Genomic DNA, 45000 nt, shown 5'->3' with positions numbered 1-45000 from the left:
AGTCGGTCCCAAGGGTATGGCTGTTCGCCATTTAAAGTGGTACGCGAGCTGGGTTCAGAACGTCGTGAGACAGTTCGGTCCCTATCTGCCGTGGGCGTTGGATGATTGAAGGGAGTTGCTCCTAGTACGAGAGGACCGGAGTGAACGAACCTCTGGTGTTCGGGTTGTCACGCCAGTGGCACTGCCCGGTAGCTAAGTTCGGAATCGATAACCGCTGAAAGCATCTAAGCGGGAAGCGAGCCCTGAGATGAGTCATCCCTGACCCCTTGAGGGTCCTAAAGGGCCGTTGGAGACCACAACGTTGATAGGTGGGGTGTGTAAGCGCGGCGACGTGTTGAGCTAACCCATACTAATTACCCGTGAGGCTTAACCATACAACACCCAAGAAGTGTTCGAAGACTTGTAGCAGATACCGAGAACGAATAACTAAATCAGCTTTTTCAGATTGAAGATTTTTGCCTGGCGGCAATAGCGCAGTGGAACCACCTGACCCCATGCCGAACTCAGAAGTGAAACGCTGTAGCGCCGATGGTAGTGTGGCATTCGCCATGCGAGAGTAGGACACTGCCAGGCACCCAATTGAAGAAGCCCGCTCATCTGAGCGGGCTTTTTTATTGCCTGATATTCAGTCATTTCAGCACGCTTTCCCGTGCTATTCCCTCTCTATTCGCTCCGCACAGGGCAGCTCCATGTTGACTACCCCATCTTCCAGCTGGATATCGATCTTGAAACCAAGCCGTTTGGCCAGGTTGATCATGCCGCGGTTGCTGGGCATGGTCATGCCTGACAGCTGGCCAATGCCGCGCTCCCTAGCATAACGCACAATCTTCTCCATCATCAGTTTGCCAAGCCCCAACCCCTTCAGATCGGACCGTACCAGAATGGCAAACTCGGCATCGCTCAGATCCGGCGTCGAAATGGCGCGAACCACCCCTAAAATCTGATCTTTTCGTTCCCCATCCTGTCCCACGGCGACAAAGGCCATCTCCCGGTCGTAATCGATCTGGGTCATGCGGGCCAGTTCTTCGTGTCCCAGCTCCCCTACATCGGCGAAGAAGCGCTTGTACCTGTCTTCATCCGATACCTTGAGGACAAATTGCTTGTGGGCAGGTTCATCCTCCGGTCGGATGGGGCGCAGCAGCACATGGCTCTGATCCTTGAGCCAGGCCCCCTCTTCCAGCTCGGTGGGATAGGGACGGATGGCCAGCCTGCAGCTGCCCTCTTCATGGGGTTGCAGGGTCAGGCTGGCGTCCAGCACCACCATCTCGGCGCCGCAGGCCTGCAACGGGTGCAGATCCAGCTGCTGGATCTCGGGGAAGGCGAGCAGCAGCTCCGACAGTTGGCATAGCACCTGGCCGAGGGCATCGATATCGAGCCGTTCCGGACTGGCTTGTTCGCGGATCTTGCGACTCTTGAGCGCCCCTATGATCTGGTAGCGTGCCAGCGCTTGGTTGAGTGGCGGCAGGGCCGCCATCATCTCCTGCAGTTCAGCTCCTGATTCACCGAGCAGGATGACAGGGCCGAACACCGGGTCTTGTTGCAGCCGGATCCGCAGCTCCAGGCCGCCGCTGCGCCGTGCCATCCGCTGTACCAGCAGGCCTTCGATGCGGGCACCGGGGTCGTGTTGCCTGACTCGATCCAGAATGGCGTCCGCAGCCTGGGCGACTTCGGCCGAGGTGCGCAGGTTGAGCATGACGCCGTGCACGGCCGACTTGTGGAGTATGTCTGGCGAGCGCAGCTTGACCGCGACCGGATAGCCGATCTGCTCCGCGGTCAGGGTGGCCTCGATGGCATCGGAGACGATCCAGGTCGGCAGGGTAGAGAGCCCTGCGGCCTGCAGAATGGGGTGTGCCAGATGGGTGTCGAGGGTGAGCTGCTTGCGTTCCAGCGCCTGCCGGATCAGCAGTTGGCACTGGTCGACGTCGAGCCTGTCACCCTGCAGCGATGCAGGGGTTTCCATCAGCTGCTTCTGGTTACGGCGGTACTCCACCATATGCATGAAGGCGGCGACCGCACTCTCCGGGGTGCGGTAGGTGGGGAATCCCGCCTCGCTGAATAGACGACGCCCCTCCTGGGCCGAATATTCCCCCGCCCAGTTGGTCAGGATATTGAAGCGTCTGGCCCTGGGATGCTGCTTGACGTAGTCGATCAGGCTTCGCGCCAAGGCGGCGCCGCGGGCGGTGAGTGAAGGGGCATGGATGAGCAGGATGGCGTCAGCCTCCTCCCCTTGCAGCAGGTCGTCGAGAGCCTGCTGATAGTCATTGATGTCGGCATCGCTGCCAATGTCGCGGGGCGGCATCGCCAGCTTGCCGCCACGCTCCAGCAACTTGTCGATCGCCATGTTGGCCAAGCCACGGCCGTTGGAGATGATGGCGAGCCGCTCCCCCTTGAGGGTCAAGGAGTGACTCAGGGTCTCGACGGCGGCAAACAGTTCGTGGGTATCCCGTACCCGCAGCATGCCGGCGCGACGGATGGCGGCGTCATAGACGTTGTCGAGTCCGTTGTCCGGCTCATGGCGGCCGCTCTTGAGCACCAGGATGGGCTTGTTGCGGGCGGCGGCACGGGCGGCCGAGAGAAAATGGCGGGCATCCTGCAGCTTGTCCATGTAGAGCAGGATGGCGCGGGTCACGCTGTCGCGGGAGAGCTGATCCAGTAGTTGGCCGAAGTTGATGTCGCAGTGATCGCCAAGGGAGATGAAGGCCGAGAAGCCGAGTTCATGCTGTTTGGCCCAATCCAGAATGGTGGTGCTGACGGCGGCCGACTGGGAGAGAAAGGCGACCTGACCGGGCTTGGCTGCAATCGGTGAGAAGCTGGCATTGATGCCCTGACCCGGCAACAACATCCCCATGCTGTTGGGGCCGAGCAGGCGGATGTCGTATTGCCGGCTCAGTCGCTGCAGTTGTTCGCGCTCAGGTGGGGTGAAATCGGCCGCCAGTATGATGGCGGCACCCGCTCCCCGCTTGCCGAGCGCCTCGATGAGGGTCAGTACCCGTTCCCGCCGGGTACAGACGATGGCGAGGTCAGGGGCAAGGGGGAGACTGTCGATGTCGGGATAGGCCAGCACGCCGGCAATGGCCTTGCTGTGCGGGCTGACCGGCAGGATGGGACCCTTGAAATGGCCGGCGAGCAGGTGCCTTATGACCACGTGACCGGCCTTCTGCGGGTCGGTCGAGGCGCCGATGACGGCGATTGACTGGGGTTTGAAGAGCCGATCCAGGCCGCTTGGTTTCATGGGCACTCCCGTGGGTGGCGGATGGTGCCAGTGTAATATGCATTCAGCGCCGGTTCTGTGACCGGCTGCGGATCACTGCTTGGTGAGGGCGTTGGCGCGGAGGTAAAACCTCAGTTCACCCTGGATCTGGCGTACCGCTGCCAGGTGGTGCTCCTGCAGATAGATGTCCTGTTCCTGATCCAGCAAGGTTGAGGGTACCCCCAGGCTTTGCAGGTACTCGTCGAACAGCAGCGAGCTGTTGATTTCGATCAGATTGGACATCATGGCGGGACTCCCTCTTCCACTCAGGTTGAACGTTCAGTCTAGTCTCTGATCTGCCCCTTGCCGTAGCTACTGTCATATTTGACATCGAGTCGCTCACATATCCGTGCTGCCATGCGCCCGGCGGTAGAGGAGGAGAGGTTATAGTGAGGAAGTGACAAGGGGAGGAGTGCAATGATCAGGAGCTGGCTGTGGTGCGTCATTCTGCTGGCTGGCAGCGTGCAGGCGACCGAGACCCCCATCAGGGCCTGGAATCTGCTGCTTGATCACCCCAATCCCGCCGTGGCTGGTCTGTTGCGACTCTCCCTCGATCTGACCGTGCCCGAATACGGTCCCTATCGGCTGATTGCCAGCCCGCCGATGGAGCAGGGTCGGGCGGTCAAGGAGTTGCAGGGGGGCGAACTGGTGCAGGTCGGGGTGTTTGCCCCCGATGAGGAGCGCGAGCGCACCCTGCTGGCCATCCATGTTCCGTTGGCAAAAGGGTTGCTGGGCTGGCGGGTGTGCCTCGTTCGGCAGGGGGACGAGGGGCGGTTCGCCAACATACGATCGCTGACCGACTGGCGGCAGGCCGGGCTTCGCATCGGTCAGCACAGATCCTGGCCTGATACCCGTCTGCTCAAGGAGAACGGCCTCGACGTGGTGGTGGGCGGTCTCTATGAGGCCCTGTTCAACATGCTGCGCAAACGGCGCTTCGACTGCTTCCTGCGCTCGGTCATCGAGATCGAGGATGAGCTCACACAGCATCCGGATCTGGCCATCGAACCCCACCTGGTGTTTCGCTATCCGCTGGCGCTGTTGTTTTTCGTCTCACCCAGGTATCCGGAGCTGGCCAAGCGCATCGAGCTGGGGCTGCAGCGGGCCCGCCAGTCCGGTGACTATGAGCGGATATTCGAGGCGGGTTTTGGCAGCACCATCCGGCGGCTGCAGCTCGATCGGCGGGTGATGCTGGAGCTGAGCAATCCGGATCTGCCGGCCGGCAGCCGCGCCATGATGCAGGATCCCTCGCTCATCTATGCACCTGTGTTGCCCGCCTTGTCAGCGCAGTGATCCCTGTCCCCGCGCCGTATCCCAGAAGGCGCGGATCAGCGGCTCCTCCAGCCGCTTCTTGAGCACCGCGATGCCGACATCGAATGGTTTGAGCGCCGGCTTGGGCTCGACGATGCGTACCTTCTCACCCATGGGGCTGTGGTCGATCACCGCCGCCGGCACCAGCCCCACGCCGAAGCCGAGCGCCACCATGGCGACAATCCCCTCGTTGCCCGCCACCTCCGCATAGATGTTGGGGGCGATCCCCTTGTTGCGCAGCCACTGATCGCAGCGTTTGCGGGCCAGCCCCTGCTCCGAGAGGATAAGCGGCAGCCGCTCCCAGTCAGGTTCGCCCTGGGAGAACCACTGGTTCTGCTGCGGTGCGGTGCGAGGAGCGATGAACACCAGCGGTACCTGCTGCAGGCTGGCAAACTCCAGCTTGGATGAGAGGGCATCGGGGCGGGCGGCGATGGCGAGATCAGCCTCGTCGGCCAGGATCTTGTCTACCGCCAGCGCCGGGTCGCCGGTCTCCAGCTTGATCTCCAGCTGGGGATAGCGGCGGCGAAAGCGCTCCAGCACCTCGGGCAGCAGAAAGTAGCTGGCGGTGACCGAGCAGAACACCCGTAGTCGGCCCTGCAGCGGCTCATCGCTGCGTTTGAGCTCCTGCTTGAGCTGGCGCCACTCCTGCAGCAGCTCTCCACCAAACTCACGCAGCTTCTCGCCGGCCGGGGTGAGCCGTACCGAGCGGTTGTCCCGCTCGAACAGCACACAGCCGGTCTCCTGCTCCAGCCGCTGGATGGCGCGGCTGAGGGTGGAGGGACTGACCGCCATGGCGTCGGCGCTCTTGCCGAAGTGGAGGGAGTCGGCGAGGTGGAGAAACAGTTCGAGATTGCGAAGGTCCATCTTTCAGCTCCTGACGCTGGATGCCTGCCCGATATCCAGCGGTGGGTGGTTAGCCCCGCCATGTGATCATGAAGGGTTAACGTTTCAATTATTGCAACGTACTGTTTCGAATATATCAGTTCAGGCAATAAGTGTCCCGCGCTATAGTGGTTTCGACAACGCCGCCATCCGGCATGGAATCAATCGAACGGAGCAATCACCATGGCTAACTATTTCAACACCTTGAACCTGCGTCAGCAGTTGGCCCAGCTGGGCAAGTGTCGTTTCATGCAGCGCGAAGAGTTCGCGGACGGCTGCAACGTGCTGAAGGGCAAGAAGGTGGTGATTGTGGGCTGTGGTGCCCAGGGCCTGAACCAGGGCCTGAACATGCGTGACTCCGGGCTGGATATCTCCTACGCCCTGCGCAAGGCCGCCATCACCGAGAAGCGCGCCTCCTGGCAGAAGGCCACCGACAACGGCTTCGCGGTCGGCACCTATGAAGAGCTGATCCCGACCGCCGATCTGGTGCTGAACCTGACCCCGGACAAGCAGCACTCCGACGTCGTCAAAACCGTGATGCCGCTGATGAAGCAGGGCGCCGCACTGGGCTACTCCCACGGCTTCAACGTGGTGGAAGAGGGTCAGCAGATCCGCTCCGACATCACGGTCGTGATGGTGGCGCCCAAGTGCCCGGGTACCGAAGTGCGTGAAGAGTACAAACGCGGCTTCGGCGTACCGACCCTGATCGCCGTTCACCCGGAGAACGATCCCAAGGGTGAAGGCATGGCCATCGCCAAGGCGTGGGCCTCCGCCACCGGCGGCGACCGTGCCGGCGTGCTGGAGTCCTCCTTCGTGGCGGAAGTGAAATCCGACCTGATGGGCGAGCAGACCATTCTCTGCGGCATGCTGCAGGCCGGTTCCCTGCTCTGCTACGACAAGCTGGTTGCCGAAGGCACAGACCCGGCCTACGCCGGTAAGCTGATCCAGTTCGGCTGGGAGACCATCACCGAAGCCCTGAAGCAGGGTGGCATCAGCCTGATGATGGACCGCCTGTCCAACCCGGCCAAGCTGCGTGCCTTCGAGCTCTCCGAGCAGCTCAAGACCCTGATGCGCCCGCTGTTCGAGAAGCACATGGACGACATCATCGCCGGTGAATTCTCCCGCGGCATGATGGCCGACTGGGCCGAAGACGATGCCAAGCTGTTCGGCTGGCGTGAAGAGACCGGCAAGTCCGCTTTCGAAAACGCCCCGGCGTTTGCAGGCAAGATTGCCGAGCAGGAGTACTTCGACAATGGCGTGGTGATGGTGGCCATGGTCAAGGCGGGTGTCGAGCTGGCGTTCGAGACCATGGTGGCTTCCGGTATCTACGAGGAGTCTGCCTACTACGAATCCCTGCACGAGCTGCCGCTGATCGCCAACACAGTTGCCCGCAAGCGCCTGTACGAGATGAACGTGGTCATCTCCGACACCGCCGAGTACGGCAACTACCTGTTCGCCAACGCTGCCGTGCCCTTGCTGCGCGAGCACTTCATGCCGACCCTGAAAGCGGGTGATCTGGGGGCCAGCAAGGCGGAAGGGCAGAGCGTCGACAACCTGGCGCTGCTGGCGGCCAACGAGGCGACCCGCAACCACCCCATCGAAGCGATCGGCCAGGTACTGCGCGGTTACATGAAGGACATGAAGCGTATCGCCGTCGGCGGTTAAGCCAGCATCGGGCAGGATGATAAGGAGGCGGGGGTGACGATCCCCGTCGCCGGTCGGGCTGGACACCCGACCGGCCAGCCAGCAAACCAGCCCGACAGCCATAAAAAAGCCCCGCTCATCGAGCGGGGCTTTTGCATTCAGAAAGGCCGGCTAAATCAGGCTTTCCACGCTTTCCAGGTGTTGATCAGGCCGTTGGTGGAGCAGTCGTGGCTGGTGACAGCCTCGGCAGTGTTGAGCTCCGGCAGGATCTTGTTGGCCAGCTGTTTGCCCAGCTCCACACCCCACTGGTCGAAGCTGAAGATGTTCCAGATTGCGCCCTGTACGAAGATCTTGTGCTCGTACATGGCGATCAGGGCACCCAGGGTTTTCGGGGTCAGGCTCTTGAACAGGATGGAGTTGGTCGGGCGGTTGCCTTCGAACACCTTGAACGGCACCAGATCCTTGACCTGCTCCAGGGTTTTGCCGGCGGCCAGGAACTCGGCTTCGACCTGTTCCTTGCTCTTGCCGAAGGCCAGCGCTTCGGTCTGGGCGAAGAAGTTGGCCAGCAGTTTCGGGTGGTGGTCGCCGATCGGGTTGTGGCTGATGGCCGGTGCCAGGAAGTCACAGGGGATCAGCTTGGTGCCCTGATGGATCAGCTGGTAGAAGGCGTGCTGGCCGTTGGTGCCCGGCTCACCCCAGATGATGGGGCCGGTCTGGTAGTCGACCTTGTTGCCGTTGCGGTCCACGTATTTGCCGTTGGACTCCATGTTGCCCTGCTGGAAGTAGGCGGGGAAACGGTGCATGTACTGGTCGTAGGGCAGGATGGCTTCGGACTCTGCGCCGTAGAAGTTGTTGTACCACAGGCCGATCAGTGCCAGCAGCACCGGCACGTTCTGCTCATAGGAGGCGGTGGCGAAGTGCATATCCATCTCGAAGGCGCCTTGCAGCAGGGCCTCGAAGTTGTCGAAACCGACCGACAGGGCGATAGGCATGCCGATGGCGGACCAGGAGGAGTAACGGCCGCCAACCCAGTCCCAGAACTCGAACATGTTGTTGGTGTCGATACCGAACTCGGCCACGGCCTTACCGTTGGTGGAGAGGGCTGCGAAGTGCTTGGCAACGTGGGCCTTGTCACCGGCGATCTTGATGAACCAGTCGCGGGCGGTCAGGGCGTTAGTCATGGTCTCCTGGGTAGTGAAGGTCTTGGAGGCCACCAGGAACAGGGTGGTTTCCGGATCGATCTTCTTCAGGGTCTCGGCGATGTGGGTGCCATCGACGTTGGAGACGAAGTGCATCTGCAGGTGGTTTTTGTAGGGACGCAACGCCTCGGTGATCATCACCGGGCCCAGATCCGAGCCACCGATGCCGATGTTGACCACGTGCTGGATCGCCTTGCCGGTGTAGCCTTTCCATTCGCCGCTGATGATCTTCTCGCAGAAGCCTTTCATCTTGGCCAGCACGGCGTTCACTTCCGGCATCACATCCTTGCCGTCACACTCGATGGGGCGGTCGGAGCGGTTGCGCAGGGCCACGTGCAGTACCGAGCGGCCTTCGGTCATGTTGATCTTGTCGCCATTGAACATGGCATCGATCGCGCTGCGAAGATCGGTCTCTTTGGCCAGATCAACCAGCAACTTGAGGGTTTCCTCGGTGATCAGGTTCTTGGAGTAATCGACTAGGATGTCGCCGCCGAAGGTGAGGGAGAATTTGTCGAAACGCTGGGGATCCTGGGCGAACAGATCCTTGAGCCGGGTCTCTTTGTTCGCTGCAAAGTGGGCTTCCAGTGCCTGCCAGGCCTGGGTCTGGGTTGGATTGATGTTTTTCATAGGATTATCAGTCTTCCAAGTTGTGTATGAACCTTGCAGGCAAGGCTCCCGCCAAACCTTATTATTCGAGCACTATACCGGGCCCATTATACCGAGCCCATGGTGCGGCCCGTGTAACAGAGCTTTACCAATTGTCTGCCATCGACCGAGTTTACAACCAAAACGCTGCGATTATGAGTCACTCATGGTTGCCGGATCTTGCGTTTGCGCATACTTGGTCGGGCTTGCCGCCGCTGAAAGGGCTTTCAGGGCGAGGCATGCTGTGGACGGGGTGGCAACCTGGCATGGCAGTCAAAAGAGTATTCGATAGGCGCCTTTTCGCTCATTTCATGCGCAGGCGCAAATTGTCGGTGGCCCAAGATGGCTAGCATGGGTGTCGCATGGACGAGATCTCCCAGGGATGGCTACTGTCTGGAATGAGGAGATCGCTATGAAAGCTGTGTTGTCCCTGTTTGCCCTTAGCCTGATCGCCACCGGCCTCATCGGCCTGTTGACCCTGGTGCTGACCAGTGCGGCCCCTACCTTGCCGCTGCGGGTACTGGCGGTGATCGGTGCCGTGCTGGGGGGATATGTGCTGGTGCAACCGCTGCTCAACCGGGTGGCACGTCGGCTGGTGTAAGCCGACCCCCCCGGAATGCTGAAAACAAAGTCCGGCCCATTGTGGCCGGCTTTTTTATGGTCGTGTTCACCCCTGCCGAGGCCAGAGACGACAATGCCAGCCCGAAGGCTGGCATTGTGGGTGGCTGCAAAACCGCGTTTACGCCTGCGGCTTTTGCATGTGCATGACCATCTGCGGGAAGGGGATCTCGATGCCTTCGGCATCGAAGGTGAGCTTCACCTTCTCGTGGAAGTCGAACCAGACTCCCCAGTAGTCGCCGGTCTTGACCCAGGGGCGCACGACTATGTTGACCGAGGAGTCGGCCAGCGCGGCGACGGCGATGGTGGTGGCCGGCTCCTTGAGGATGCGCGGTTCTTCGTTCACCAGCCGCTCCAGGATCTGCTTAGCCTTGCGGAGATCCGAGCCGTAGCCGATGCCGAAGGTCATGTCGACGCGGCGGGTATCCATGCGCGAGTAGTTGACGATAGTGCCGTTGAGGATGGCGGAGTTGGGCACCACCACCATCTTGTTGTCACCTGAGGTGAGGGTGGTGGTGAACAGCTGAACGGATTGCACCACGCCATTGGTGCCTGCCACTTCGATGAACTCGCCTGCCTTGATGGGACGGAAGATGATCAGCAGGAAGCCGGCGGCGAAGTTGGAGAGCGAGCCCTGCAGCGCCAGACCGATGGCCAGACCGGCGGCACCGATAATGGCGACGAAGGAGGCGGTCTGCACCCCGACCCGGCCCAGCGCTGCGATCACCACGAATACCAGGATGGCGTACTTGAGGATGCTGCCGACGAAGTGGGTGACAGTGGTGTCCAGCTTGCGGGACTGCATCACCTTGACCACGGCGCCGCTGATGAGGTTGGCGGCGATGTAGCCGACCAGCAGGGTGAGCAGGGCGGCCGCGATGTTGACGGCATACTCGATCAGCAGGCCCTGGTTGTTGACCAGCCAGGTCTGCGCTTCGGTAATGATTTCGGGTTCCATAGGGTGTCCTGTCAGGCGATAAAAGGTTTATGACGCATGAATCTAACATTGGCATGCGACAGTCCGGGTCGCATCTGGTGCTCACCGCCTCTTTTGTGCCACAAAAAACAAGGGAGGCCAAGGCCTCCCTCTTTACTGCAACTCACCTGGAGCGGCGTAGCCGCGGCTGATTGCGAATGCATTGTCGCCGGGCGTACTGCTCAGCTCTGCAGCAGCTGGCTGCGGATAAACTGCCACTGATCTTCAAACCCGGCGGTGGGTTTGATTTTGAACTCGGAGCGGACGAACTGACTGATCCGCCCCTCGGTGTAGGCCAGTAACAGGTTGGCCAGCATGGTCTCGTCGAGCTGGAAGCCCTGGCCTTCGCGCAGCCGTTTCTCCCGCAGCACCTGCTTGATCTGGGTCTCCAGCTTGTCGAACAGGATGCTGATGCGATCCCGCAGCCGGTCGTGCTCGCCCAGCAGGGCGTCGCCGTTGAGGATGCGGGTGATACCGGGATTGCGCTCGGCGAACACCAGCAGCAGCTGCAGTATGTGGTGACAGCGGCTCATGGTGTCCTTCTCTTCGGCCATGATCAGGTTGACCCGTGACAGCAGGGAATCTTCGATAAAGTCGATCAGCCCCTCGAACATCCGCGCCTTGCTGGGAAAATGTCGATAGAGGGCAGCCTCGGAGACCCCCACCTCGGCCGCCAGACGGGCCGTGGTGATGCGCTGGCCTGGGCTGGTCTCCAGCATGTGGGCGAGCGCCTGCAGGATCTGATCGCGCCGACTCTGTTTCTGATTACTGCTTGCCATGGATTCCCCTAAAAAAACAATGGCCTGATTCTGTTATTAGGCACCGCCACTCGGGCCGGTGTGGTCTGTTATTGGCGACCAGAAGAACCAAAACCGCCTTCACCCCGTTCGCTCTGATTGAACTCATCGACCAGTTGGAAGCTGGCCTGAACCACCGGCATGATCACCAGCTGGGCGATGCGCTCGCCAGGCTGCATGGTGAACGCCTCTTTGCCGCGGTTCCATACCGAGACCATCAGCTGGCCCTGGTAGTCGGAATCGATGAGGCCGACCAGGTTGCCCAACACGATGCCGTGTTTATGGCCGAGGCCGGAGCGGGGCAGGATGGTGGCGCACAGGCCCGGATCCTGGATGTGGATGGCCAGCCCGGTCGGTACCAGGGTGGTATCACCCGGGGCCAGCGTCAGCGGGGCATCCAGCAGGGCGCGCAGATCCATGCCGGCGGAGCCCGGTGTGGCGTAGGCAGGCAGCGGATAGTCGGTGCCGATGCGGGCATCCAGAATCTTCAGTTCAATTTGTGTTGTCATAAATCGTTTTTATTGGAGTGGAGGTGGTCGATTGACTGGCTCAGCGCCGGTAATGGCGTGCAATCAGGGCAATCAGGTGACGAGCCAGCGTCAGCTTATCGGCCAGGGGCAGAGGGGCTTGACCCCCTTGCCAGAACACGGTGAGGGCGTTGTCATCGGCATTGAAGCCCTGGCCCGCACGGGATACGTCGTTGGCGGCGATCATGTCCAGCCGCTTACGCTGCAGTTTGTCGAGGGCGTATTGTTCCACATCCACGGTTTCTGCGGCAAATCCGACGGTGAAGGGTTTGTCTGACAAGGCCCCCACGGCGGCGATGATGTCGGGGTTTTTGACCAGGGTCAGCTGCATCTGGTCGTTGTCGCCGGTCTTCTTGATCTTCTGCTCGGCCACCTGGGCGGGGCGGTAATCGGCGACGGCGGCGCAGCCGATGAAGAGGTCGCTCTCGCCGACCCGGCTCATGACCGCCTGGTGCATCTGCTCGGCGCTCTCGACGTCGACGCGGGTGACGCCGGCCGGGGTGGCCAGTGCCACCGGGCCGCTCACCAGCGTCACCTCGGCACCCGCTTCACGGGCGGCGCGGGCGATGGCATAGCCCATCTTGCCTGAGCTGTGGTTGCTGATGTAGCGCACCGGATCGAGTGCTTCACGGGTCGGCCCGGCAGTCAGCAGCAGCCTGACGCCGGCCAGCAGCGGCTCGGCGGCGAGCTGCTGGCAGCAGCGTTCAACCAGCTCGAGGGGATCCAGCATCCGGCCCGGGCCCACGTCACCGCACGCCTGGCTACCGGAATCCGGCCCCCACAGCAGGATGCCGCGACTGGCGAGGGTCTTGAGGTTGGCCTGAGTGGCGGCGTTGAGATACATTTGCTGATTCATGGCCGGCGCCAGCGCCACCGGTGCCGGGGTGGCCAGGCAGAGGGTGGTGAGCAGCTCGTCGGCCATGCCGGCGGCCATGCGGGCCATCAGATTGGCGCTGGCGGGGGCGATCAGCACCAGATCGGCCCACTTGGCCAGCTCGATGTGGCCCATGCCCGCCTCGGCAGCGGGATCCAGCAGACTGTCGGCCACCGGGTGGCCGGAGACGGCCTGCAGGGTCAGCGGGGTGATGAACTCCTTGGCGGAGCGGGTCATCACCACCCGTACCTCGGCGCCCTGATCTTTCAGGCGGCGTACCAGCTCGGCACTCTTGTAGGCGGCGATCCCGCCACTGACACCCAACAGGATGCGTTTATCGGCCAATCTCATCTGCTGTTTCTCTTCCGGCTCACTCTGACTGGTCGGCTAAGATACCACAGGCAGCAGTCGACGACAGAGGCTGACATGGGGGTCTTGTGGCCGGGCTCCCGTGATTTCTTTGCTATGTTTTCTCTCAATAGCGCGAAGGAGAGACAAATGAGCATCAAGGAGTGGCCAGAGGATGAACGACCCCGTGAGAAGCTGCTGCGTCACGGCCCGGGCGGCTTGTCCGATGCCGAGCTGCTGGCGATCTTCCTGCGCACCGGGGTCAGTGGCCTGAGTGCGGTCGATCTCTCCCGCAACCTGTTGAATCAGTTCGGATCGCTGCGCAATCTGCTGGGGGCGGACCGACGTGCCTTCTGCGAGGCGCATGGCCTGGGCCCAGCCAAATATGCCCAGCTGCAGGCGGTGCTGGAGATGGGTAAACGTCATCTGGCGCAGCAGCTGCAACGGGGGGATGCACTTACCTCGCCCCAGCTGACCCGAGACTATCTGCAGGCCCAGCTGCGGGATCGGTCGCGGGAGGTGTTTGCCCTGCTGCTGCTCGACAATCAGCACAGAGTGATTCAATTCGTTGAACTTTTTTACGGCACCCTCGACTCGGCGAGCGTCTGGCCCAGAGAAATCGTGCAGATCGCACTCAAACATAATGCAGCCGCCGTGATTCTGGCGCATAATCACCCGTCCGGCGTCGCCGAGCCCAGTAGGGCCGACCGCCAGATCACGGATCGGATCACGGCCGCCCTGGCCCTGATCGATATCAGAGTGCTGGATCACTTGGTGATCGGTGATGGCATCACGGTTTCTTTCGCCGAGCGCGGTTGGTTATGACTGTGCTCTGGCTCCGTATTAGTTGATCTTTGATCACGGATGCTGTATAAAATGCCGCCTTCTGTTTGCCCCGCAATCGAAGGCCAGCGGGGCAGATATTTGCTCGAGCAATGAAGTAAGATTTGGAGAGACTGACATGTCTAGAGTATGCCAAGTAACCGGCAAGCGCCCGGCAGTTGGTAACAACCGTTCGCACGCTAACAACGCTACCAAGCGTCGTTTCCTGCCGAACCTGCACACTCACCGTTTCTGGGTTGAGAGTGAAAAACGCTTCGTAAGCCTGCGCGTATCCGCAAAAGGCATGCGTATCATCGACAAGCGTGGCGTTGAAGTGGTTCTGGCTGAACTGCGCGCCAGCGGTGTTAAGGTATAAGGAATTAGATCATGGCTAAAGGTATTCGCGAGAAGATTCGCCTGAACTCCAGCGCCGGTACTGGTCACTTCTATACCACTACCAAAAACAAGCGCACCATGCCCGAAAAAATGGAAATCAAAAAGTTTGATCCCGTTGTTCGTCAGCATGTGATCTACAAGGAAGGCAAAATCAAGTAATTGCTTGATGCTGCATTCCCAAAAACCCGGCCCTGTGCCGGGTTTTTTTATGGCTGGAATTCAGTACACTGCCGGTTCGAAGGGAGGCTTGTCATGTTCAAATTGAGCCGCAGAGGCTGGAACAACGTGATCATTGTGGTGGTGCTGATCGTGATCACCCTGTTGCACCGGCTGGAGATTGCCCAGCAGGAAAACAGCGCCAAGCGGGCGCGTCCGCTGTTGCCGGAGAGCGCCGTTGTGCTCACCTGGCAGGGGCCGAGCTGGCAGATAGAGCGCATCGGGCAGGGCTGGCGCAGCGGGCCGGATCTGGGGCTCGACAGTACCCAGCTGGCGGCGCACATCGAGGCCTGGCAGGGCTGGCTGCTGCCACCCGGTGAAGCCGTGCGCGGCAATCCGGTTACCCTCAAGATCTGGGTCGCCGGCCAGAGCGACCCCATCGAGGTGGGCCTCTATCAGGATGACGGCAAGTTTGCCGCCCTGCTGCCCCCCTCGACCTGGCTCAGCCTGAGCCAGGAGCAGTACCGCAGCCTGCTGCGCCCCGCTCCCTAACCCATTTTTCAGCGTCAGCACGAGGATCCCATGCCTGAATTACCGGAAGTCGAAGTCAGCCGCCAGGGCATCTCGCCCTGGCTTACCGGCATCAAGGTCACCCGGGTGGTGGTGCGGGACGGCCGTCTGCGCTGGCCGGTGCCGGGAGAGATCCAGGAGCTGGTGGACCTCACCATCCACCGGGTCAGCCGCCGCGCCAAGTACCTGCTGCTGGAGACCGACTTCGGTACCGCCATCCTCCATCTGGGCATGTCGGGCAGCCTGCGGGTGTTGGACATCGGCACCCCGGCCGAGAAGCACGATCACGTGGATATCGAGCTCGAGAACGGCAAGCTGCTGCGGCTCAACGATCCGCGCCGCTTCGGTGCCCTGCTGTGGACCCGCGAGCCGGCTGAGGCGCATGCGCTGCTGGCCAAGCTGGGGCCTGAGCCGCTCACCGACGCGTTCAACGCCGATTACCTGCGTGAGCGCGCCAAGGGGCGCAGCACCGCCATCAAGACCTTCCTGATGGACAACCAGGTGGTGGTCGGGGTGGGCAACATCTACGCCAACGAGGCGCTCTATGCCGCCGGCATTCATCCCAAGCGGGCGGCGGGCAATATCAGCGCCGAGCGGCTGGGCACCCTGGTAGGGGAGATAAAGCGGGTGCTGGCCGAGGCGATTCGGCAGGGGGGCACCACCCTCAAGGATTTCACCAGTGCGGACGGCAAACCGGGTTATTTCGTGCAGCAGCTGCAGGTGTACGGGCGGGGTGGCCAGCCCTGTTTTCACTGCCACACCCTGCTCAGCGAAATCCGGCTGGGGCAGCGCACGACCGTGTTCTGCTCCCACTGTCAGCGCTGAATCGCGGTTTTTTCGGCCTGAAACGGCCAAGTTGTAAGAGAGTATTTCCAGTCTGTTGAATATTTGCTCGCCCGTCACTACTATCTCGGCCGTTCAGGCGGTTTGAGACAATAAAATGACAGCTAAATCAATAGACTGGGACCATTTGTCCCGGCAGGGGCACTATTGTGCCCAAAAAATGGCGCGCTTCCTCTATCCCGATGACAGCGCCCGCAAGACCTTCAATCGCGCCAAGTTTGTGCTGCGCAGCCTGCTCTATCGGCAACAGCTGAGCCGGGTGTTCGAGCTGTTCCAGGCCGAACCGCTCAAGGCCCTGCCTGCCCACTATCCCGAGCTGCTCGACAAGCCGATGCGACCCTATCGCTTCGCCGGCTCCACCGCGACCGAGCGGGCCGAGATGCTGGAAAACCACTATCGGCTGATGCTGGCTCGCTACCCGGATCTGATCGACCCGCTCTATCTGGGGGATGGCATCGAGCTTGGCCGTTATCCCGAGAGCGGCTGCCGCATCGTGCTGCGCCACGACGGCACCTTCCGCCGCGAGGCTGAGCTGGCCCTCTCCATCGTCGACCCGCAGGGCAAGCGGCTCTACAGCTGCGCCTTCTCGCTGGCCGGCACCCCCAACCAGCTGGCGGTGGTGATCGGTTCGGTACAGGGCCCGGAGCCCTGCATCGAGCAGGCACAGGACAAGGTGCGTGCGCTGACCAAGGAGGGCCACGGTGTGCGGCCCAAGTCGCTGGTGGTGATGCTGGTGATGCAGCTGGCCGAGGCGATGCAGGCCGAGCATATCTCGGCGGTGCGGATGAAGGCCCACATCTATCAGGCCCGGCGCTACAGCAAGAAGAAGAAGGCCTGTCTGCAGGCGGACTATGACGAGCTGTGGCAGGAGTTCGGCGCCACCGATCTGGACGCCAACTTCGTGCGGCTGCAGCCCGCCCAGCGCAAACCGCTGGAGGAGATCGCCTCCAAGAAGCGGGCCATGTACCGGCGCCGCTACGAGTGGCTCGATCAGCTGACCCTGGCAGGCCAGCAGCTGCTGGGCCCGCGTCTGGCGGGCTGAGGCAGCTGCCAACAGCAAACAGGCTACCCTCGGGTAGCCTGTTTCGTTGTTATCTGGTCTGTTTGGCCTTGATGGCGGCCGCCACTATGGGGTCGACGAATTGACGAATGTCGCCGCCGTGCAGGGCGACCTCCTTCACCAGGGTGGAGGAGATGAAGGAGTTCTCCTCGGCCGGGGTGAGGAACACGCTCTCCAGCTCCGGCATCAGGCGGCGATTCATGTTGGCCAGCTGAAACTCGTATTCGAAGTCGGAGACGGCGCGCAGACCGCGGATCAGCACGTTGGCCTGCTGCTCCCTGGCGAAATCCACCAGCAGGCCGGAGAAGCCGACCACCTTGACGTTGGGAAGGTGGGCGGTTACCTGGCGGGCCAGCTGCACCCGCTCGTCCAGATCGAACAGCGGCCGCTTGCTCGGGCTGTTGGCCACCCCGACCACCACCTGGTCAAACAGTCTGGCGGCCCGGCCGATGAGATCGGTGTGGCCGTTGGTGACGGGATCGAAGGTGCCGGGATAGATTACCTTGTTGGTCATGCTGCTGATTCCTGCAACCGGGAAATTTGGTCGCATTATAGGGTCTGTTGGGGGATTGGCGCGACCGCCTTGGGGCGAGTTTTGGCGCCCCGATGGCGGCTTTGCCGCGTCAAATCAGCACCGACGGGCGTCTTCGCTTGAGAATAGCGATACATCAGGCAAGAATACCGCATCGCGCATCAAGCCTCCTTGCGTTGGTGACAGGGAGCAAAGGGATTTTTTATGAAACGTATTCTGGTAGTCCGCAATGACAAGATTGGTGACTTCATGCTGGCCTGGCCGAGTTTTGCCATGCTCAAGCGCTCCATGGAGTGTCATGTGACTGCCCTGGTTCCCGCCTACACGGCGCCGCTGGCCCGCCTCTGCCCCTGGATTGACGAGATCATCCTGGATCCGGGCTCACGGGCCGACAAGGAACAACAACGTGCCTTGCAGGCACGCATCAAGGCGGCCGCCTTCGATGCCTCCATCTGCCTCTTCTCCAACTCCCGCAATGCCATGCTGGTGTGGAAGGCGCACATTCCCTACCGGCTGGCGCCGGCCACCAAGCTGGCCCAGGTGCTCTACAACCAGCGCCTGATCCAGCGCCGCTCCCGCTCCCAGAAGCCGGAGTACGAATACAACCTGGATCTGGTGCGCCGTTTCCTTGCCGACCAGCAGGTGAGCGCGGTGGAGCCGCAGGGCCCCTACCTCAGCTTCGATGCGAAGAGCCTGCAACAGGTACGCGAGCAGGTTGCCGCCCGCCTGCGGCTCGATGCCGGTCGCCCCTGGCTGATGGTGCATGCCGGCAGCGGCGGCTCGGCCAACAACCTCTCCATCGAGCAGTACGCCCGCCTCATCATCAAGCTCAACCAGGCCTGTCCCGAGCTGCAGTGCATTCTGACTGCGGGGCCGGGGGAGGAGAAGATCGCCGAACAGCTGGCGGCCGAGCTGCTGGCCCACGGTGGCAACGGCTGGATCTACCGCTCCGAGGAGGGGCTGCCCAAGTTCTGCCAGGTGATGGCCAACGCCGCCCTGTTCGTGGCAGGCAGCACAGGGCCGCTGCACATCGCCGCGGCGCTGGATGTGCCCACCATCGGCTTCTTCCCGGCGCACCGCTCGGCAACGCCGCTGCGCTGGCGTCCGCTCAACAGCGAGGGGCGCCACCTGGCGTTCAGCCCGCCGGAAGACAGCGATCACCCGGAAGACATGAGCCAGCTCGATCCCAAGACCATGGCGGCGGCGATCGCCCGCTGGGCGCCGCCGTTCTGGCGCAGCGAGCAGTGATAGCGGATAGCGTAAATGCAGACAGGGCCCTTCAAGGGCCCTGTCTCATATGGGGGGCTGCTCGCTGGCAGCGCCCGTCTACGGCGGTTTACTTGTCAGCCTGTTCCGGTGCCTGCGGCTGCTGGCGGATCCAGAGGTCGGCGTACTTCACGAAGGTGGAGTGGGCCGACAGTATGGCCAGCAGGAGCCCCTGCTTGCCGTCGAGGAAGCCGGCCTTGAGCAGGTACATCTTGAGGAAACAGCCCAGCGCGTGCACCAGCCCCTGGCCGAGGGAGCCCTTCTTGCCGCGGGCGGTGCGCTGATCGGCCCAGGCGCGGGCATAGCCGGCGGACTTGACCAGGTAGTGCTCCAGATCCCGATAGGTGAAGTGGAGCAGGTCGCCGTGCAGGTTGACGATCTTCATGTTGGCACGTACCTCCACCTTCTCGTGCACCAGCACCTCGTTGTAGCTGGTGAGCGCCTTGGGATAGAGGCGCAGCACCCGGTCCGGGTACCAGCCGCTGTGGCGGATGAAACGGCCGAACACCCAGGAGAGGCGCGGGATCGAGTAGATGGTGTCGCTGGCCGGGTTGGCCATGACGGCGGCGATGGCGGCTTTCAGCTCGGGGGTGAGTCGCTCGTCCGCATCCAGCCACAGCACCCAGTCGGATTGCACGTGGGACTGGGCGAGCCGGCGCTGGCGGCCGAAGCCCGGCCACACCGGGTTGACGAAGAAGCGGGCGCCGAATTCGGCGGCGATGGCCGGGGTCTCGTCTTGGCTGCCGGAGTCCATGATGACGATCTCGTCGACCAGTCCGTCGAGGGAGGCGAGGCAGGGGCGCAGGTTGTCGGCTTCATTCTTGACGATAAGGACAGCCGCCAGAGTCGGTTTGTTCACGTATTAAAGGCTCTTGTTGGCGCCCGCCTGGCGGGCCATGCTCAAATTGGCGCCCATTCTAGCCTAAAACGGCAGGCGGAGCATGGTTCCGGCGGCGGGATACGCGTCGGTTTCAAATGGGTTGTTTTTTGGCGCCAGGATGCATGGCAGCGGGATCTTCTGTTATTTCTCGGGCCATTCTTCGGGCATAATCTCGGCCAGCAACGATTAACCGCAGGGCGTGGCCCTGGAGAAGTGCGAGATGAAAATATTGGTGATCGGCCCCTCCTGGGTCGGCGACATGGTGATGTCCCAGAGCCTCTACAAGGCGATCAAGGCCAACCACCCCGACAGCGAGCTGCACGTGATGGCGCCCGCCTGGTGTGGTGCCCTGCTGGAGCGGATGCCGGAGGTGGACAAGGCCATCCCGATGCCGCTCGGCCACGGCGACTTCAAGCTGGGAGCCCGCCGTCGGCTCGGCAAGCAGCTGGCGGCCGAAAAGTACGATCAGGCCATCATCCAGCCCAACTCCATGAAGTCGGCGCTGATCCCCTGGTTTGCCCGCATCCCGGTGCGCACCGGCTGGAAGGGCGAGCACCGCTTCGGTCTGCTCAACGACATGCGCAGCAACAAGTCCGCTTTTCCGCTGATGGTGGAGGCCTACCTGGCACTGGCCTATCCCAAGGCGCAGATGAAGAGCCGGGCCGACATCCCGACCATTCCCCAGCCGGCCCTCAACGTCGATCTCGTCAATCAGGAGAAGGCGCTGGCGCGGCTCGGGCTGGATCGCGCCCGTCCGGTGCTGGTGCTCTGCCCGGGGGCCGAGTTCGGCCCGGCCAAGCGCTGGCCGGAGGGCCACTACGCTGTGGTGGCACAAAAGCACCTCGACGAGGGCTGGCAGGTGTGGATCTTCGGCTCCGGCAAGGACGCGGCGGTGGCCAACACCATCCGCGACCGGATCAACCCGCTGTCGCGCCCCAACTGCCACGTGCTGGCGGGCAAGACCAGCCTGTACGAGGCGATCGACCTGATGGCGCTGGCCGGGCGGGTGATCGCCAACGACTCCGGCCTGATGCACGTCGCCGCCGCCCTCAACCGGCCGCTGATCGGGGTCTATGGCTCCACCTCGCCGCTCTACACCCCGCCGCTGGCGGACCGGGTCGAGATCGTCCACACCGACATCGAGTGCCGCCCCTGCTTCAAGCGCACCTGCAAGTTCGGTCACCTCAAGTGCCTGATCGAGCTGATGCCGGAGCAGGTCATCGAGGCCGGCCGCCGGCTGGAGTGCAGCGAGACGCCGGCCCCGCCGCTGGCGCCCGGCGAACCGCCCCGTTTTGTCGCCGAGCCGGGCAAGCGCAGGGAGCCGTACTAGCATGGGCTACCGGCTGCTCTACAACCTGCTGATCCACCTGGGGCTGCCGCTGGCATTGCTGGCGCTCTACAAGCCGAAGAGGGGCAAGCCCGGTTTTGGCAAGCGCTGGAGCGAGCACCTGGGGCTAACGCCCGCCACCGGGCAGGAGGCGCCGCTCTGGATCCATGCGGTGAGCGTGGGGGAGACGCTGGCCATCAGCCCCTTCATCCGCGCCCTCAAGGCCGAGCGGCCCTTCTTGCCGATCCTGCTCACCACCACCACCCGCACCGGCGCCGAGCAGGCTGCCAGGCTGGGGGATCTGGTGGAGCACCGCTACGCGCCGCTCGATTACCCCTGGGCGGTGGCGGCGTTCCTCAAGGCCGTCAAACCGCGCGCGCTCTGGGTGATGGAAACCGAACTGTGGCCAAACTGGCTGGCGGCCTGCGAGGCGCGTCACCTGCCGGTGACCATCATCAATGCCCGCCTCTCGGAGCGATCCTGCCGGCGTTACGCCCGTTTTCAGGGCGCCTTCGATGCTCTCAGCCGGCCGCTGACCCACCTGCTCTGCCAGCACCAGGACGACGCGGATCGCTTTCATCGGCTGGGAGTGGGACGCGAGCGGCTGGCGGTGACCGGCTCCATCAAGTTCGACATTCAGCTCGATGAGCAGGTGCAGGCCAAAGGTCGTGCCCTGCGCCAGTTGTTGGGGGCGGAGCGGCCGGTCTGGATTGCCGCCAGCACCCATCAGGGAGAGGACGAACAGGTGCTGGCCGCCTTTGATCTGTTGCTCAAACGTCATCCCGCTGCGCTGCTCATTCTGGTGCCGCGCCACCCCGAGCGGTTCGAGCGGGTGGCGGCGCTGTGCGCCCCCTACGGCTGCGTGCGGCGCACGGCGGGCAGTGCGGTGGGCGAGCGCGACAAGGTCTACCTGGGGGATACCATGGGCGAGCTGCCGCTGATGCTGGCGGCGGCCGATGTGGCCTTCGTCGGCGGCAGCCTGGTCAAGGTGGGCGGCCACAACCTGCTGGAGCCGGCGGCGCTCGGCAAACCCTGTCTGAGCGGCCCCGCCTACTTCAACTTCAGCGACATCACCCGCCAGCTGGTGGCCCAGGGTGGCGCCGCCGTGGTGGCCGATGCCGCCGAGCTGGGGGAGCAGGTGAGCGCGCTGCTGGCCGACGAGAGCCGGCGCCGGGAGATGGGCGAGCAGGCCCGCGCCGTGGTGCTGCGCAACCAGGGGGCGCTGGCACGCACCCTTTCCCACTGCCTCGCCAGCCTGGAGAACGATTGAGTCGGGAGTCGAGGGCATAAAAAAACGGAGCGCTTCGCGCTCCGTTTTTCATTTCAGAGACCGGCTCAGCGCATGATCAGGCCAAGCAGGATCCCCACCACGCCGAAGTCGGCATCGCTGAAGGTGGTGTTGGCAAAGCCGAGATCCCCCAGCATGGCGCCGCGACGGCCGCCGGTGGCGTTGCCGAACACCCCGGCCGCCGCGCCGACGAAGAAGTGCGGCACCACGCCCGGAATGATGACGGTGAGCCCCAGCAGGTAGAGCAGCACCATGCCCACCAGGCCGGCGGCAAAGCTCGACAGGAAGCCGATCAGCACCGCATTGGGGGCGTAGGGGAAGACGATGGGGCAGTCCAGCGCCGGCTTGGCGTTGGGCACCAGCTTGTCGGAGATCCCCTTGAAGGCCGGCACTATTTCGGCGATGACCATCCTCACCCCCTGCAGGATCACGTAGACCCCGGCGGCGAAGGTGATGGACTGCATCAGGGAGAACATGAACCAGTGCTTGCCCTTGGCGACTTCCGAGACGTAATCCGCACCGGCAAACAGAGAGGTGATAAGGAAGATGATCCCCATGGTGAAGGAGATGGCCACCGGGGTATCGCGCAGGAACAGCAGGCTCTTGGGCACCTGCACCTCTTCGCTGCTGTGGGCCTTGTTGCCGAACTTGGCGCCGATCCAGCCGGCCAGCACGTAGGAGCAGGTGGAGAAGTGGCCGAGCGCCACGTCATCGGAGCCGGTGATCTGCTTCATGTAGGGGTGGGCAAGGGCCGGGAACAGCACCATGGTCACGCCGACCACCAGGCTGCCCACCGCGATGAGCGGGATACCGCTCATGCCGCCAGCCGAGAGGATGGCTGCCACCATCATCGACATGAAGAGAGTGTGGTGACCGGTCAGGAAGATGAACTTCCACGGGGTAAGCCGGGCGATCAGTATGTTCACCAGCATGGCGAAGAACATGATCATCGCCATCTCCTTGCCGAACGACTGCTGGGCGATGGAGACGATGGCCTCGTTGTTGGGCACCACCCCCTTGATGCCAAAAGCGTGCTGGAAAATGGTGGCGAAGTCGCCCAGCGAGTTCACCACCAGGGTGGCGCCGGCCCCCAGGATGACGAAGCCCATGATGGTCTTGACCGTGCCCTTGATGCACTCGGTCACCGGTTTCTTCTGGGCGATCAGGCCGATGAGGGCGATCAGGCCAACCAGCACGGCCGGCTCCGACAGCACGTCAAACATCAGAAAATTGAAAAATTCCATGGTCAGCTCCAAGCAGATGGAAGCGGTGGCTCATCGGCCGCCCAGACAGTCGCAAAGGGGTTAGAGTGCGCCCAGCTCGCGCAGGGCGATGGCGAGTTTTTCTTTCATGGCGGCCTTGTCGACCATGTTGTCCAGCGATACCAGCCGGCCGTCGACCCCCATGCTGATCAGCTGTTCGGCGATGTCGCGGGTGGCGACAAAGATCTCGGCGCTCTCGCTGCCGGCGGAAGCGAGATCCCGGTGATCCACCTCGGCCGTCACGGCCAGCTCCTTGAGAATGTTCTTGATGCTCATCTCCATCATCAGGCTGGTACCCAGGCCGTGTCCGCATACAACCAGAATCTTCATGTTCTCTTCCTCTATCGGGCGCAGGGCGCCACTCAATAACGCGCCAGGATGCGCAAGATGTCGTCTTTGCTGGTGGCCGCCATGATGGCCGCCACGTCTTCTTCATTCATGAACAGCTCGGCCAGCTGGGCGATGGTCTCCACGTGGGAGTTGCTGTCGCTGGCGGCCAGGGTTACCAGCAGCCGGACCGGGTCGTTGCCCTCGGAGCCGAAGTTGACTCCCTCCTTCAACACGGTCAGCGCCAGTCCCAGCCGGTTGACGCCGTCTTCCGGGCGGGCGTGAGGCATGGCCAGGCCCGGGCCCAGCACGTAGTAGGGGCCGAGCTCCTCGTGGGAGCGGTAGAGCGCCGCCACATAGGAGGGCTCGATGGTGCCGTTGGCCAGCAGGGGGGCGGTGGCCAGCTCGATGGCGTGACGCCAGTCGCGGGCGCCCGCTTCGATGGAAATGACCTCCTCGGTCAGCAATTGGGTCAGCATGGCAGTGTCCGGGCTGGATAAGATGGCGCCAATCTAGCGATCTTGCCGGCTGATAACTGTGAGTCTGATCGCGAAAGTTAGCGCTACCAGATAGCGCTAACATCGAACTGTGATAGCGCTATCATTTCTCTCACAGAAGGGATTCATCCTGCCCCTTGTCGGCTTCAAAGGGGGTAAAATCCGGTTTGAGCAAATAGTCAGTGCCCCGCTTTTGCCTTAAAGTGAGCACCCGTATGCCGAGGAAGGGAAAGGATGTCAGAAGCGAAGAAACGCCGTAGCACGGGTCGGGTGACCCTCAACGATGTGGCCCAGCTGGCTGGCGTGGGGGCCATGACGGTGTCGCGCGCCCTGCGCACCCCCGAGCTGGTGTCCGACAAGATGCGCGAGCGCATCGAAGCGGCGGTGGACGAACTCGGCTATATCCCCAATCGGGCAGCGGGGGCGCTGGCGTCCGCCACCTCCCAGACCATAGTGGTGATCGTGCCCAGCCTGACCGACTGCGGCTGCGGCGAGGTAATTGCCGGACTGCAGCAGAGCCTGCGCCGGGAGGGTTACCAGATCATGCTGGGGGATGCCCAGCACCTCAAACAGCAGGAAGAGAGCCTGCTGACCAGTTTCTTGCAGCACAATCCGGCGGCCGTGGTGCTGTTTGGCAGCGATCCCGGCGAGACCATCCGCCAGCGGCTGAAGGCGGCCCGCCTGCCGGTGGTGGAGGTGGGGGCCATGGCCCGCAGCCCCATCGACATGAACGTCGGGGTCTCCAACTTCGATGCCGGCTATCAGCTGACCCGCCACCTCATCGAGCGCGGCTACCGCAATATCGGTTTTCTCTGCGCCCGCCAGGAGCAGTGGATGCTGCAGCAGCGCATGCAGGGCTGGCAGAAGGCGCTGCTGGACAACTACCTCTCCCCCGACGCCATCATCAACACCTCGGAGCGACCCAGCTTCAGCACCGGGGCGGCCATGCTGGGGGAGTTCCTGCTGCGCTGGCCCGAGCTGGATGCGCTGGTCTGCGTCAACGACGAGCTGGCGGCCGGGGTGCTGTTCGAATGCCAACGCCGCCACCTGAACGTGCCGGGCAAGCTCGCCATCGCCGGTTTCGACGATCTGGACGTGGCGCGCGCCTGCTATCCGGCCCTCACTTCGGTTCGCATCCCCTATCAGCGGATGGGGCAGGAGGCGGCCGATCTCATCTTGCGTCAGCTGGCCGGTGAACCCGTCATGGGCTCGGCGCTGACCCTCGACTTCCAGCTGCAGAAGCGGCAAAGCAGCTGACCCTTTTCACACTCATCAAAGAGGCAACCATGTTCAAGGCTCTGTTACTGGAAAACCAAGAAGGCAAGACGGTACCGACCCTCACCCGGCTGGGCGAGAGCCAGCTGCCGGAAGGCGAAGTGCGGGTGGCGGTGAGTTACAGCTCCATCAACTACAAGGACGGGCTGGCCATCACCGGCAAGGGCAAGATAGTGCGCCAGTGGCCGCTGGTGCCCGGCATCGACTTCGCCGGTACCGTGCTCGAGTCTGCCGATGAGCGTTATCAGCCGGGCGACAAAGTAGTGTTGACCGGCTGGGGTGTGGGGGAAGGGCACTGGGGCGGCATGGCCGAACAGGCGCGGGTCAAGGCCGACTGGCTGGTGCCGCTGCCGGCCGGGCTGGATGAGCGCCAGGCCATGTGCATCGGCACCGCCGGCCTGACCGCCATGCTCTGCGTGCTGGCGCTGGAAGAGGCGGGAGTGACCCCGCAGAGCGGCGAGATCCTGGTGACCGGCGCCGCCGGCGGGGTGGGCTCCACTGCGGTCGCACTGCTGGCCGCGCTGGGGTATCAGGTGGCGGCGCTGACCGGTCGTCCCGAGGAGCAGGGCGAGATGCTGACCGCGCTCGGTGCCAGCCGCATCGTGCCGCGCAGCGAGCTGCTGGAGCCTGCCAAGCCGCTCGAGAAGCAGCTGTGGGCCGGGGCGATCGACAGTGTCGGCAGTCAGGTGCTGGCCAAGCTGCTGGCCCAGATGAACTACGGCGGCGCCGTGGCGGCCTGCGGTCTGGCGGGCGGTTTCGATCTGCCCACCAGCGTGATGCCTTTCATCCTGCGCAACGTGCGGTTGCAAGGGGTCGACTCGGTGATGTGCCCGCTGGCACGTCGCCAGCTGGCCTGGCAGCGACTGGCCCGGGATCTGCCGGCCAGCTTCTTCGCGCAGGCGGTGACCGAGATCGGGCTGGAGCAGGTGGTGGAGGCCGCCGAGGCCATCACCCAGGGCAAGATTGCTGGCCGCACCCTGGTCAAACTTTGAACTCCCGCTGACTGGCGAGCCCCATTTTTCTGGATAGACTTTGAGTGCGGGTGCACTATCCAAGGAGAATGAGCATGGGTGGACACAAGCCGGATTACGACCTCGACGACGAGTGGGAGCCGGAATCCTGGGAGGACGAGCTGGACGAATGGGAAGACGAGAGCTGGCAGGACGATGACCCTCTCGACGACCAGTAATCCGCGTATTGAATACACAGGCGGGCCTCGGGCCCGCCTGTTTTTTTGGGCGGCTCACAGGAATGGGGGCGGGCACTTGGAGGCCGGCGGCGGGCTGGCTAGAATGAACTGCCCAAACGACACTCAAGGATGACTATGCGACTCTCGGTGATAGTGTTTGCCGCCCTGCTCGGGGGCTGTTCCTCCCATTCGGATGATCCGTGCGAGAAGGTGTGGAGCGAGGTGGGGGAGGCGGATGGCAAGCTGGGCCTCACCGCCGAGCGGGTCGAATTCCATCAGGCCCAGTGCGGCGAGAAGGTGAATGCCGAGCTGTGGAAACAGGGACACCAGAAAGGGCTGGCCTGGTACTGCCGGCCGGAACATCTCTATCTGGCAGGCCGTTCCGGCGAGGAGTACCGCGGGGTATGCCCCAACGACGTCCAGGCGCGCCGGTTGTTCGAGCAGGGGCGCCAGGGCTGGACCGATCAATAGCCGGTCAGGCTTCTTTCTCTTTCAACCGCAGCGGCTGACACAGATAGCTCTTGTCGTTGGCGCTGCGGGCACACTTGCCGCAGACGAACTTGGGTTTGCGCACGATTTTGCGCAGGGTCTTGAGATCGGCCGGGATCTCGCTGCGACGCCATTCACACAGGGTCTTGTTGCCCATTCCGACTACCTCGACAACTCAGTGGGCCCTAGTGTAATCAATTTTCATTTCTAAAACAGCGAGCGGGCCCGGATGATCGCATGGCCCGCTCGTGATGACGGGACATTACTGATAGAGGAATTTGGTGAAGATGAGCTCGCGTATCGCCTTCTTGCCGCTCTCTTTGACCAGCAGCTCGTTGGCCCGGGTCTCGCACTCCTTGCGCAGATCTTCGCGGCTGACCAGAGACTTGATCTGATCGGCGGTCTTGCTGCCCATCAGGCGGATGATGGCGTCGCGGATCAGGGGGTCATGCTGCTCCAGCAGCTTGAGGTCGGCCTCGTTCTCGGCCATCAGCTCCACCGTCACCCGGACGTAGCCGAGGGTTTTACCGTCGCTCAGGTAGTTGGTGATGATGTCGGGATCCAGCAGGTGGTAGAGGAATCCCGGCTTGGCCGCCGCCGCTTCTCCTTCTGCGGGTGCTTCCCCCCCTTCGGAGGCATAGGCCTGGAGTGCACCGCAGCTCAGCAACAACACCAGCAGAAATTTGAATAGCTTCATATGGATGGCTCATCAGCAAGAGATACCCCATTTTTGATGTTGCCATCGGGGCCGTCAAGCACGGATGTTCTTACAATTCTCGATTGATTTACGGATAATAAACCGGATTTTAACCTGATAACGGAAATCTCCGGATGGTGAAGCTGTGAAGTCCGAGTTGACTGTTCCCCTTGTCCGGCTGGAGCCCTGGCGGACTCCCGCGCAGTGCGAGCCGCCCGAGGCCTTGCTGCCCTGGTTGCTGGAGGCGGACTCCATGACCCGGCGCCTGCGCCGCCACAATCACCACTTTTCGGTGCAACTGCTCGGCAACCGCAGCGTCCCCCTCGATGCCGACGAGCAGCAGCTGGTGGCCGCCGATCACCCGGCAGGTCTGTGCCGCGAGGTGATCCTGCACGGTGATCGGGGGCCGGCCCTGCTGGGCTGGACCCTGTTCGCCGAGGCCGCCTTGCCTGACAGCGGCTTGCGCGAGCTGGGCGAGCAGCCTCTGGGTGAGCGTATCTTCGGTGACGAGCCTGCCCGGCGCGATCACCTGCAACTGGCCTGTTTCGAGATTGCGAGCAATCCCTGGTGCCCGGCCGGCATCGTGTGGGGACGCCGTTCCCGTCTGTTTCTGGGGCAATGGCCACTGCTGGTCCATGAACTCTTCTTGCCCTCTCTGTCATGCAACAAGGAGCTGGAGTGAATCTGTTAACCAAGGAGCGGGGACTGGCCTACGTGCAGTTGGCTCGCATCGACAAGCCCATCGGTACCCTGCTGCTGCTGTGGCCGACCCTGTGGGCGCTCTGGCTGGCGGCCGATGGCCTGCCGGATCTCTGGACCCTGCTGGTGTTCGTGGTGGGGGTGTTTCTGATGCGCTCCGCCGGTTGCGTCATCAATGACTATGCGGATCGCAACTTCGACGGTCACGTGAAGCGTACCGCCGGCCGACCGCTGCCCATGGGCAAGGTCAAGCCACGGGAGGTACTGGCGCTGTTCGCCGTGCTGGCGCTCATCTCGTTCGCACTGGTGCTGACCATGAACCCGCTCACCATAGGCCTGTCGTTTGCGGCCCTGCTGCTGGCGGTCTGCTACCCCTTTATGAAGCGCTACATCCAGATCCCCCAGCTGGTGCTCGGCATGGCCTTCTCCTGGTCCATTCCCATGGCCTACGCGGCCCAGGCCAACGCCCTGCCGGCCGTGGCCTGGCTGGTGTTTCTCGCCAACCTGCTGTGGACCATCGCCTACGACACCGAGTACGCCATGGTGGACCGGGACGACGACCTCAAGCTCGGTCTCAAGTCGAGTGCCATCCTGTTCGGCCGCCACGACAAGCGGATCATCGGCGCGCTTCAGCTGCTGACCCTGCTGATCCTGCTGCTGGTGGGCCAGCTGAGCGAGCTGGGATCCAGCTACTACTGGTCGCTGCTGGCGGCGGCGGCGCTGTTCGTCTATCAGCAGCGGCTGATCCGGGAGCGGGCGCGGGAAGGATGCTTCCAGGCGTTCCTCAACAACAACTACGTGGGGGCGCTGATCTTCGCCGGGGTGGTGATCAGCTACCTGTGAACTCGTTTTCCCCAATGAAAAAGGCCGCGACATGCGGCCTTTTTCATTGGTGTGTACCTGCTCAGGTCCGGTTGCCCGCCTGAATGGTACGGCGGATCTTGGTGCTGAGCAGTGGCACTATGTTGTCGGCCAGCGCCTGGAAGCGGCCTAGATCCGGCTTGCAGCCCGGATCCAGATAGCCTTCGCTGCGCAGGGTGTGGATCAGGGTGCTGAACAGCTTCTGGTCGAAGAACTCGGGGGCGTTGATGCCGTGCAGGGTGCCGAGGCGCTCCGCCATCATCAGGCCGTCCGCTTCCAGCTGCTCCGCCTCGATACGGGGCTGGGCCAGCACCCGGGTCAGCACGATGGCGTAGCGCTGCAGGGTCTCCTGGATGCTCTCGGCCAGGAGCAACAGGCGGGTCTGGTTGACCGGATTGACCCAGAAGCCGCCGTCGCGGGCCTCGATCAGCTGCTGGCGCTGCAGTTCGGCCAGCAGGGCATCGATCAGCTCTGGCAGCTCATCCTCTTCGTAGCGCAGGAACAGCTCGGTCTTGAGCAGCGGGTAGATGTCGATGCAGCGGGCGACGATCTCGCTGCGGGAGATCCCCTCGCAACGCTCGATCAGGGCCGCCACCAGCGAGGGCATGGCGAACAGGTGCAGTATGTTGTTGCGGTAGTAGGTCAGCAGGATCGCCTGATAGCGGTCCAGGCTGATGATCTGCCCCAGCTTGTCCTCGCTCACCTCGAACTTGTTGAGCTCCATCGCCTGATCCAGCAGGGTCTTGGCATCCTCGGCCGGCATGGTGCTGTGCGGGCTGTAGGGCACCTGCTTGAGCAGGTCCAGATAGGTGTTGAGCTGGGCCTGCAGTTCGTCGCGGGTGAGGGCATGGCGTTCGGCGGCCAGCAGCGCCAGCGCGCTCAGGGTCAGGCCGTTGACGGCGGCGGCGCCGTTGATACGGGTCATCAGCAGCTCGGCCAGCTGGTTGACGGTGCCCGCCATCCACTCGGGGCGCTCCTCCTCGCCGATGTGCTCCTTCCAGGTCGGCACGTGTTCGTTGAGGTAGCTGTTGAGGGTCAGCGGCTCGCCGAAGTTGACGAAGCCGCGGCCGTAGTTGCGCAGCTTGCGCAGGATGCCGAGCACCTGCAGGAAGCTCTCCTTCTCCTTGCGGCTGCCCTTGAGCTCGTTGTGGTAGGTGTTCACCTCCATCACGTGCTCATAACCCAGGTAGACGGGGACGAAGGTGAGCGGCCGATCGAGCCCGCGCATCATGGCCTGCAGGGTCATAGCCAGCATGCCGGTCTTGGGTGGCAGCAGGCGACCGGTACGCGAACGACCGCCCTCGGTGAAGAACTCCACCGAGTAGCCCTTGGCAAACAGCAGGTTCAGGTATTCCCGGAATACCGTGCTGTAGAGCGGGTTGCCCTTGAAGGTGCGGCGGATGAAGAAGGCGCCGCCGTGGCGGAAGATCGGGCCCGCCGGCCAGAAGTTGAGGTTGATGCCGGCCGCGATGTGGGGCGGCACCATGCCCTGGTGATAGATGACGTAGGAGAGCAGCAGGTAGTCCATGTGGCTTCGATGGCAGGGCACGTAGACGATCTCGTGACCCTCCTGGGCTAGCTGGCGCACCTTCTCGGCGCCGTTGACCGACAGGCCGCGATAGAGCTTGTTCCACAGCCAGCCGAGGAAGCTCTCGCCGAGGCGGATCAACCGGTAGGAGAAGTTGGAGGCGATCTCGTCCATGTAGCCGTGAGCCCGTTTCTGGGCTTTATCGAGGCTGATCCCCTCGCGCTGGGCCTCCTCCTCGATGGCCTGCTGGATCACGCCAGAGTCGAGCAGTTGCTTGAACAGCAGGTTGCGGTTGGGCAGCTTGGGCCCGGTGGCGGCCAGCTGCTGGCGGCTGAAGTGGGTGCGAGCCACCCGCGCCAGCTTGTGGGCGATGGCCTCGTCGGTGCCGTGCTTGTCCGCCATGTAGCGCAGGGAGAGCGGCGGAGAGAAGCGCACCAGGTTCTCGCGTCCTTTCAGGATCACGATCAGCGCCTTCTTCAGGCGGTTCGGTGCCAGGCTGCTGATGATGTTCCAGCCGGAGGCCTCCTCGCCTTCCCGACCCGGGGCACGGCCCCAGAACAGGGTGACGGGCACCACCTGGATGTCCAGCGCCGGATCCTGCTTGTGCAAATCCAGCAACTGGTGGAACTCCTGCAGGAAGGGGAGCGGCTTGCTGCGCTTGCCGAACAGGGGAGGCGGACGATCAAGACAGACATAGCGCGGCAGCAGCTGGCCGTTCAGCTCCAGCGGCGTGAAGGGGCCGGGCAGACCGAGATCCTCGCAGCACTGCTGCAGGGTCATCAGGTCGGTGATCGAGCTGGTCTTCAGGGCATAGACGATGGGTCTGGCCGGATCCAGCTTGAGTTCCGTGATGGGGTTTTCCGGCAGGCTCTTGTGATTGACCAAGCCGCTGACCGGCCATTGCAAGATGGCTCTGGAAATCTTCTGTCCAAGGGACATGTGCGTCTGCTCTCCAAAAAAATGCGGCGTGAGCATAGCAAATCACCGACTGCTTGTCGCCGAGAGGTACGATGAGTCGGCTGCGCGGGATCAAAACCATGGCAAATGAACAGAGGGCCGCGACAAATGTCAGCTGCGGCTTGCCTTGGCCACTGCACTGTATATACTGCCAGTGTGCTGTATAAAAAGACAGGTGCCCATGCTATGAAACCCCTTACTCCCCGCCAGGCCGAAGTGCTGGAGTTGATCAAGGCGAACATGAACGAGACCGGCATGCCGCCGACTCGCGCCGAGATTGCCCAGAAGCTTGGTTTCAAGTCGGCCAACGCGGCCGAGGAACATCTGAAGGCCCTGGCCAAAAAGGGGGTCATCGAGATCATGCCGGGCACGTCCCGCGGTATCCGCCTGCTGCTCGAAGAGGAAGAGCAGCTGGAAGAGAGCGGTCTGCCGCTGATCGGCAAGGTGGCTGCCGGCGAGCCCATCCTGGCCCAGGAACACATCGAGAGCCACTACCAGGTGGATCCCGCCCTGTTCCACCCGCGGGCAGACTTCCTGCTGCGGGTACAGGGCATGAGCATGAAGAACATCGGCATTCTGGATGGCGACCTGCTGGCGGTGCACAAGACCCAGGAGGTACGCAACGGTCAGGTGGTGGTGGCGCGGCTCGACGAAGATGTCACCGTCAAACGCTTCCAGCGCAAGGGCAGCCAGGTGTGGCTGCTGCCGGAGAATGAAGAGCTCTCCCCCATCGAGGTGGATCTCGCCAGCCAGCACCTTACCATCGAGGGGCTGGCGGTCGGCGTCATTCGCAACGCCGACTGGATGTAATCCGTGCCAACAGGGCCTCCCATGGGAGGCCTTGTAGTTTCTGCGCTCCTTTCCCCGTGATTTCAATCAGATCCTGATACCCGGCACTTTTGTCTGCGGGCGCTCGCCGCAGGCGATTCATTTCAGATATATCATTTGGTAAGGCTGGCTCACTGGCGTGAGCCGCCCCCCGATGCTCGGCAAGACGCGCAGCTTCGCGTCGCTGGTGGCAGGAACCCCGAGGGCAGCAGGGAATAACAAGCGCTTCGCGCCCGGTGCAGGCAGCATGTGTGCCTCGCCCGGGGGCAGAGGCGTCAGCGGGATAGAAGGGAGAGTGGCCAGCAGGGCGCCGGCAGTCGGCACAGCAGCGGCACACTCGCGCAGTCGACACGCGGCAGTCATCGGGTCGCCCCTTGCGGTGGTGGACGGTGCCGGTCGACGTGACCTGTTGATCAAGGAGGACAGGTATGGCTTCAAGCTCGCCATGGGATCCGGGTCTGGCATCGCCCGTTTCTTCCATCACCCGTTTCATCAAGGGTAACCGGATGACCCGTTTCTACGCGCTCTGGGTGCACCACAAGGGCGCCTGCTGGACCATCTGGCTGGGGTGCCCGAAGGACAAGATTGTCCGCCTGGTGCGCCTGTTTCACAGCCATCACGAGCAGGGGTTGGCCGATGATCTCTGGACCGCTCCTGTCATCCCGCTGCGCGCCTCGAGCCGCCGCCTGCACGAGCGGCGCCGACAACATCCCTGACCCCGTTGCAAGACAGCCCCACCTCCCGGTGGGGCTGTCGTTTTGGGCGATCCGGCGTCGCTTTGCAGGCCCTGGCGTCATCTTCTGACCAAAGTTGGCCAGCGAACGGGCAACCGTGACAAGGGAGTGACCGGCCCGGTGCTCACTGGGTTACAATAGCCCTTTCATTCGGGCCCGGCTGGCGGGCATGTCGACGTAAAGGGTTTGTTTTTTATGGTGAAACCACGTTACCCCTTGCTGTTTCTGCTGCTGGTCGGGGGCATGATGGGCGGTTTTTACTGGAGCCAGCCCTCCCTGCCCGAGCACGCCGACTACTACCCGGCGGGGCGGGACATCAATCCGTTTGCCTTCACCGATCAGGATGGTCAGCCCTTCGTGCCGGCCAGCCTGACCGGCCACTGGACCTTCCTGTTCGTCGGCTACACCTTCTGTCCCGACATCTGCCCGACCACCCTGGCGGACCTGCGTTCCGTCTATCCCGAGCTGAAAAAGATCGCTCCGAGCAGCCAGGTGGTGTTCATCTCGGCGGATCCCCAGCGGGACGACGTGGCCCGCCTCAAGACCTACACCGCCTTCTTCAACCCGGAGTTCAAGGCGGCGACCGGCCCCCACGACAAGCTGTTTCCCTTCGTGCGCAATCTGGGGCTCATCTACTCCATCGCCGATCAGGGGGAGAAGGATTACTTGATCGACCACTCCGCCTCCATCGTGCTCATCAATCCGGCCGGCAAGTTGGAGGCCGTGTTTCGCCCTCGTCTGAGCGAGGACGGGGTGCCCAGGGTGGTGATGGCGAGCATGGTGTCGGACTTTGCCAGGATAGTGCGGCTGGATGGCGAATAGTGATGAGCAACGGACGTCCTCCGGCATGTTGACCCCCGTCTGGTGGCGAGACGGACGGCGCCATCGCGCCGTGTTTGCCCTGGCCCTGCCCATGGTCTTCTCCAATGTCACCACTCCGCTGCTGGGGCTGGTGGACACCTGGGTGATCGGTCATCTCGGCCAGGCCTGGTTCCTCGGTGGCGTGTCGGTTGGGGCCACCCTCATCAACCTGCTGTTCTGGTTGCTCGGCTTTCTGCGGATGTCCACCACCGGCCTGACCGCCCAGGCCCATGGCGCCAGCAGCCCGGCCGGCCAGCTCGATACCCTGGCCAGGGCGCTGGGGCTCGCCATCGCACTGGGGCTGGCGTTGTTGCTACTGTTGCTGCCGTTGCTCCCCACTCTCATCGACCTTAGCGGCGGCTCCGCCGAGGTGCAGCACTATGCCGCCGAGTACGTCTCGGTACGGATCTGGAGCGCCCCGGCGGCGCTCTGCAACCTGGTGATCATGGGCTGGTTGCTGGGCATGCAGGATGCGCGCAGCCCCATGTTGCTGCTGATCTTCACCAACCTGGTCAACATGGGGCTCGATGCCTGGTTCGTGCTGGGGCTGGGCTGGCAGGTGAAGGGGGTGGCTGGCGCTTCGCTGCTGGCGGACTACAGCGCGCTCGGGTTGGGACTCTGGCTGGTGAGCCGGCACCTGCGCCGGCTGGCGCCGACGGCGTGGCAGGGGGCCTGGCAGCGCTGGCGCCAGTGGCCCGCGTTGCTGCGACTGCTGGCCCTGAACCGGGACATCTTCATCCGCTCCCTCTGTCTGCAGCTCTGTTTCGCCTTCATGACCCTGCAGGGGGCCAGGCTGGGAGACGTGGCGGTGGCCGCCAATGCGGTGCTGCTCAACTTTTTGATGCTCATCTCCTACGGGCTGGACGGCTTCGCCTATGCGGTGGAGGCCATGGTGGGGCGCGCCATCGGGCGGCGGGATCGGCAGGGACTGCGGGAGGCCATCGGCCTCAACCTAGGCTGGGCGCTGCTGATTGCGCTGGGCTTCAGCCTGCTGTTTGCGCTGGGAGGCAGCCGGCTGATTGAGTACATCACGGATCTGCCGGCGGTGATCGCCGCGGCCAATGCGCAGCTGCCCTGGCTCATCGCCATGCCGCTGCTGGCGGTCTGGTGTTTCCTGCTGGACGGGGTCTTCATCGGGGCGACCCGGGCCCGGGAGATGCGTAACAGCATGCTGGTGGCGGCCCTCGGCGGCTTCTTCCCGGTCTGGTGGCTCTGTCAGGGCTGGGGCGTGGCGGCCTTGTGGGCCGCGATGGCGGCCCTGATGGCGGGGCGGGGACTGACGCTGGGCTGGCTCTGCTGGCAGCTGGAGCGCGATGGTCGGCTGCTCCACTCACCCCATGGGGCGGGGGAGGCGCAGCAGGCCTCCTCCTGAGCCCGCTATCTGACCAGGCAGATCCGGTTCAGACCTGCAGCGAGCCAGGGTAGCCCAGCTGGCGCCAGCTTTCGTAGACGAATACCGCCACCGCGTTGGAGAGATTCATGCTGCGGCTCTGGGGCAGCATGGGAATGCGCAGCCGCTGCTCGAACGGCAGGCTCTCGATGATCTCGATGGGCAGGCCGCGGCTCTCGGGCCCGAACAACAGAGCATCCCCGGCGGCAAACTGTACCGCCGAATGGGCGGTGCGCCCCTTGGTGGTGCAGGCAAATACCCGCGTCGGCGCCACCGTCGCCAGGAAGGCCTCGAAGTTCGGCCAGCGCTTCACCTCGGCGAACTCGTGATAGTCGAGCCCCGCCCGCTTCACCCGCTTGTCATCCCACTCGAACCCCAGCGGCTCTATCAGGTGCAGCCGATAGCCGGTGTTGGCGCAGAGGCGGATGATGTTGCCGGTGTTGGGCGGAATTTCCGGTTGGTAGAGCACGATGTCGAGCATGACGGCGTCCTGATGGGGCGAAAAGGGCGCCAGCATACCCAGCGCCCGGGCGGATGAAAAGGGCCTGCTCAGCCGATGGGCAGGCGGATGGTGATGGTCAGCCCGGCCGGGTGGTTGCTGCTGGCGCGGATGGTGCCGCCGTGGCGCAGGATGGCCTCCGCGGCGATGGCCAGCCCCAGTCCGGTGCCGCCGGTCTTGGCGTTGCGGGCATCATCCACCCGGAAGAAGGGCAGGAACAGCTGCGGCTGCTGCTCCACCGGTACGCCGGGGCCGTCGTCGCGGATGGTCATCACCCACTCCCGTCCCTCCCGGTACCAGTCCACCTTGATGAACTCGCGGGCATATTTGAGCGCGTTGCGCAGCGGGTTTTCCAGCGCCCGGGCCAGCAGATCGGGCCACATCCGCAGGGAGTCGGTGGGCAGTGGCGGCAGCCGGAGCTGCTTGCCGCTCTGGTTTGCCTCGAACATGGCGTCGTCCAGGATGGGCTCCAGCAGGTCGGCCAACGGCATCACCACCGGCGCCTCCACATGTTGCTGCACCCGCGACAGATCGAGCAGGTCACCGATCAGCTTGTCGAGCCGGCCGATCTCCGATTCGATCCGGGCCAGCTCGTTGCTGTCCCCCTGCTTGCGGCGGATCAGCGCCTGCGCCAGCTGGATGCGGGTGAGCGGGCTGCGCAGCTCGTGGGAGATGTCGGAGAGCAGCTGTTTCTGCTTCTGGATCATGTTCTTGAGGGTATCGACCATGTGGCTGACGTGATCCGCCAGCTGGCCTATCTCGTCCCGCCGCCCCAGGTTGGGGATCTGCGCCTCCAGATTGCCCTCCGCCAGTTGGGAGACTGACTGCTGCAGCTGCAGGATGGGGCGGGTCAGCCGCCAGGCCAGCAGCAGGCAGAGCGGGGTGCTGACCAGCATGGCGATGCCGAGGATCTGGATCGGGTGATCCAGGATCTGGATGAACAGGAACAGATAGGAGTTCTCGACGTTGAGGCCGAAGTAGACGTGGTAGATCTGGCCGCGATGTTCCATCTGGAAGGGACCGGCGATGGCCCGCTTGTGCTCGCTGCCCAGCATGGGCTTGGCCGGGTTGTCCGAATCGAGCATGAAACGGACCACGAACTTGCTCAGGCGGGTGCTGGACTGCATCTGCCCCTTGGCGTCGCGCAGGTAGATGTTGTCCACCGGCAGCAGGCCGGCGGCGTCGATGGCCTGGGCCAGATCGAAATCCTGAGTGGGATCCGCCCCCTTCTGCAGCGCCTTCAGATTGTTGTTGAGACGGGCGATCTCGTGGGCCGGCAGCGGGATGATGTTGCGGGGATCCAGGGTCGGCAGGATCACCACGGCGGCCACCACCAGCAACAGCATGAACCAGAACCAGAGGAAGATCTGGGTGGAGAGACCGTTGAAGGTGCGGGCCGTTCTCATGCCTGTTCCAGCCACAGGTAGCCACGGCCGCGCACCGTCTTGAAGCGGGGCTGGCCGTCGGTGCGCTCAGGCAGCTTCTTGCGCAGGTTGCTCAGGTGCATGTCGATGGCGCGGTCGAAGGGTTCCAGCTTCTTGCCGAGCACCAGCTCGGAGAGCTGGCTCTTGCTGACGATCTGGCCCGGGTTGCGCAACAGGCACTCCAGCAGGCCGAATTCGGTGGCGGTCAGCTCCAGCAGATCGCCGTGGCAGCTGGCCTGCTGCAGGCCGGGCTGCAGCACCAGATCCATGAAGCGCACCTCGTCCGAACTGCCACCGCGCTGGGGCTGGCTGCCCTGGGTGCGGCGCAGGATGGCGCGCACCCGGGCCAGCAGTTCCCGGTCATCGAACGGCTTGGCCAGATAGTCATCGGCCCCGGCCTCCAGTCCGTTGACCCGATCCTGGCTGTCGCCGCGGGCGGTCAGCATCAGCACCGGGGTGTCGTGGGTCTTGCGCAGCCGGGTCAGCATGGCGAAGCCGTTTAGCTTGGGCATCATCACGTCCAGCAGGACCAGGTTGAAGTGCTGTTCGGCCAGCCGCTGCAACCCCTCTTCGCCATCCTCGGCGACGGTCACCTGGAAGCCTTCCAGGGTCAGAATTTCGGTGAGCAACTGGGTCAGCTCGAGATCGTCGTCGACCAGGAGTATTTTGTGCATCTGAAGTCATTCCGCTGATTTTTCGCGCCAGACTGGCGCAGGGGTCAGGGTATAATAGATTTTTAACCGCAAGAGGAAAGCCGGTTTTGAGCCATCAACAATATTCCCGCTGGGTGACGCTGGCCAGCATGGCCGCCGTCACCACCGCTACCCTGCTGATCACCGGCAAGCTGATCGCCTGGCTGATGACCGACTCCTCGAGCCTGCTGGCCTCTCTCACCGACTCCTTCATGGACGTGAGCGCCTCCATCATCAACCTGCTGGCCATTCGCTACGCCCTGTCACCGGCCGACGACGAGCATCGCTTCGGCCATGGCAAGGCGGAGTCGCTGGCCGGGCTGATCCAGTCAGCCTTCATCTCGGGCTCCGCGCTGCTGCTGGTGATGCACGGCATCTCCTCCCTGCTCAAACAGGCGCCGCTGGAGCGGCTCGAGGCGGGTCTGTGGGTCAGCGGCGGCTCCATCGTGCTGACCCTGCTGCTGGTCAGCTTCCAGAGTTTCGTCATCCGCAAGACCAACAGCGTGGCCATCAAGGCCGACATGCTGCACTACCGCTCCGATCTGCTGCTCAACGGTGGCGTGCTGCTGGCACTGGTGCTGGCGGGGCAGGGCTGGTACTGGGCCGACGGCCTGTTTGCCATCCTGATCGGGCTGTTCCTGCTGTGGGGGGCGTTGCACATCGGTTATGAATCGGTGCAGGCGCTGCTCGATCGTCAGTTGCCAGCCGAGGAACAAGCGAGAATAATGGCCCTCTGCTGTGCCGTCGAAGGTGTACACGGGGTGCATGATCTGCGCACCCGCCAGTCCGGTCCGACCCGCTTCGTGCAGTTGCATCTGGAACTGGACGATCAGCTCCCTCTGGTCAAGGCCCATCAGATTGCCGATGAAGCCGAACTGGCGGTTCGTCAGGCATTCGAGCGCATGGATGTCATCATCCACATGGACCCCATCTCCGTGGTGCACAAGGAACAGCAAGGCACTCCCTCAGAACAACAGTAGGCTGCAACATGGATGATCTGGTTGCCAGAACCTGGCAAAAAATTCAGCAAGAAGCGGCGAGCATGGCGACCGAAGAACCCATGCTGGCCAGCTTCTTCCACTCCACCATTCTCAATCACAAGAACCTGCGTTCGGCCCTCAGCTTCCAGCTGGCCAACAAGCTCGACAGCGCCACCATGCCTGCCATCGCCTTGCGCGAGGTGATCGAGCTGGCCCTGCGCAGCGAGCCCGAGCTGCTGACCATGGTCGCCGCCGACATCTGCGCGGTGCAGGAGCGCGACCCGGCGGTCGACCTCTTCTCCACCCCGCTGCTCTACCTCAAGGGGTTCCACGCCCTGCAGGGCTACCGGGTCGCCAACTGGCTGTGGCGCCAGGGGCGTCGTTCGCTGGCGCTCTACCTGCAGAACCAGATCTCCGTGGTATTCGGGGTGGACGTGCACCCGGCCGCCCGCATCGGCAAGGGCATCATGTTTGACCACGCCACCGGCATAGTGGTGGGCGAGACGGCGGTGATCGAGGACGATGTCTCCATCCTGCAGAGCGTCACCCTGGGTGGTACCGGCAAGGAGAGCGGCGATCGTCATCCCAAGATCCGGGAAGGGGTGATGATAGGGGCGGGCGCCAAGGTGCTCGGCAACATCGAAGTGGGCATGGGCGCCAAGATCGGCGCCGGCAGCGTGGTGATCAACCCGGTGCCGCCGCACACCACAGTGGCGGGCGTGCCCGCCAAGATCGTGGGCCGTCCGGAGTGCGAGAAGCCGTCGCTGGACATGGATCAGTGTCTCTGATCCCCTGACCGAGGCGAGTCGATGGCCAAGCGCTGGTCGGGTTATCTGATCCTGGGGATGTGGCTGCTCAACCTGCTGCACCTCTATCTGGGGTTCTCCCCCTGGCCGGCGGCCATCGCCGCCTGGGGAGCCTCCCTGCTCACCTGGCCCTGGCTGGTTGGGGCGGCGCGCCGTCAGGCGCTGGCCCTGTACGGGGCGGCACTGGCCCTGCTGATCTTCTCCTGCTGGCAAGGGGCCAGCCTCCAGCCGGCGGACTGGCTGCTGCCCAACATCAACATGCTCACCATGTTTGCGGCGGTGAGCACCCTCAATCTCGCCACCTCGGGCCTGCTGACCGGCACCAGCTCATGGCAAGGGCGCAAGGGGCTGTGGAGCACCATGGCCAGCCTCAACCTGCTGGGGGCCGTCATCAATCTCTCGGTGCTCTTCATCATCGGCGATCGGCTGGAACGGGGCGGCACCCTGGAGCGGCGTCAGGTACTGGTGCTGAGCCGGATCTTCTGTGCCGCGGCCTTCTGGTCCCCCTTCTTCGTCGCCATGGCGGTGGCGCTCACCTATGCCCCCGGTCTGCAGCTGTCGCAGATCCTGCCGTTCGGGCTGCTGGCGACCCTGCTGGCGATGGGGTTGACCGCCTGGCAGGTGGAGCGGTTGGGGGTGGCGGACTTTGCCGGCTACCCGCTGCGGCTGCAGACCCTAGGGCTGCCGGTCGCCCTGGCCGGGCTGGTGCTGCTGATCAAGCAGATCTGGCCGGATCTCGGCATCCTGGCGGTGATCGCCCTGGTGGCGCCGCTGCTGGCGTTTGCCTTTATGCCGAGCACGGGGCGAGGCCCTGCCCTCAAGCGGCAGGTGGTGGAGCGCTTTCCCGCCATCGGCGGTCAGATAGTGCTGTTTCTGGGGGCCGGTCTGCTGGCTGCCGGCATCAACAGCGCGCTGTCGGTGCTCGAGCTGGGCGGCGGCCACGGCTTGCCCTTCTTCCATCACTTCGGCTGGCTGGAGGCCTCGCTCACCCTGCTGCTGATCCTGCTGGTGGCCATCGTCGGAGTACACCCGCTCATCAGCATCTCCGGGCTGGCGCCGCTGCTGTGGCCACTGGCGCCGGATCCCAGCCTGCTCGGCATGACCTTTTTGCTGGGGTGGGGGCTGGCCACCGGCACCAGCCCGCTCTCAGGCTCCAACCTGGCGCTGGCCTCCCGTTACAACCTGAGTGCCGGGGCCATTTTGCGCGGCAACCTGCTCTACGGCCTGCTGATGTACGGGGTTGCCTGTCTGCTGCTGGGGGCCTATATCGCCCTGCATAGCTGAGGCGTTCGGTTGATGTGAATAGGGGAGCAGATCGGATGCAATGGCGGCTTGTGCGGGCCCTGCCGTGGCCCCGGCGCAGGATGCGAGAAAAATAGACGCATATTTAGTCAATACATCCATGGAAGGCGCATTTTACAGCGCACCGGCTTGTTTGTGCCGATGCCATCAGGGTATGCTGGCTTCACGCGCTTGAATCGCCCTCTGTGGGGCATCGCAATTGAACATACAGGTATGCATATGTCACTAGAAGTCCTTGAGCAACTCGAATCTAAAGTACAATCCGCCGTCGACAACATCTCCCTGCTGAAGATGGAGCTGGACGAGCTGAAAGAGCAGAACAGCAAGCTGCAAGACGAGAACCATCAGCTGCGCAACGAGCACGTTGCCTGGCAAGAGCGTCTGCGTGCCCTGTTGGGCAAGATGGATCAGATGGGCGAAAGCATCTAATCCGTCGCTATACGCGAGAATTGAAAACGGGCCGCTCCATGAGCGGCCCGTTTGTTTGGGTCAATCTGGCAGTCAGAGCGCCAGCAGCTGCTTGACGGTCTTCTCGATGCCGTCCGCCGCCTCCACTATATTGCTGGCCAGCATGTAGGCGGGGGTGGAGATCACCTTGCGCTCCTGATCCACCACGAACTCGTTGACCGGGCAGTTGAGATGGCTGCCCCCCATCGCCTCGATGGCGTTGGCGGTGCCCTCGTCATGGCCTATGGTGGCCAGGGTGCCGGCGCCGTAGATGAGCGGGATCATGGCCGGTGCGATGCAGATGTAGGCTGCCGGCTTGTTGGCCCTGGCAAAGCTCTGGCAGGCCTTCAATACATCCGGCTGGATTTGGCACTCGGCTCCCTTGATGGCGAAGTCGCACAGGTTCTTGGCGGCGCCGAAGCCGCCCGGCACCAGCAGGGCATCGTAGTCGGCTGCATCCAGCTCTGCCACGTCCTTGATCTGGCCGCGGCAGATGCGGGCTGCCTCGACCAGCACGTTGCGGCTTTCCCCCTCGCTGACTTCGCCGGTCAGGTGGTTGATCACATGGAGCTGCGGAACATTGGGCGCAAAGCACTGCACGGCGGCGCCCTGCCTGGCCAGCGCCAGCAAACTGATGACGGCCTCGTGGATTTCGGCCCCGTCAAAGACGCCACAGCCACTCAAGATCACGGCCACTTTTTTCATGACAGACTCCTCGTTGTTGAAAATGTGAGCCAGGATGGATTGTTGTACTTTTGTATGGTTATCGTTCGTCCTCCGCTGGTCAAGTCATCTTGCTGTGCTAGGATTGTTTCGTTTCGGATCCTGCCGCGTTTACTCCCTTAAATCTTTTTCCACATTGATCGAGATCATTTCAACGGTCTGGCGATCGGTTTTAACGATCTCAATTCATTGTTATGTATGCAATTTTCATTTTTTATCCACAGTGGTTTCACTGGGGTTCATCAATCACTCCATTTTTGAGCACAGAGTTATCCACAACGTGGTAGTCGATGAGGATCCCTCGGCCGGGTCGCCCCCCCTCTTGGTGTGAGGGGGGCCCTGTGGCATCCTAGCGGCTGTTTATCTCTGGCAGGACGATTTCATGGCCCCTAGCAATCCCCTTATTCTGGTCGACGGCTCCTCTTATCTTTACCGCGCCTTCTTTGCCTCTCAGCAGGCCGATCTGCGCACCTCGACCGGTTTGCCGAGCGGCGCCGTCCGTGTCATGGCCAACATGATGCGCAGCCTGCGCAAGCAGTATCCCGACTGCCACGTGGCCGTGGTGTTCGATGCCAAGGGCAAGACCTTCCGCGACGACATCTATCCCGAATACAAGGCCAACCGGGCCAGCATGCCGGACGATCTGCGCAGCCAGGTTGCCCCCATCCACCAGATGATCAAGGCGATGGGCTTCCCCTTCCTGATGGTGGAGGGAGTGGAGGCGGACGACGTGATCGGCACCCTGGCCCGTCAGGCGACCGAGAAACAACTGCCTGTGCTCATCAGCACCGGCGACAAGGACATGGCGCAGCTGGTCTCCGACCATGTCACCCTGATCGACACCATGAAGGACGTGAAGACCGATCGGGAAGGGGTGATCGAGAAGTTCGGCGTACCGCCAGAGCTCATCATCGACTACCTGGCTCTGATGGGGGACAAGGTGGACAACATCCCCGGCATGACCGGCGTCGGCGAGAAGACCGCACTGGCCCTGCTGCAGGGGATCGGCAGCATCGACGAGATCGCCGCCAACCTCGACAAGGTGGCGGCACTCGGCTTCCGCGGCTCCAAGGCATTCGCAGACAAGTTCCGCGAGCAGGAGGAGCAGGTACGCCTCTCCTATGTGCTGGCTACCATCAAGACCGACGTCGAGCTGGAGCAAAGCCTGGAAGAGCTGGAGCTTGGCCCCATCGACAAGGAAGCCCTGCTGGCGGTCTATCGCGAGTATGAGCTGCGCAACCTGATAAAAGAGCTGGAGTCCGGTGGTGAGGAAGGGGCCGCTTCGACCGAGGGAGATGAAGACGCCGCACCTCAGGAAGCGGCCATCGAAACCGACTACTGCTGTATTCTGGACGAGGCCGAGTTCGACGACTGGCTGGCACGCCTGCAAGCGGCGCCGCTGTTTGCCTTCGACACCGAGACCACCAGTCTCGACTATATGGAAGCGCGCGTCGTTGGCGTCTCCTTTGCCATTGAGCCGGGCAAGGCGGCCTATGTGCCCTTCGGCCACGACTATCTGGGGGCGCCGGTGCAGCTGACCGAGGCCGTGGTACTCGGCAAGCTCAAACCGCTGCTGGAAGATCCGGCCCGCTTCAAGGTGGGGCAGAACCTCAAGTACGATCGCAACGTGCTGCTCAACCACGGCATCGAGCTGCAGGGTATTGCCTACGACACCATGCTGGAGTCCTATGTGCTCAACTCCACCGCCAGCCGTCACGACATGGATTCGCTGGCCCGCAGGTATCTGAATGCCGAGACCATCTCGTTCGAAGAGATTGCCGGCAAGGGGGTGAAGCAGCTTACCTTCAACCAGATTGAACTGGAGCAGGCGGCCCCTTACGCGGCGGAAGATGCCGATATCACCCTGCGTCTGCACCAGGCGCTGTGGGGCAAGCTTGCTGCCGAGCCGGGCCTCGCCAAGGTGTTCAGCGAGATCGAGCTGCCGCTGCTGCCGGTATTGGCACGGATGGAGCGACTCGGTACCACCATCGAGCCCAAGCTGCTGCATAAGCAGAGCCAGGAGATCGAAGTGCGGCTGGCAGAGCTGGAGAAACAGGCCCACGAGCTGGCCGGGCAGGAGTTCAACCTCTCCTCGCCCAAGCAGCTGGGGGAGATCCTCTTCACCAAGCTGGGGCTGCCGATCATCAAGAAGACTCCGAAAGGAGCCCCTTCCACCGCGGAAGAGGTGCTGGCCGAGCTGGCGGAGACCTATGAGCTGCCGCGTCTGCTGATGGAGCACCGTGGTCTGGCCAAGCTCAAGTCTACCTACACCGACAAGCTGCCGCTGATGATCAAGCCGCAGACCGGGCGGGTGCACACCTCCTA

47 protein-coding genes and 2 rRNA genes (2 of these 49 running past the window's edge) are annotated in these 45000 nt (G+C 63.1%); 29 read left to right on the top strand and 20 right to left on the bottom strand.

The genetic code is table 11. The annotated features are described in order from the left end of the window. A 23S ribosomal RNA gene (locus I6L38_RS18605) occupies positions 1-374 on the top strand (it extends 2515 nt beyond the left edge of the window). 84 nt (positions 375-458) lie between these two features. Beyond that, positions 459-573 (top strand): 5S ribosomal RNA (gene rrf, locus I6L38_RS18600). Between the two features lie 79 nt (positions 574-652). Here the strand turns inward: rrf and I6L38_RS18595 are convergent. Both I6L38_RS18595 and I6L38_RS18590 read right to left on the bottom strand, forming a co-directional pair. Next, entirely contained in the window at positions 653-3232 is a 2580-nt protein-coding gene (locus I6L38_RS18595; protein ID WP_043171441.1) for a bifunctional acetate--CoA ligase family protein/GNAT family N-acetyltransferase, read from the bottom strand. 72 nt (positions 3233-3304) lie between these two features. Then, complete coding sequence (locus I6L38_RS18590; protein ID WP_005307455.1) at positions 3305-3496, bottom strand: hypothetical protein; 192 nt, start codon at positions 3494-3496, stop codon at positions 3305-3307. A gap of 171 nt (positions 3497-3667) precedes the next feature. Here I6L38_RS18590 and I6L38_RS18585 point away from each other — a divergent pair, with 171 nt between their 5' ends. Continuing rightward, a complete protein-coding gene (locus I6L38_RS18585) occupies positions 3668-4540 on the top strand; it encodes an ABC transporter substrate-binding protein (RefSeq protein WP_043171442.1) in 873 nt (290 codons plus the stop codon). Here the strand turns inward: I6L38_RS18585 and ilvY are convergent. Continuing rightward, entirely contained in the window at positions 4529-5422 is an 894-nt protein-coding gene (gene ilvY, locus I6L38_RS18580; protein ID WP_042049777.1) for an HTH-type transcriptional activator IlvY, read from the bottom strand. The genes I6L38_RS18585 and ilvY overlap by 12 nt on opposite strands. Positions 5423-5623: 201 nt before the next feature. Here ilvY and ilvC point away from each other — a divergent pair, with 201 nt between their 5' ends. Continuing rightward, entirely contained in the window at positions 5624-7105 is a 1482-nt protein-coding gene (gene ilvC, locus I6L38_RS18575; RefSeq protein ID WP_019840082.1) for a ketol-acid reductoisomerase, read from the top strand. Between the two features lie 155 nt (positions 7106-7260). Here ilvC and pgi read toward each other — a convergent pair whose 3' ends face one another. Beyond that, the gene (gene pgi / locus I6L38_RS18570) at positions 7261-8910 is read right to left on the bottom strand and encodes a glucose-6-phosphate isomerase (protein WP_043171443.1); all 1650 of its coding nucleotides are present in this window, start codon (positions 8908-8910) and stop codon (positions 7261-7263) included. Positions 8911-9340: 430 nt separating this feature from the next. On the opposite strand from pgi, the gene I6L38_RS18565 reads away from it, so the two are divergent. Beyond that, positions 9341-9529 carry a holin gene (locus I6L38_RS18565; RefSeq protein ID WP_005307469.1) on the top strand — a complete coding sequence of 63 codons (189 nt, stop codon included), beginning with the start codon at positions 9341-9343 and terminating at the stop codon, positions 9527-9529. Between the two features lie 138 nt (positions 9530-9667). Here I6L38_RS18565 and I6L38_RS18560 read toward each other — a convergent pair whose 3' ends face one another. The 4 genes from I6L38_RS18560 to coaBC form a co-directional block, all read right to left on the bottom strand. Further along, complete coding sequence (locus I6L38_RS18560) at positions 9668-10504, bottom strand: mechanosensitive ion channel domain-containing protein (RefSeq protein ID WP_005307473.1); 837 nt, start codon at positions 10502-10504, stop codon at positions 9668-9670. A 200-nt stretch (positions 10505-10704) separates the two neighbouring features. Beyond that, positions 10705-11301 (bottom strand): nucleoid occlusion factor SlmA, encoded by a 597-nt coding sequence (gene slmA / locus I6L38_RS18555; protein WP_005307475.1) that lies wholly within the window; start codon positions 11299-11301, stop codon positions 10705-10707. Between the two features lie 68 nt (positions 11302-11369). After that, positions 11370-11828 (bottom strand): dUTP diphosphatase, encoded by a 459-nt coding sequence (gene dut / locus I6L38_RS18550; protein WP_005307478.1) that lies wholly within the window; start codon positions 11826-11828, stop codon positions 11370-11372. Between the two features lie 40 nt (positions 11829-11868). After that, on the bottom strand, positions 11869-13071 hold the full coding sequence (gene coaBC, locus I6L38_RS18545; RefSeq protein WP_010635526.1) for a bifunctional phosphopantothenoylcysteine decarboxylase/phosphopantothenate--cysteine ligase CoaBC: 1203 nt from the start codon (positions 13069-13071) through the stop codon (positions 11869-11871). A 147-nt stretch (positions 13072-13218) separates the two neighbouring features. On the opposite strand from coaBC, the gene radC reads away from it, so the two are divergent. The 6 genes from radC to I6L38_RS18515 all read left to right on the top strand — a co-directional run bounded on the left by radC (position 13219) and on the right by I6L38_RS18515 (position 16897). Beyond that, positions 13219-13893: a DNA repair protein RadC gene (gene radC / locus I6L38_RS18540; RefSeq protein WP_043171444.1), complete on the top strand. Its 675-nt coding sequence runs from the start codon at positions 13219-13221 to the stop codon at positions 13891-13893. A 136-nt stretch (positions 13894-14029) separates the two neighbouring features. Then, positions 14030-14266 carry a 50S ribosomal protein L28 gene (gene rpmB / locus I6L38_RS18535; protein ID WP_005307492.1) on the top strand — a complete coding sequence of 79 codons (237 nt, stop codon included), beginning with the start codon at positions 14030-14032 and terminating at the stop codon, positions 14264-14266. A gap of 11 nt (positions 14267-14277) precedes the next feature. Beyond that, complete coding sequence (gene rpmG / locus I6L38_RS18530; RefSeq protein WP_005307500.1) at positions 14278-14445, top strand: 50S ribosomal protein L33; 168 nt, start codon at positions 14278-14280, stop codon at positions 14443-14445. A gap of 93 nt (positions 14446-14538) precedes the next feature. Continuing rightward, entirely contained in the window at positions 14539-14994 is a 456-nt protein-coding gene (locus I6L38_RS18525) for a hypothetical protein (protein WP_005307503.1), read from the top strand. A 30-nt stretch (positions 14995-15024) separates the two neighbouring features. Continuing rightward, entirely contained in the window at positions 15025-15837 is an 813-nt protein-coding gene (gene mutM, locus I6L38_RS18520; protein WP_010635525.1) for a bifunctional DNA-formamidopyrimidine glycosylase/DNA-(apurinic or apyrimidinic site) lyase, read from the top strand. A 178-nt stretch (positions 15838-16015) separates the two neighbouring features. Continuing rightward, entirely contained in the window at positions 16016-16897 is an 882-nt protein-coding gene (locus I6L38_RS18515; protein ID WP_043171445.1) for a VirK/YbjX family protein, read from the top strand. Between the two features lie 49 nt (positions 16898-16946). On the opposite strand, the gene coaD is transcribed toward I6L38_RS18515, so the two are convergent. Continuing rightward, positions 16947-17429, bottom strand: a complete 483-nt coding sequence (gene coaD, locus I6L38_RS18510) for a pantetheine-phosphate adenylyltransferase (protein ID WP_010635523.1) — start codon at positions 17427-17429, stop codon at positions 16947-16949. A gap of 222 nt (positions 17430-17651) precedes the next feature. Here coaD and I6L38_RS18505 point away from each other — a divergent pair, with 222 nt between their 5' ends. After that, positions 17652-18695: a glycosyltransferase family 9 protein gene (locus I6L38_RS18505; protein WP_010635522.1), complete on the top strand. Its 1044-nt coding sequence runs from the start codon at positions 17652-17654 to the stop codon at positions 18693-18695. A gap of 88 nt (positions 18696-18783) precedes the next feature. On the opposite strand, the gene I6L38_RS18500 is transcribed toward I6L38_RS18505, so the two are convergent. Next, complete coding sequence (locus I6L38_RS18500) at positions 18784-19572, bottom strand: glycosyltransferase family 2 protein (RefSeq protein WP_043171447.1); 789 nt, start codon at positions 19570-19572, stop codon at positions 18784-18786. A gap of 241 nt (positions 19573-19813) precedes the next feature. On the opposite strand from I6L38_RS18500, the gene waaF reads away from it, so the two are divergent. Further along, on the top strand, positions 19814-20923 hold the full coding sequence (gene waaF / locus I6L38_RS18495; RefSeq protein WP_216988824.1) for a lipopolysaccharide heptosyltransferase II: 1110 nt from the start codon (positions 19814-19816) through the stop codon (positions 20921-20923). Position 20924: 1 nt separating this feature from the next. Further along, positions 20925-22190 (top strand): lipid IV(A) 3-deoxy-D-manno-octulosonic acid transferase, encoded by a 1266-nt coding sequence (gene waaA, locus I6L38_RS18490; protein WP_201889777.1) that lies wholly within the window; start codon positions 20925-20927, stop codon positions 22188-22190. Positions 22191-22255: 65 nt separating this feature from the next. Here waaA and I6L38_RS18485 read toward each other — a convergent pair whose 3' ends face one another. The 3 genes from I6L38_RS18485 to I6L38_RS18475 are packed head-to-tail and all read right to left on the bottom strand — an operon-like array spanning position 22256 to position 24276. Then, positions 22256-23452, bottom strand: a complete 1197-nt coding sequence (locus I6L38_RS18485) for a PTS ascorbate transporter subunit IIC (protein ID WP_201889776.1) — start codon at positions 23450-23452, stop codon at positions 22256-22258. A 60-nt stretch (positions 23453-23512) separates the two neighbouring features. After that, entirely contained in the window at positions 23513-23800 is a 288-nt protein-coding gene (locus I6L38_RS18480) for a PTS sugar transporter subunit IIB (RefSeq protein WP_201889775.1), read from the bottom strand. Between the two features lie 32 nt (positions 23801-23832). Continuing rightward, on the bottom strand, positions 23833-24276 hold the full coding sequence (locus I6L38_RS18475; RefSeq protein WP_005307534.1) for a PTS sugar transporter subunit IIA: 444 nt from the start codon (positions 24274-24276) through the stop codon (positions 23833-23835). Between the two features lie 252 nt (positions 24277-24528). Here I6L38_RS18475 and I6L38_RS18470 point away from each other — a divergent pair, with 252 nt between their 5' ends. The 4 genes from I6L38_RS18470 to I6L38_RS18460 all read left to right on the top strand — a co-directional run bounded on the left by I6L38_RS18470 (position 24529) and on the right by I6L38_RS18460 (position 27229). Continuing rightward, positions 24529-25551 (top strand): LacI family DNA-binding transcriptional regulator, encoded by a 1023-nt coding sequence (locus I6L38_RS18470; RefSeq protein ID WP_017766511.1) that lies wholly within the window; start codon positions 24529-24531, stop codon positions 25549-25551. 29 nt (positions 25552-25580) lie between these two features. Beyond that, positions 25581-26561, top strand: a complete 981-nt coding sequence (locus I6L38_RS18465; RefSeq protein WP_017766512.1) for an MDR family oxidoreductase — start codon at positions 25581-25583, stop codon at positions 26559-26561. Positions 26562-26635: 74 nt separating this feature from the next. Further along, positions 26636-26758 (top strand): hypothetical protein, encoded by a 123-nt coding sequence (locus I6L38_RS22750; RefSeq protein WP_005307545.1) that lies wholly within the window; start codon positions 26636-26638, stop codon positions 26756-26758. A gap of 135 nt (positions 26759-26893) precedes the next feature. Continuing rightward, positions 26894-27229, top strand: a complete 336-nt coding sequence (locus I6L38_RS18460; protein ID WP_026141784.1) for a DUF2799 domain-containing protein — start codon at positions 26894-26896, stop codon at positions 27227-27229. Between the two features lie 4 nt (positions 27230-27233). Here I6L38_RS18460 and I6L38_RS18455 read toward each other — a convergent pair whose 3' ends face one another. After that, a complete protein-coding gene (locus tag I6L38_RS18455) occupies positions 27234-27404 on the bottom strand; it encodes a hypothetical protein (protein ID WP_005307551.1) in 171 nt (56 codons plus the stop codon). A gap of 105 nt (positions 27405-27509) precedes the next feature. After that, positions 27510-27944: a flagellar basal body-associated FliL family protein gene (locus I6L38_RS18450; protein ID WP_005307553.1), complete on the bottom strand. Its 435-nt coding sequence runs from the start codon at positions 27942-27944 to the stop codon at positions 27510-27512. A gap of 145 nt (positions 27945-28089) precedes the next feature. Here I6L38_RS18450 and I6L38_RS18445 point away from each other — a divergent pair, with 145 nt between their 5' ends. Both I6L38_RS18445 and ubiA read left to right on the top strand, forming a co-directional pair. Then, complete coding sequence (locus tag I6L38_RS18445; RefSeq protein ID WP_005307556.1) at positions 28090-28626, top strand: chorismate lyase; 537 nt, start codon at positions 28090-28092, stop codon at positions 28624-28626. Continuing rightward, positions 28623-29486 (top strand): 4-hydroxybenzoate octaprenyltransferase, encoded by an 864-nt coding sequence (ubiA, locus tag I6L38_RS18440; protein ID WP_017780823.1) that lies wholly within the window; start codon positions 28623-28625, stop codon positions 29484-29486. Before I6L38_RS18445 ends, ubiA begins: the two co-directional genes overlap by 4 nt. 61 nt (positions 29487-29547) lie before the next feature. On the opposite strand, the gene plsB is transcribed toward ubiA, so the two are convergent. Further along, entirely contained in the window at positions 29548-31971 is a 2424-nt protein-coding gene (plsB, locus tag I6L38_RS18435; protein WP_017766517.1) for a glycerol-3-phosphate 1-O-acyltransferase PlsB, read from the bottom strand. Between the two features lie 204 nt (positions 31972-32175). Here plsB and lexA point away from each other — a divergent pair, with 204 nt between their 5' ends. From lexA to dinF, 4 genes are all read left to right on the top strand, one after another. Further along, positions 32176-32799: a transcriptional repressor LexA gene (lexA, locus tag I6L38_RS18430; RefSeq protein WP_005307564.1), complete on the top strand. Its 624-nt coding sequence runs from the start codon at positions 32176-32178 to the stop codon at positions 32797-32799. 446 nt (positions 32800-33245) lie between these two features. Beyond that, positions 33246-33533, top strand: a complete 288-nt coding sequence (locus I6L38_RS18425) for a hypothetical protein (RefSeq protein ID WP_216988823.1) — start codon at positions 33246-33248, stop codon at positions 33531-33533. Between the two features lie 213 nt (positions 33534-33746). Further along, positions 33747-34373 (top strand): SCO family protein, encoded by a 627-nt coding sequence (locus I6L38_RS18420; protein WP_005307570.1) that lies wholly within the window; start codon positions 33747-33749, stop codon positions 34371-34373. Continuing rightward, positions 34363-35784, top strand: coding sequence for an MATE family efflux transporter DinF (gene dinF, locus I6L38_RS18415; RefSeq protein WP_216988822.1), 1422 nt, complete (start codon positions 34363-34365; stop codon positions 35782-35784). The genes I6L38_RS18420 and dinF overlap by 11 nt, the downstream gene beginning before the upstream one ends. Before the next feature lie 28 nt (positions 35785-35812). On the opposite strand, the gene trmL is transcribed toward dinF, so the two are convergent. The 3 genes from trmL to I6L38_RS18400 all read right to left on the bottom strand — a co-directional run bounded on the left by trmL (position 35813) and on the right by I6L38_RS18400 (position 38399). Beyond that, positions 35813-36283 (bottom strand): tRNA (uridine(34)/cytosine(34)/5-carboxymethylaminomethyluridine(34)-2'-O)-methyltransferase TrmL, encoded by a 471-nt coding sequence (gene trmL / locus I6L38_RS18410; protein WP_043171451.1) that lies wholly within the window; start codon positions 36281-36283, stop codon positions 35813-35815. A 68-nt stretch (positions 36284-36351) separates the two neighbouring features. Then, a complete protein-coding gene (locus I6L38_RS18405) occupies positions 36352-37707 on the bottom strand; it encodes an ATP-binding protein (protein ID WP_005307577.1) in 1356 nt (451 codons plus the stop codon). Then, positions 37704-38399: a response regulator gene (locus tag I6L38_RS18400; RefSeq protein WP_010635506.1), complete on the bottom strand. Its 696-nt coding sequence runs from the start codon at positions 38397-38399 to the stop codon at positions 37704-37706. Before I6L38_RS18400 ends, I6L38_RS18405 begins: the two co-directional genes overlap by 4 nt. Positions 38400-38485: 86 nt before the next feature. On the opposite strand from I6L38_RS18400, the gene I6L38_RS18395 reads away from it, so the two are divergent. From I6L38_RS18395 to I6L38_RS18380, 4 genes are all read left to right on the top strand, one after another. Continuing rightward, positions 38486-39397, top strand: coding sequence for a cation diffusion facilitator family transporter (locus I6L38_RS18395; protein ID WP_010635505.1), 912 nt, complete (start codon positions 38486-38488; stop codon positions 39395-39397). Positions 39398-39405: 8 nt separating this feature from the next. Continuing rightward, complete coding sequence (cysE, locus tag I6L38_RS18390) at positions 39406-40185, top strand: serine O-acetyltransferase (protein ID WP_005307587.1); 780 nt, start codon at positions 39406-39408, stop codon at positions 40183-40185. 21 nt (positions 40186-40206) lie between these two features. Beyond that, positions 40207-41487 carry a hypothetical protein gene (locus I6L38_RS18385; RefSeq protein WP_216988821.1) on the top strand — a complete coding sequence of 427 codons (1281 nt, stop codon included), beginning with the start codon at positions 40207-40209 and terminating at the stop codon, positions 41485-41487. Between the two features lie 237 nt (positions 41488-41724). Then, positions 41725-41934: a cell division protein ZapB gene (locus tag I6L38_RS18380; RefSeq protein WP_005307594.1), complete on the top strand. Its 210-nt coding sequence runs from the start codon at positions 41725-41727 to the stop codon at positions 41932-41934. Between the two features lie 72 nt (positions 41935-42006). Here I6L38_RS18380 and elbB read toward each other — a convergent pair whose 3' ends face one another. Continuing rightward, positions 42007-42657 carry an isoprenoid biosynthesis glyoxalase ElbB gene (gene elbB, locus I6L38_RS18375; protein ID WP_017780830.1) on the bottom strand — a complete coding sequence of 217 codons (651 nt, stop codon included), beginning with the start codon at positions 42655-42657 and terminating at the stop codon, positions 42007-42009. A gap of 400 nt (positions 42658-43057) precedes the next feature. Here elbB and polA point away from each other — a divergent pair, with 400 nt between their 5' ends. Further along, a protein-coding gene (gene polA, locus I6L38_RS18370) for a DNA polymerase I (protein WP_216988820.1) crosses the window boundary here: on the top strand, positions 43058-45000 show its 5' portion. The gene runs 814 nt beyond the window's last position; only the first 1943 of its 2757 coding nucleotides appear in the window; it begins with the start codon at positions 43058-43060; its stop codon lies beyond the right edge, outside the window.

The sequence above is a fragment of the Aeromonas sp. FDAARGOS 1408 genome (assembly GCF_019048665.1).
GTDB classification, from domain to species: domain Bacteria; phylum Pseudomonadota; class Gammaproteobacteria; order Enterobacterales; family Aeromonadaceae; genus Aeromonas; species Aeromonas dhakensis.
The sequence above is the reverse complement of the archived record's forward strand: the minus strand, read 5'-3'. Positions and strand labels throughout refer to the sequence as shown.

Excerpts from the sequence above, each read along its gene's own strand:
- I6L38_RS18595 (WP_043171441.1), bottom strand. The coding sequence starts at position 3,232 with ATGAAACCAAGCGGCCTGGATCGGCTCTTCAAACCCCAGTCAATCGCC.
- I6L38_RS18590 (WP_005307455.1), bottom strand. The coding sequence starts at position 3,496 with ATGATGTCCAATCTGATCGAAATCAACAGCTCGCTGCTGTTCGACGAG.
- I6L38_RS18585 (WP_043171442.1), top strand. The coding sequence starts at position 3,668 with ATGATCAGGAGCTGGCTGTGGTGCGTCATTCTGCTGGCTGGCAGCGTG.
- ilvY (WP_042049777.1), bottom strand. The coding sequence starts at position 5,422 with ATGGACCTTCGCAATCTCGAACTGTTTCTCCACCTCGCCGACTCCCTC.
- ilvC (WP_019840082.1), top strand. The coding sequence starts at position 5,624 with ATGGCTAACTATTTCAACACCTTGAACCTGCGTCAGCAGTTGGCCCAG.
- pgi (WP_043171443.1), bottom strand. The coding sequence starts at position 8,910 with ATGAAAAACATCAATCCAACCCAGACCCAGGCCTGGCAGGCACTGGAA.
- I6L38_RS18565 (WP_005307469.1), top strand. The coding sequence starts at position 9,341 with ATGAAAGCTGTGTTGTCCCTGTTTGCCCTTAGCCTGATCGCCACCGGC.
- I6L38_RS18560 (WP_005307473.1), bottom strand. The coding sequence starts at position 10,504 with ATGGAACCCGAAATCATTACCGAAGCGCAGACCTGGCTGGTCAACAAC.
- slmA (WP_005307475.1), bottom strand. The coding sequence starts at position 11,301 with ATGGCAAGCAGTAATCAGAAACAGAGTCGGCGCGATCAGATCCTGCAG.
- dut (WP_005307478.1), bottom strand. The coding sequence starts at position 11,828 with ATGACAACACAAATTGAACTGAAGATTCTGGATGCCCGCATCGGCACC.
- coaBC (WP_010635526.1), bottom strand. The coding sequence starts at position 13,071 with ATGAGATTGGCCGATAAACGCATCCTGTTGGGTGTCAGTGGCGGGATC.
- radC (WP_043171444.1), top strand. The coding sequence starts at position 13,219 with ATGAGCATCAAGGAGTGGCCAGAGGATGAACGACCCCGTGAGAAGCTG.
- rpmB (WP_005307492.1), top strand. The coding sequence starts at position 14,030 with ATGTCTAGAGTATGCCAAGTAACCGGCAAGCGCCCGGCAGTTGGTAAC.
- rpmG (WP_005307500.1), top strand. The coding sequence starts at position 14,278 with ATGGCTAAAGGTATTCGCGAGAAGATTCGCCTGAACTCCAGCGCCGGT.
- I6L38_RS18525 (WP_005307503.1), top strand. The coding sequence starts at position 14,539 with ATGTTCAAATTGAGCCGCAGAGGCTGGAACAACGTGATCATTGTGGTG.
- mutM (WP_010635525.1), top strand. The coding sequence starts at position 15,025 with ATGCCTGAATTACCGGAAGTCGAAGTCAGCCGCCAGGGCATCTCGCCC.
- I6L38_RS18515 (WP_043171445.1), top strand. The coding sequence starts at position 16,016 with ATGGCGCGCTTCCTCTATCCCGATGACAGCGCCCGCAAGACCTTCAAT.
- coaD (WP_010635523.1), bottom strand. The coding sequence starts at position 17,429 with ATGACCAACAAGGTAATCTATCCCGGCACCTTCGATCCCGTCACCAAC.
- I6L38_RS18505 (WP_010635522.1), top strand. The coding sequence starts at position 17,652 with ATGAAACGTATTCTGGTAGTCCGCAATGACAAGATTGGTGACTTCATG.
- waaF (WP_216988824.1), top strand. The coding sequence starts at position 19,814 with ATGAAAATATTGGTGATCGGCCCCTCCTGGGTCGGCGACATGGTGATG.
- waaA (WP_201889777.1), top strand. The coding sequence starts at position 20,925 with ATGGGCTACCGGCTGCTCTACAACCTGCTGATCCACCTGGGGCTGCCG.
- I6L38_RS18485 (WP_201889776.1), bottom strand. The coding sequence starts at position 23,452 with ATGGAATTTTTCAATTTTCTGATGTTTGACGTGCTGTCGGAGCCGGCC.
- I6L38_RS18480 (WP_201889775.1), bottom strand. The coding sequence starts at position 23,800 with ATGAAGATTCTGGTTGTATGCGGACACGGCCTGGGTACCAGCCTGATG.
- I6L38_RS18475 (WP_005307534.1), bottom strand. The coding sequence starts at position 24,276 with ATGCTGACCCAATTGCTGACCGAGGAGGTCATTTCCATCGAAGCGGGC.
- I6L38_RS18470 (WP_017766511.1), top strand. The coding sequence starts at position 24,529 with ATGTCAGAAGCGAAGAAACGCCGTAGCACGGGTCGGGTGACCCTCAAC.
- I6L38_RS18465 (WP_017766512.1), top strand. The coding sequence starts at position 25,581 with ATGTTCAAGGCTCTGTTACTGGAAAACCAAGAAGGCAAGACGGTACCG.
- I6L38_RS22750 (WP_005307545.1), top strand. The coding sequence starts at position 26,636 with ATGGGTGGACACAAGCCGGATTACGACCTCGACGACGAGTGGGAGCCG.
- I6L38_RS18460 (WP_026141784.1), top strand. The coding sequence starts at position 26,894 with ATGCGACTCTCGGTGATAGTGTTTGCCGCCCTGCTCGGGGGCTGTTCC.
- I6L38_RS18455 (WP_005307551.1), bottom strand. The coding sequence starts at position 27,404 with ATGGGCAACAAGACCCTGTGTGAATGGCGTCGCAGCGAGATCCCGGCC.
- I6L38_RS18450 (WP_005307553.1), bottom strand. The coding sequence starts at position 27,944 with ATGAAGCTATTCAAATTTCTGCTGGTGTTGTTGCTGAGCTGCGGTGCA.
- plsB (WP_017766517.1), bottom strand. The coding sequence starts at position 31,971 with ATGTCCCTTGGACAGAAGATTTCCAGAGCCATCTTGCAATGGCCGGTC.
- lexA (WP_005307564.1), top strand. The coding sequence starts at position 32,176 with ATGAAACCCCTTACTCCCCGCCAGGCCGAAGTGCTGGAGTTGATCAAG.
- I6L38_RS18425 (WP_216988823.1), top strand. The coding sequence starts at position 33,246 with ATGGCTTCAAGCTCGCCATGGGATCCGGGTCTGGCATCGCCCGTTTCT.
- I6L38_RS18420 (WP_005307570.1), top strand. The coding sequence starts at position 33,747 with ATGGTGAAACCACGTTACCCCTTGCTGTTTCTGCTGCTGGTCGGGGGC.
- dinF (WP_216988822.1), top strand. The coding sequence starts at position 34,363 with ATGGCGAATAGTGATGAGCAACGGACGTCCTCCGGCATGTTGACCCCC.
- trmL (WP_043171451.1), bottom strand. The coding sequence starts at position 36,283 with ATGCTCGACATCGTGCTCTACCAACCGGAAATTCCGCCCAACACCGGC.
- I6L38_RS18405 (WP_005307577.1), bottom strand. The coding sequence starts at position 37,707 with ATGAGAACGGCCCGCACCTTCAACGGTCTCTCCACCCAGATCTTCCTC.
- I6L38_RS18400 (WP_010635506.1), bottom strand. The coding sequence starts at position 38,399 with ATGCACAAAATACTCCTGGTCGACGACGATCTCGAGCTGACCCAGTTG.
- cysE (WP_005307587.1), top strand. The coding sequence starts at position 39,406 with ATGGATGATCTGGTTGCCAGAACCTGGCAAAAAATTCAGCAAGAAGCG.
- I6L38_RS18385 (WP_216988821.1), top strand. The coding sequence starts at position 40,207 with ATGGCCAAGCGCTGGTCGGGTTATCTGATCCTGGGGATGTGGCTGCTC.
- I6L38_RS18380 (WP_005307594.1), top strand. The coding sequence starts at position 41,725 with ATGTCACTAGAAGTCCTTGAGCAACTCGAATCTAAAGTACAATCCGCC.
- elbB (WP_017780830.1), bottom strand. The coding sequence starts at position 42,657 with ATGAAAAAAGTGGCCGTGATCTTGAGTGGCTGTGGCGTCTTTGACGGG.